At 37.9% G+C, this 57,671-nt stretch carries 15 protein-coding genes and 1 pseudogene (1 of these 16 only partly in view); 9 read left to right on the plus strand and 7 right to left on the minus strand.

Annotation, left to right across the window (positions count from 1 at the left end):
* The 3 genes and pseudogenes from B4U84_RS27545 to B4U84_RS27555 all read right to left on the minus strand — a co-directional run.
* Positions 1-1,704 (minus strand): non-ribosomal peptide synthetase (locus B4U84_RS27545; RefSeq protein WP_165490375.1); only part of this gene is annotated, 1,704 nt, incomplete at its 3' end.
* Positions 1,705-1,706: 2 nt separating this feature from the next.
* Positions 1,707-8,147 (minus strand): annotated as a pseudogene (locus B4U84_RS27550) (amino acid adenylation domain-containing protein).
* Positions 8,148-8,164: 17 nt separating this feature from the next.
* Positions 8,165-16,528, minus strand: coding sequence for a non-ribosomal peptide synthetase (locus tag B4U84_RS27555; protein ID WP_131121328.1), 8,364 nt, complete (start codon positions 16,526-16,528; stop codon positions 8,165-8,167).
* 1,192 nt (positions 16,529-17,720) lie between these two features.
* Between B4U84_RS27555 and B4U84_RS27560 the strand changes: the two genes are divergently transcribed.
* The 6 genes from B4U84_RS27560 (at position 17,721) to B4U84_RS27585 (ending at position 51,733) form a co-directional block, all read left to right on the plus strand.
* The gene (locus tag B4U84_RS27560; protein ID WP_207391022.1) at positions 17,721-25,637 is read left to right on the plus strand and encodes a beta-ketoacyl synthase N-terminal-like domain-containing protein; all 7,917 of its coding nucleotides are present in this window, start codon (positions 17,721-17,723) and stop codon (positions 25,635-25,637) included.
* A gap of 204 nt (positions 25,638-25,841) precedes the next feature.
* Entirely contained in the window at positions 25,842-37,460 is an 11,619-nt protein-coding gene (locus B4U84_RS27565; RefSeq protein WP_207391023.1) for a type I polyketide synthase, read from the plus strand.
* 52 nt (positions 37,461-37,512) lie between these two features.
* Positions 37,513-48,048 carry a type I polyketide synthase gene (locus B4U84_RS27570; protein WP_131121329.1) on the plus strand — a complete coding sequence of 3,512 codons (10,536 nt, stop codon included), beginning with the start codon at positions 37,513-37,515 and terminating at the stop codon, positions 48,046-48,048.
* Between the two features lie 47 nt (positions 48,049-48,095).
* A complete protein-coding gene (locus tag B4U84_RS27575) occupies positions 48,096-48,866 on the plus strand; it encodes an aspartate/glutamate racemase family protein (protein WP_044451334.1) in 771 nt (256 codons plus the stop codon).
* A gap of 44 nt (positions 48,867-48,910) precedes the next feature.
* A complete protein-coding gene (locus tag B4U84_RS27580) occupies positions 48,911-49,939 on the plus strand; it encodes a hydroxyacid dehydrogenase (protein ID WP_131121330.1) in 1,029 nt (342 codons plus the stop codon).
* Positions 49,940-49,960: 21 nt separating this feature from the next.
* Positions 49,961-51,733, plus strand: coding sequence for an ABC transporter ATP-binding protein/permease (locus B4U84_RS27585; RefSeq protein WP_044451332.1), 1,773 nt, complete (start codon positions 49,961-49,963; stop codon positions 51,731-51,733).
* Positions 51,734-51,758: 25 nt separating this feature from the next.
* Here the strand turns inward: B4U84_RS27585 and B4U84_RS27590 are convergent, their stop codons facing one another.
* The gene (locus B4U84_RS27590; RefSeq protein WP_017308551.1) at positions 51,759-52,541 is read right to left on the minus strand and encodes a MinD/ParA family ATP-binding protein; all 783 of its coding nucleotides are present in this window, start codon (positions 52,539-52,541) and stop codon (positions 51,759-51,761) included.
* Positions 52,542-53,251: 710 nt separating this feature from the next.
* On the opposite strand from B4U84_RS27590, the gene B4U84_RS27595 reads away from it, so the two are divergent.
* Both B4U84_RS27595 and cysK read left to right on the plus strand, forming a co-directional pair.
* Entirely contained in the window at positions 53,252-53,689 is a 438-nt protein-coding gene (locus B4U84_RS27595; protein ID WP_017308550.1) for an RrF2 family transcriptional regulator, read from the plus strand.
* Positions 53,690-53,707: 18 nt separating this feature from the next.
* Complete coding sequence (gene cysK / locus B4U84_RS27600; RefSeq protein WP_017308549.1) at positions 53,708-54,679, plus strand: cysteine synthase A; 972 nt, start codon at positions 53,708-53,710, stop codon at positions 54,677-54,679.
* A gap of 8 nt (positions 54,680-54,687) precedes the next feature.
* On the opposite strand, the gene B4U84_RS27605 is transcribed toward cysK, so the two are convergent.
* From B4U84_RS27605 to B4U84_RS27615, 3 genes are all read right to left on the minus strand, one after another.
* Positions 54,688-55,125, minus strand: a complete 438-nt coding sequence (locus B4U84_RS27605) for a DUF202 domain-containing protein (protein ID WP_017308548.1) — start codon at positions 55,123-55,125, stop codon at positions 54,688-54,690.
* A 323-nt stretch (positions 55,126-55,448) separates the two neighbouring features.
* Positions 55,449-56,069, minus strand: a complete 621-nt coding sequence (locus tag B4U84_RS27610; protein ID WP_017308547.1) for a hypothetical protein — start codon at positions 56,067-56,069, stop codon at positions 55,449-55,451.
* A gap of 106 nt (positions 56,070-56,175) precedes the next feature.
* On the minus strand, positions 56,176-56,937 hold the full coding sequence (locus B4U84_RS27615) for a cadmium resistance transporter (RefSeq protein ID WP_017308546.1): 762 nt from the start codon (positions 56,935-56,937) through the stop codon (positions 56,176-56,178).
* A gap of 285 nt (positions 56,938-57,222) precedes the next feature.
* Between B4U84_RS27615 and B4U84_RS27620 the strand changes: the two genes are divergently transcribed.
* A protein-coding gene (locus B4U84_RS27620; protein WP_044451331.1) for a LysR family transcriptional regulator crosses the window boundary here: on the plus strand, positions 57,223-57,671 show its start. 487 nt of this gene lie beyond the right edge of the window; the window shows 449 of its 936 coding nt (coding positions 1-449); its start codon is at positions 57,223-57,225; its stop codon lies beyond the right edge, outside the window.

Genomic DNA, 57,671 nt, shown 5'->3' on the forward strand with positions numbered 1-57,671 from the left:
GCGGTCTGTTGGATAACTAGGATCTAAAGGTAGATAAGCTCCTCCTGCCTTTAAAATTCCTAGTAGTCCGACTACCATCTCAATTGAACGCTCAATAAAAATTCCCACTAATACTTCTGGTTCAACACCTTTTGCTTGCAAATAGTGAGCTAATTGATTGGCTTGTTCATTTAACTGTTGGTAGGTCAATTCTTGATCTACTCTCCGAGAAGCCGCGCAAGGCGCGTCTACAAAGATAACAGCTACTGCATCCGGGTTGCGCTCTACTTGTTCTTCAAATAGCTGATAGATTGATTTATCTTGAGGATAAGCAACTTCTGTGTTATTCCATTTTATTAGTAACTGATCCCGTTCTTCAGGAGTTAGTAAATTAATTTCTGATAATTGGCAATGAGGATTTTCAAGTACTGACTGAATGATTTGTAAAAAGTGACCGCTCATTCTGGCGATCGTCTGTTCTCGAAAAATATCTGTTTCGTACTCTATAATCAATCTCAAATTCTTACCATCTTCAAAAAAACTCCAACCTAAATCAAACTGGGCAGTTCGTGGTTGCAGAGGATATTCTTGATGTGCAAGTCCGGGAATTTTCATCACTGCTTTACTTTCTTGACTAAGCAGTGAAAACATGACATCGAATAACGGATTTCGTGATAAATCGCGTTCTAAATCGAGAGCAGATACTAATTTATCAAAAGGATAATTACTATATTCATAAGCATCGAGGCAAGTATTTGTTACTTGTACCAATGCTTCTTGAAAAGTTCCCGTTTCTGGGAGTAAAGTCCTTAAAGCTAGGGTGTTAACATAGAATCCAATTTGGTTTTCTAAATCTGGATGATTGCGTCCCGAAATAGGTATACCAATGACTAAATCACGCTGTCCAGTGTAACGGTAGAGTAATATTTTAAATAAAGTTAAGAGGGTAATAAATAGAGTTGTATGATTCTGACCAGCGAAAGAGCGTAATTTTTCACTCAGACTTTGACTGAAATCATAAGTATATACACCAGCTTGAGAAGATTTAAATTGGGGTCTGGGAAAGTCTGTGGGTAAATTCAGTATGGGAGGTTGTACAGCAAAGCGATCGCACCAATAATGGTGTTGTTCTTTGATCTCGTCACTTTCTAACCACTGATTTTGCCATGCAGCATAATCCTTATACTGCAATGATAGTGGAGGTAGGGCAGCAGTTTGTTGTTGCGTACAAGCAGAGTATAAAGTGACGAACTCTTGAAAAAGGATATCGAGCGATCGCGCATCCCCAATAATATGATGTATGGTCAAGCCAAACAAAAATTCTTCTGACTTGATCTGTATTAATAAAACTCGCATTAAAGGTAACTTCTCCAAATCAAAGCGCGAGTTTGCTGACTCTTGAATTAGTCTATCAGCTATGCTATCAGCATCTTTTTCTTCTCTTAAATCTTTAAAATTTATTAACTCTTCTGTAGATAAATTTTCATGCACTATTTGCTGAATGTTGCCTGCAACACTTGTAAAAGTAGTACGCAAAATTTCGTGGCGACTCACAAGTTGTTGAAAAGCTACGGTAAATGCCAAAATATCTAAGCTGCCATTAATTCTCATCGCCAGCCTAATATTATAAGCACTGGAATATTCACTTATGTGATGCAGAATCCACATCCGTCGTTGTGCGTGGGATACTTCATAATATTTTTGATTTGGTAGTGACTTGATCATTTTTATTGTCGTGATTTAATCAAAAGAGCTTGTGCTTTTAAAGTATTTTGAGTAAAAATTTCCCGCAATCGCAGTGTAACTCCAAAGTTGTTGCGGATGTGTGACACTAAGCGCATCGCCTTTAAACTATTTCCTCCTAATTCAAAAAATGACTGATTAGCATCACTCACATCTACCTCCAATAATTCATTCCAAATTGAGGCTAATAATACTTCTTGTTGATTCAAATTAGTAATTTTATTGCTAGTTTGAGAAATATTTGCTTCTGGTTTTGGTAGTGCTAGGCGATTTATTTTGCCATTTGGTAGTAACGGAAAATCTGCCAACTGCATCAAATAATTTGGCTGCATATAAATCGGTAATACTTGTTTTAATTGGTTGCTGATGTGTTGATAATTTATATTTTCATCGCCTTGGTAAAATGCAGTGACTGTCACTGATTCGTCCTGTTTGTGTGCAATTACCACTACTTTTTTCACACCATCAATACTAGCTAGTGCATCTTCAATTTCTGCTAACTCAATCCGCACTCCATTCAACTTTATTTGGTTATCACTGCGTCCTATTATCTCTACGGTCAAATCCGGTAGGAGTCGTCCCAAGTCTCCTGTGCGGTAAACTACATCAGTGCCATAATTCAAAGGATTAGGTACAAAAACGGAATTGGTTAAATTTTCATCTTGGTAATAACCTTTTGTTAAATAAGGTGACTTGACAAAAATTTCTCCCACTTCTCCTACAGCACAGGGACGAGTCCCATCAATGACTGCAAACGCCGCCTCTGGTAATGTTTTCCCCCCAGGAACTCGTGCATAAGTAATTTTATTCGGATCAGCAATCCTATGAAAATGTTTGACAAAAGTAGTTTCACTCGCTCCATAAATATTCACAAATTCTGTCTGAGAACCGAAAACTTGATGCCATTCACACAGTTCTTTAACAAATAAAGGTTCTCCCCCCAACACAAATACTCGTAAATTCTTGAGCAATTGGTCAGCATTGACTAAATTACGACCAATGTTTAAAAATAGGCGCATTACTGAAGGTACAGTATGCAGTAAGTTAATTTGCCATTCTCCTAATTTTAGTAATAAACGCTCCGAATCTTCCCGGTCTGTGCTATTGGGAATGTAAAGAGTTCCTCCAGAACATAAAGTAACAAGAGTTTCTCTAAGATAAGCATCAAAATTGATTTGTGCAATTTGCAGACAGCGCCAGTCTTGATTAATCCCAAATTCTTGCTTTTCCCAATTGATGAAGTGACGCAAACTACCATGACTACCAAGTATGGCTTTGGGTTCACCTGTTGACCCAGATGTAAACATAATATAGTTAGAATCATCAGCATCAGGCGTAATTAGAGCTTTTTCATCATTACTTACTACTACAGGCAACCATTCATATTTTGTGCCATCCCATTGATAGTATTCCTGAATTTCATGATTAATCACTACCAATATCTGAGGTGGTTTCGGTAGAATTGCTAATCGGGGTTTGACAATATTTAAATTTTCGTAATCAACCACTACAATAGTAGGGGATGTTTTGAGCATCATCCGTGAAAAGCGCTCTTCTGGCTCATCCAAACGCAGAGGTAAATAAATTCCCCCAGCTTTAAATACCGCTAGCATTGCTAATACTTGACGATAATCTCCTTCAAGCATTACCCCACAACTAGTATCTTTTTGAATTCCTAAAAATTTCAAGATACTAGCCCAAGAGTTAGTGATTATATCTAATTCTTGATAGCTAAATTCTCCTCCAGGATAAACAATTGATTTTTTATCGGGCGTAGCTTTTACTTGGTCGATAAAATCATGAATAATTGTGCGTTTTTCTAAGCGAGGAATTGGTTCGATAAATTTTTTAACGAAAGCTATTTCTGTTGGTGATAAAAGAGAAATTTCACAAATTGGCTGGTTAGGGTTGACAACCATCTCGGTCAGCAATTTGTCAAAATGACTTAAACATTTCTCCATCCTTTCTGCTTGAAATAAATCTGTATTGTAAATTAAATCTAACCTGAGTTCATCGTTGTGTTCACTAAACACAAAAGATAGATCAAATTTGCTAGTAGGCGTTAGCAAATCCAAAGATTCTATTTGTATTTCTTCTGTGACTCCAGGTTGATCAAAATTTTGCAGTAACACTAAAACATCAAACAATGGTGTACGATTAATTTCTCTGGAAATTGCTAGTTCTTCTACCAAAATATCAAATGGGTAATCAGCATGTTCAAATGCTTCAGTAACAGTTTTGCGAACTTTATTGAGCAGATTTTTATACCCTTGTTTTGGTTCTATTTGGTCACGGATAACTAGTGTATTTAGAAATAAACCGATTAAAGATTGTAGTTGAAGATGGTTGCGAGTAGCAATTTCTGTACCAATAGCAATATCGTGCTGACCACTATAGCGATAGAGTAATACTTTTACTGCTGCTGAGAGTGCCATAAACAAAGTGCTTTCTGTTTGTTGACAAATCCCTCGCAACTCAGAAACTAGTTCTGGTTTGAATGTCCAGCTTAGATGTGAACCATTGAAAGTCTTGATAGAAGGTCGTTGAAAATCTGTAGGTAAGTGAACACGGGGTATTTGCCCATTATCGAGCTTTTGTCGCCAATAATCTAAGTTTTTTCTATTATCTTCACTGCGTAAAATATGGGCTTGCCAGACTGCATAATCTTTATATTGTATAGGTAGTTTCTCTGGATTTGGTTGTAAGCCTTTAACAAAGTAATTGTAATAAGTTAAGCATTCTTTAGCTAATAAATCCATTGACCAGCCATCACAAATAATATGATGAATTTCTAGAAACAGAATATATTTTTGCTCTGATAGTTTATAAATATTAGACCGCAATAATGGGCTAATTTCTAAATTAAAAGGTTCTCTGTATTGTTGAATAATTTTTATGACCTGGCTTTCAGCATTAGGTTCGTGAGTCCAATCTTGAAATTTAATATGAAAATCAAAATTTGCAAGTATTCTTTGTCTCGGTTCACCATTGACTAATAAAAACGATGTTCGCAGAGATTCATGGCGAGCAATCAAAACCTGCATTGCTTTTTCAAAAGCACTAAAATCAAAGTTTCCTTCTAATTTTAATGCAGAAACAATATGGTAAGCCACATTGTTTATATCCATCTGTTGCAACACAAAGAAGCGTCTTTGTGCATGTGATGTTTCATAGGTTTCTTGCTGAGAAATATGAGGAATCAACGGAACAGTAATAGACGCACAAGCATTTAATAACTCTGCTTGTTCTGCAATTGTAGGGTGTGAAAAGACTTCTTTCAATTGAAAGGGAAGGGCTAGCTTTTCTTGAATTTGGCTGACTAGAGCAATTGCTTTGAGGCTGTGTCCTCCCAAATCAAAAAAGTTGTCATTGACTCCAATGTTGGAAACCTGTAGGACTTGTTGCCAAATGTTAGCCAAGATGCTTTCTGTTTGATTGCGTGGAGCTAAATAAGTTGATTCTACTATCGATGCCTCATCGGGTAGCGGTAATTTTTTGATGTCTATCTTACCACTAAGATTTAATGGTAAATCTGACAACATCACAAAGGCTGAAGGTATCATGTAAACTGGCAATTTTTTTTGTAAAAATTGACGCAGTTCGCTCTGTGTTAAGGAATTGTCTHTTCTGACTATATAAGCTACTAAGCGTTGGTTTTCAGAAGTATCAGTTCGCAAAACCACTACTGTTTGTTCAACATGGGGATGAGTATCTAAAACTGATTCAATYTCTCCTAACTCAATCCGTAAGCCGCGCAGTTTSACTTGATGATCAATGCGACCAAGATATTCAATATTTCCATCWGGYMGATAGCGAGCTAAATCTCCWGTTTTATATAATYTACCTTKRCCAAAGGGATTAGAAATAAAYTTTTGGTTAGTTAACTCTGGTTGATTGAGATAGCCACGAGCTAACTGCACACCCCCAATATGTAATTCTCCWRYAATGCCAATAGGAACTGGTTGCAGATATTGATCTAATATGTAAGTCTGAGTATTAGCAATGGGRCGACCAATRGGAATTACCTGATMATTAGASTGTGGTTGRSAYTGCCAAMAAGTRGYATMAAYYGYTGYTTCCGTWGGWCCGTAGAGATTATGTAATTCACAATCYAATCGCTCAAAAAATCGTTGAKTMAGTTCATAAGATAGTGYTTCTCCACCACAAAATACTCGCTTYARACAACKACAAMTTTCTAARTTTGRTTGTTGCAGAAAAACTCGCAACATYGAKGGRACAAAAAWTAYYTGTGTGACTTGTTGCTGAAAAATCAAATTTATCAAGTAAGCAATATCTTTATGACCTTCAGGTTTAGGAACTACTAGAGTACTTCCAGATGTTAAAGACCAGAAGATTTCCCACACTGAAACGTCAAAACTCAAAAGACCAATGTGGAGAATGCGTTGGCTTTGCCCACCGTAGGTATTGCCTGTTATAGTTGGGTAAGCATCGATTGTCCGCAATAAATTATTGCAAATACCTCTATGGATATTCATCACTCCCTTGGGCTTACCCGTAGAGCCAGAGGTATAAATCACATAAGCTAAATTTTCCGATGTCACCCAGTTGACAGCATTATCCTGACTATAATTAGCAATGATATGCCAATCGCTATCTAAACACACTACCTCAGCTTGATTTGCTGGTATAAAATCTACCAGAGATTGCTGAGTGAGTAAAATTGGCACTGCTGCATCGGAGATCATATGAGTCAAGCGGTCTGTTGGATAACTAGGATCTAAAGGTAGATAAGCTCCTCCTGCCTTTAAAATTCCTAGTAGTCCGACTACCATCTCAATTGAACGCTCAACAAAAATTCCTACCAATACTTCTGGTTCAACACCTTTTGTTCGCAAATAGTGAGCTAATTGATTGGCTTGTTCATTTAATTGTTGATAGGTTAATTTTTGATCTACTCTCCGAGAAGCCGCGCAAGGCGCGTCTACAAAGATAACAGCTACCGCATCAGGGTTGCGTTCTACTTGTTCTTCAAATAGCTGATGGATGCATTTATCTAAAGGATAGTTAGTGTGAGTATTGTTCCACTCTACTAATAACTGATGTCGTTCTACCTCTGTCAAGAGCGACAGATCAGCTACCTGCTGCTGGGGATTAGCGACAATGGCTGTTAACAAGGTCTGCAAATGGTCAGCCATCCGCACAATTGTATTGTTTGTAAAACGACTAGTATCGTAACTAAATTTTATGAGTAATTCTTTTTTGGGTATTGCTGCCACAGTCAAAGGATAGTTTGTCTGTTCAAAATTCTCTACCTTGCTGACTGATAATAATTGATTTGGGTCTTCTGACAAGCTATCCATAGGATAGTTCTCAAACACCACCAAACTTTCAAATAAGGGGACTCCTGGTGGTACATCACTCAGCCTTTGTACTTCCGCCAGAGTGCTATAAGCGTATTCTTGAAGTTCCGCTTGCTTTTGCTGTAATTTTTGTAGCCAAGGTATAATCAATTCTGAACTGGGGATGGATACTCGCAGTGGTAAAGTATTAATGAACAACCCCACCATGTTTTCTACTGCTGGCAAACTAGCAGGACGACCGGAAACTGTGACACCAAATAAAACTTCTGGCTCTCCACTATAGCGACTGAGTAATATAGCCCAAGCAGCTTGGAGCAAAGTTGATAAAGTCAGACCATATTGCAACCCCAAAGATTGTAAACCTTGAGTGGTAGCGCGAGATAAATTGATTTCCTGTTCTTGATAAGTTGGTTGTACCCCAGAACTATGCACCAGGGGTCTATCTACCATCAGTGGGGTAGGAGCAGTAAAGCCCTCAAGGGTTCGCCGCCAAAAATTTTTAGCCACAGACAAGTCTTGCTGCTTTAACCAGACAATATAGTCTTGGTAGGGACGAGGAGGAGGAAGATAGCAGCTTTGATCTTGATTTTCAGATTTATAGAAGGTTAAAACATCTTGATAAATGATGGGTAAGCTCCAACCATCTAATATAATATGATGCCGATTCCAAAGAAATTTATAGGTTTGGTCAGATAGCCGAATTAAATGACAGCGCATCAAAGGTGCTTGGTTGAGTTGAAACCCAGTTTGGCGCTCTGTTTGCAACAATGAATCTAGATGCTCTTGTTGCTCTTGAGGGGAAAAGTTACGCCAATCTTCATAGTTCCAAGGTAAATCCACCTGTTTTCGCACTATTTGTAGAGGCTGTTGGCGCTTCTCCCACAGAAAAAGAGTCCGCAACACCGAGTAGCGCTCTACAACTTTTTCCCAAGCTCGCTGAAAAGCAACAATGTTAATTGAGGCGGAAATGGTAATTAGAGTCTGGGTGCAATAAACTCCAGAGTCTGGAGTATATATGCTATGAAACAGCATCCCCTGTTGCATCCCAGAGAGAGGATAAATTAACTCTACATTTTTGCTTTTTTGAGATTTTTCGGCTACCATCGCGTTTTTTGTCCTTTTTAGTCAATTTCCGCCAGAATTTCGTCTAGTTCCTGTTGGTTTAAGTCTGCTACTGGAAAATCTGAGGGAGTGTATCCCCCAACTTCGGGACACAGACAATGGTCAATCAGTGTTTGCAAAGTTTGGAGATACTTCTGAGCTAGTGATTCTACTGTAGAATGCTGATGGACGTGACGACTGTAGCTCCAGTTAACTTGCAACTGCTCTTCTAGCACTCTGGCAGTAATATCTAATAGATGAGTGCGATGACCCTCCAGATTTTGATTAGACCCTTTAGACTCAGCAGCTAATTTCCAATCAACTCCTAGTAATTGTCCTTGGTCGAATTGACCGAGGTAGTTAAAACTAACTTCCCTTGGAGGTAATGCGGCTATTTGAGAACGAATTTCTTGATCCTGATTTAGATAACGTAAAATTCCATAGCCAATACCGTGTTGAGGAATGGCTCGCAACTGTTCTTTTATTGATTTGAGAGCTTCTCCCGGACGATTTTGATTTTTTAGTTGTAATATTACTGGAAATATGCTAGTGAACCAACCTACTGTTCTAGATACATCCACATCTGCAAATAAATCTTCCCGACCATGTCCTTCTAGGTCAATGCAGACTGTAGACTTTTCTGTCCATTGTGTCAAAGTTTGCACTAATGCTGTCAGCAGTACATCGTTGATTTGAGTATTGTAGGCAGAGGGAACTTTTTGCAAGAGGTCGCGAGTTTGTTCTTTACTGAGATAAACAGATACATTAGCAGCACTAGCCACTGAGTTATTTTGTTTTCCTGTCGGATCATCTACTGGCAAAGAATTTAGTTCAGACCAAGGCTGCTTTAACCAATAATCTAATTGCGATCGCACTATGGTAGCTTGTCCATATTCTTGCAAAAAAATAGCCCAATCTTTAAAAGCCAAAGTCTTAAGTGGCAATTGTATAGTTTCCTGTTGTTCTAGCTGCTGGTAAGCTGTGAACAAATCTTCTAGTAAAATCCGCCAAGAAACTCCATCGACAACTAGGTGATGGATAATGATCAGTAATCGGTTATCGTGGTTATTCCCTAATTTAAACAATACTACTCTGATCAACGGCCCAGTTGATAGATTTAGGCTAGCCTGTTGGGTGGTTGCTATTTCCTCTAAGGTTTGTGTCAGTTGCGACTGAGAAGTTTGGCCTAAGTCAATAACTTGGAAGGGAATCTTATCACAAATTCCAGAGCTTATTTGTTTCCATTTACCTTCCTCAAAATTAAACCGCAGACGCAAAGCATCATGATGCTCTAGTAATTTAGTAATAACTTGGGACAATAACTCCGGTTTCAGGTGAGAAGAAATTTGCAGTAGTACCGACTGGTTAAAATGATGTGGTTGAGACTGATTTTGCTCAAAAAACCAATGTTGAATCGGAGTCAGCGGTACAACTCCTGTAACTAAACCCTGTTCAGCTAATATCGATGTGGTGGTATCAGCTACAGCAGCTAGTTCCGCAAGGCTGGGATATTGAAATATCTGTCTGGGGGTGATTTTGATTCCTGCTTGACGAGCGCGACCGACTACTTGAATACTGAGAATGGAGTCACCACCCATCTCAAAGAATTTATCGTACCTACTTACTTGCTTGAGTCCTAACACATCTTGCCAAATAGTCGCTAAAATCTGCTCATTAGCTGTCTGTGGGGGAACAAACTCTTGTTCTCGGGTCGATTCTACTTCTGGTACGGGTAACATTTTGCGGTTTACTTTACCATTAGGGGTTAATGGCAGAGCTTCCAAGCACACAAAGGCTGAAGGGATCATATAATCTGGTAATTTCTGCTGTAAGAAACGGCGCAAATCACTAATATTTATTGATTGGCTTTGTGTGACTAAATAAGCTACCAACTTTTTATTACTAGGGATGTCTTCCCGCAGAATCACCACTGCTTGTTTGATTTGAGGATAAGTCTCTAGAACTGCTGCGATTTCTCCTAATTCAATGCGGAAACCACGCAGTTTAACTTGATTATCGCTGCGACCGAGAAATTCAATATTGCCATCGGGTAAATAGCGAGCTAAGTCACCTGTTTTATATAATTTGCGATCGCCAAAGGGATGAGAAATAAATTTTTGGGAAGTTAATTCGGGTTGGTTGAAGTAGCCACGGGCTAAACCCTCGCCACCAATATATAATTCTCCAACAGTACCGATGGGAACAGGTTGGAGATATTGATTGAGAATGTAAATTTGGGTGTTAGAAATCGGTCGTCCAATACTTGGTGGCTGAGTTGCCCCCTTTGTCACCAAACTAAATGTAGAGTAGGTTGTATCTTCTGATGGACCATAAAGATTATAAACTCGCTCAATATTTTCTTGTTGGTAAAGCCGTTGTGCTAGTTGATTTGATAATGGTTCACCTGCGAGGTTAATTGTTCGCACGCTATTTGGTATCGCTTGAATTTCTAACAATTGCGCGATCGCACTTGGTACTGTATTAATTAATGTTATATCTTGAGCAGCTTTTATACTAGATAAATCTAAGGCGTTTTCTGCAATAATTACCTTACCTCCCCAAGCCAAGGGTACAAATAGCTCAAAGACTGATAAATCAAAACAAATCGAAGTTGTCGCTAAAACACCAGCTAATTCTTCACTAGTGAATACTTCTTTAGCCCAACACAGCAGAGCTACACTACTGTGATGTTCAATAACTACGCCTTTGGGTTTTCCTGTTGAGCCGGAAGTATAAATTACATAAGCTGAATTGCGAGGATTCACCTGACTCACAGGATTTTTCTGACTCTCCAAAGAAATGGTTGCTTTATCTGTATCTAATGCCACCACATCAGCAGTGTTTTCAGGTAATCTCGTCACCAACTTCTGCTGTGTGAGCAGCACCGATACTTGGGAGTCAGCCAAAATCATTTCCAAACGCTCAGTTGGGTAGGCTGGGTCTAATGGTACATATGCTCCACCTGCTTTGAGAATTCCCAACAGTCCTACTATCATATCTAGGGAACGTTCTACACAAATCCCTACTAGTACCTCTGGTTTTACTCCTTTTGTCTGCAAATAATGAGCTAATTGATTAGCTTGCTCATTTAACTGGCGATAGGTTAGTTGTTGATTTCTAAATACTACCGCTACTGCATCAGGATTACACTCTACTTGCTCTACAAATAACTGATACAGGCATTTATTTTGGGCATGATCAGCCTTGGTGTTATTCCATTTCACCAACAATTGATGCTGTTGTGCATCTGTAAGCAGACAATGGTATTCATATAGTTCTGAGGACTGACTGGCCATTGCTGTCAGGGCTTCCCGATAATATCCGCCAATCATTTTGATCTGTTCTTCACCTAATTGATTAGCATCGTATTTCAGGGTTAACTCTACTTGAGAAGAAATGGGATGGAGACTAAAATTCGCTAGTAAAGTGAAGTTGGTTTGATTAAAAAACTTTCCACCTAATATTTCTAAATCTTTAACGTCTATGATGCTTTGGTAAACGTGGAAATGAACAAAGTTAAACGCAGTCTCAAACAACGGCTGTCCACCAAAAGTCCGTTGCAGTTCAGCCAGGGGATATCTTCGTAAATGCAAGCATTCCCTTTCAATATCAAAGGTCTGACGCACTAGATCTATCCAAGTGCCGCCATGGAGTTTTAAACGCAATGGTAAAGTATTGAGAAATAATCCTAATACTTTTTCTCCGTCATTATCCTCTAGTCTGCCATTAGATACCAAACCGGTGAGAATATCCGTCTGGTTGGTTAGTAAGCTCAATACCCGAAAATGAGCGGCTAATAAAACACTTTTGAGGGGTACTCCTGCTGTTTTACTGAGCTGTTTTAAACCCTGAGAAACCCCGGAAGATATAGGAACCGAGAATTCCCAACTGTTAATGGTAAGGTTCGATTGCGACCACCGTGGCAATTTAGTAATAGTGATGTCGTTGAGTTTCTGTTGCCAATACTCTCGGTATTCTTGAGATTGCACGGTTGTTTGCTCTAATGCTACAAAATCTCGAAAGGTTATTTTGGGTGGTGCTGACAGAGGCAGAACATTTTTGCCGAGAAGATATAAATATTGTTGCAACAATTCAGTCAGCAATGAAGCTACACTCCAACCGTCAAGAATAGAGTGGTGGAAGCTCAAGGTCAAATTAAAGGTTTCCGGGGTGCGGCGATGCACATGAAAACGCAGCAAAGGCGGAACATTCCAATCAAAATGTCGTGTTTTCTCTTGTTCAATCCAAGTATCCAGGGTTACTTCTTGCTCAGTAGTCGATAAATGACTCAGATCATCTAAGTTTAAGGGGACATCAACTTGCTGATGAACTAGTTGTAGCGGCTGTTGATAGTCACTCAGAGCATAACTGGTACGTAGCACTGCATGACGATTGACTACCTGTTTGATGGCAGTGTGTAAAATCTGGATGTTAAGAGTGGCTCGAATGTGATAGGTAAAGACATCGTGATAGATTGGGACATTAGTACTATACTCACTGTGGAAGATCATCCCTGCTTGTAGTGCTGCGAGTGGGTAAGCATCTTCCACACCCTTTGCCAAATTTAGACGCTGTTCTTCAGAGATCAGGCTAAATGCTTCTGTCTTTTGTATGGGTAAAGAACTCAATTCACGGCTAACTAAACCAGCTAATTCTTGAATTGTTTGATGTTGTAATAGCTGTGGTAGAGAAAAATCGAAACCAATTTGCCTAGCTTTAGCGATCGCCTGGATACCCCGAATTGAGTCTCCTCCTAGTTCAAAAAAGTTATCGTGGATACCCACCTGTTCAATACCCAAAACTTCAGACCAGATCAGAGCTAACATTTCCTCAATGGGGGTGCATGGTGCGACAAAGGTGTCTGCCAACTCCAGACGGATTTGTTCTGGAGACGGTAAAGCACGACGGTCGATTTTGCCATTGGTTGTTAGTGGGATCGCATCCAACAGGACAAAAGCATTTGGCATCATGTACTCTGGTAGAAGTGTTTGCAGATAACTACGCAGTTGGGGTATGAGTTGACGGTTTAACCTTGGCTGTAAAGGTTGGTTGGTATAAAATCGCCAGTCATGTTTGGTTTGCTTTTTGCTGGGAGTAAACGCTCTCACAGGGACTTGCCCCTGACTTTGGCGTTGCACAAAAATGACATCGTAGTAGTTTAATCTACTGGGATCTGACCAAGTAACAACTACAGAATAGGACAAAGCTTCAGCTAGAGCATAAAAGTCATCAGGTTCGACTCCTGATTGGGGAGCGATCGCATTTATCAGTTGATGTAATTGGCTGACTGTCTGATATTCCTGGGGATTTTCCAGGAGTGCGGCACTTTTTAGAGATGTTATTAATCTTGCATTTGGTATCCGTGTAAACCCCATAATTTCAGGTTTTGTCTCTACTAGCAGATGTCGCACCGCAGACAATGTGAGTTGTTGGTTTTGCCAGTCCAACCACTGAACATCCTGCGGAACATCCGCCGCAGCTCCCACACGCAGTAGAACATTGTAGCGAAATTGAGTTAGTTCGTTGTGGTGCTGACCTCGCTGTAGCTGGATCTGCACATGGGTAATTTGGGGAAAACGCTGCTGAATAGCTGTAAAGAAGGCTGGGTGAATGAGTAGTTCATTCTCTTGGGCAATTTGCCTGTGTACACGTTGTTGCCACTGGGCTACAGATAGCTCAGGCGGAGCTTTATGCAACTCCACAGAGGCGTGGAAAGCTTCTAGTAATTGCAGATTTCGCACATCTCCCAAGAAAATACAGCCTCCAGGGACAACTACATTCACTGCACCTTCTAAAACGCGCAACAAATAATCAATGTGAGGGAAGTACTGCACAACCGAGTTGAGGATGATGGTGTCAAATCCTTGTGCCTCTAAACCCTCAAAATTATCGGCTGCACGTTGCAATAGATTCACATGATCTAAGTTTGGCTGTAGTTGGCTCAATTGCTGCTGAATGTAGTCTATTGCCACTGGTGAGATGTCTGTACCCCAATAATGGCGGCAGTAAGGAGCAACTTGGAATAATATTAATCCTGTGCCGCAACCGATTTCGAGGACTCGCTTTGGTTGTTGAGACAGAATTGTTTCCACTTTGTCGTTGAGCCATTCACGCATTTGTACTGCTGGAATGGGCTGGCCTGTATAGCTGCTGTTCCAGCCAACTATATTAAATATCGGGTCTGGCTCTACATTAGCTTGGCTATAAGTCTGGTTGTAGAGCATTTGCCATTGCCATACTTGTTCGTCAAATAACTCTAGTTCTTGGTTATGCTCAACAGCATCATTGGGTTGAGAATTTTGGACTATGTAAGCAAGCAGGCTTTTATTCCCAGTTTCTGCCTCGTGAGCTATGACTACAGCCTGTTCTACTGCTGGGTGCTGGCTGAGTACCGTCTCAATTTCTCCAAGTTCGATGCGGAAACCACGAATCTTTACCTGGTGGTCGATGCGACCGAGATATTCAATATTGCCATCGGGTAAATAGCGAGCTAAGTCACCTGTTTTATATAATTTGCCATCACCAAAAGGATGAGAAATAAATTTCTGGGAAGTTAATTCAGGTTGGTTGAGATAGCCACGCGCTAAACCAACACCACCAATATGTAATTCTCCTGCTATACCAACAGGAACTGGTTGCAGATATTGGTCAAGTATGTAAATCTGAGTATTAGTTATGGGACGACCAATAGGAACTATCTGCTGTTGAATCTGGGGTAAACAACGGTAGTAGGTGACATCAATTGCTGCTTCTGTGGGGCCATAGAGATTGTGTAGTTCGCAATTGAAATGCTCAAAAAAACTTTGTGTTAGTTCATAGGGTAGTGCTTCTCCACTACAAATTACTCGCTTTAAGCAACTGCAATTTGTTAAATCTCGCTCTTGCAGAAACACTCGCAGCATTGAAGGCACAAAATGAATTGTAGTAATTTGTTGCTGTTGTATTAGCTTGATTAAGTAAGCACTATCTTGATGTCCTTGAGGTTTTGCTATTACTAGAGTTGCGCCTGCTAACAACGGCCAAAAGAATTCCCACACCGAGACATCAAAACTGAAGGGAGTTTTTTGCAGAATGCGATCGCTTGGTGTTAACTGATAAGTATCCTGCATCCATAACAAGCGATTACTGATACTTTTGTGGGTATTCATTGCTCCCTTTGGCTTACCTGTAGAACCAGAAGTATAAATTACATAAGCTAAATTATCCCCTTCGACTCCACTGTTGAAATTTTTCTGACTTTCTTGAGCAATAACTTGCCAATCTGTATCCAAAGACACGACTATTGCCTGATGCCTTGGTAATAATTCCGTAAGTGATTGCTGGGTGAGCAACACTTCCACTGCTGTATCTTCAAGCAGATAACTTAGGCGTTCTGTTGGATAGCTAGGATCTAATGGCACATAAGCTCCCCCTGCTTTGAGAATTCCCAATAGTCCCACGACCATGTCCAGGGAACGCTCTAAACAAATACCTACCAGTATCTCTGGTTTCACACCTAGTTTTTGCAAATAATGAGCTAACTGATTAGCCCGCTCATTTAACTGTTTGTAGGTTAATTTTTGGTCTGCAAATACTAATGCTATTGCATCCGGGTTTTGCTCTACTTGCTCCTCAAATAGCTGATGAATACATTTGTCTTGGGGATATTGAATCCCTCTATTATTCCACTTTGTCAGTAATTGCTCACGCTCTGCGGTTGTAAGAATATCAATTGCTGACAATTCACAATCAGGATGAGCCGTCACAGTTTCCAAGATTTGCTGAAAATGCCCCAGCATTCTTTGGATAAAATTTGTATGAAACGCATCTTTGGGGAAAGTTACAGCCACAGAAGTATCTTGATCATCGATTTCAAAAACTAATTGAAAGTTATTTAACAAAGAACTATGGCTGCACAATCCTTGTTGTATGAAAGCAATATCAAAAATTGTTTCTGGATTCCCACCTCTAGCCAGAAATGTTTCGATGAGAGCATCTGGATCATAGCTTTGATAACGATATCCCTCTTGCAGATGATTGCGGGTTGCTTGAAGTAAATCTTTAAATATGACGAATTGTTGGTGGTCAAATTGGGAAAATATGAGGCTATCAGATGTGTCTTGGTTTAAAGCTCCTGTGGCTATAACAAACTCTTCCTGAGCCGTATATTTAAATATTAAAACTTTAATCGCCGATAGATATAAAACCAGTTTATTAACCGGAGAGTTAGTAGTTAATTTGTGTATTTTATTATGTAAAGTCGTAGATATAGGAGTAATTATGTTATTTTTATATTTTATTTTATTAGAACTTACATTTTTAAATAAAGGTGTGACGGGCTGATTGTCTTTAATTTGTCGAATTTGGTAATCTATGGCAACAAGATTTTTTTCCTTCAATTCCATAATTTTCTCCCTAAATAAATATATTGCATCATCAAGCTATAAATAATATGTAATTAAATTGAAACTAATTATGTTAGGACTTAGGCACACTCTACGAATCCTTGGCGTTCTACCTTACGGAAGCCGCTTGCGCGTCTAAGGCCTCTTGGCGGTTAAATAAATTAAGCTTTTTGGCGACTTTTGCGTAAGTCCTATATGTATGAAGATGCCCCTAATTATATAAGGAACGAACTAGATAGACTGTAATCCAAATTGTCAAACCAAAAAACTATTGGAATTGTAGCGATCGCTAAACTCCCCAAAACGAATATAAAGTAACATTACAAAATTAATTAAACATTCTTCAAACTGTTTTTTGTTAAGAGTACTTATTACCTGACAGTAGTAAGTAGCAAAATCATAGAGATTCAATTTACACCATAAGCCTTTAAGATACAATAACTGAACCGCTACAATTTACGTCCATTGTTCACGACTTGATGAAAGCAACAGCCAGAATGCTTGTATAAATAGAATTTCATACATTTATACATTTAATTCCGTCCTAAGTTTTTTGAGTATGAGTGCGATCGCCAAATTTACTTAGACGATATTTTTTTATAATTATTTTAGTAATTAGTCTCCATACTTATGCTAATCGAATGAACAGTACTGGTTTGGGAAAATAGTTTGTCATTTTTACTTTGGCTGTAACTATCACTCAAACTAAGCTTAAGTCTAGCATAAGGGCGATTTCCACTATGATTATCCTGAGTTATTCAGAAAAATATATGAGCAACTATTTAAGACAGTTAAGACAGTTAAGACAGTTAAGTGAATAATTAGCTTGTAAGCAAGACAGTTAAGACAGTTAAGACAATTAAGATAAAATAATTTGTTCATTATTAAATTTTTACTCTAAGATTATGCTCATGTTAAAACACTATAAAATTAAACACTGCCCACACAATTAGGTAATAGTGTTGAATTCCGTATCAAAATATATGAAAATTTTTATGTTAGGATTTATATTTTATATCGAGTCGCTCATATGAAAGGTAATCCTATAGACTGAGATGTTAGGCAAAAAAGAATAAGTGGCAGGCAAAATTTTCTCTATCAAAATTTAAAATTATGTTATGAAAACATTGGGGTGCCAATCAAACTCATTATTTAGGCAGACAAGTTTAATTCAAATGTCAAAGTAAGATATATGGATATACATCGGAGCAGAAAACAAACCAAAACCTATCTGCATGAGCAATCCCATGATCAGCTTATTCAAGACGATACATGCGGAAATTCGATTGTTTTTGGTGGATATTTAGAAGATAATTTGCGAATTCTTCCAAATCTACTACTAGATGCTATCAAACATGAGAGCAAAGGAATAACATATATAAAAAATGATGAAGCCGAATATTTTCAAAGTTATAAAGATTTATATAAAGACGCTCTAGCTATTTTAAATGGACTTTATAGGTATGGACTCAAGTTAGGAGATAAAGTCATATTGCAAATTAGTATAAATCAAGATTTTATTCCTACACTTTGGGCTTGTTTTTTAGGTGGAATCATTCCTGCACCTCTGAGCGTAGCGCCTAATTATGATCTAGAAAACGCCGCAGTCAAAAAACTTTACAATGTCTGGCAGATTTTAGATAAGCCTATTATATTATCGGATTGTGAATTAATTAGCAATATAGAAAAATTAGCTACTCAACCTCATTTAAAGGGATTGCGAGTAGTATCAGTCAATAATTTACGAAGAAATCAAAATCAATCAAACCAACACTTAGCTAGAATTCCTAATTTTGCACCACGAGATCCAGCTTTGTTATTGTTCACATCTGGTAGTACAGGTGTTCCCAAAGGTGTGATGTTGAGTCATAGCAACCTCCTATCCATGTCCGCTGGTACAGTGCGGATGAATAATTTTACTCAACAAGAAGTTACACTAAATTGGATGCCCTTAGACCATGTGGGTGCAATAGTATTTTTAGGAATTATGGCTGTGGATTTGGCTTGTGATCAAGTCCATGTACCAATTGAATTGATTTTGCGTCAACCACTCAAATGGTTAGACTTGATTCAAAAGCATCAAGCGACTATTTCTTGGGCGCCCAACTTTGCATTCTCTCTAATTAATCAACACACCGAAGAACTTAATAGTTCTTGCTATAATCTCTCCTCAATGAAATTTTTAGTGAATGCAGGAGAGCAAGTTTCAGTCAAAACTATTCGTTCATTCTTAGAACTTCTGGAAAAACATCAATTGCGAGATGGAGTAATTAAACCAGCCTTCGGGATGACTGAATCTTGTTCTGGTATTACTTGGTCAGCAGGTTTAAGCAAAGATGAACTGATAGAGGAAAATAATTTTGTATCTCTGGGACAACCTATTCCTGGGGCTACTATTCGGATTGTCGATCACCAAAATCATATATTACCAGAAAATGAAATTGGCAGACTTCAAATTAAAGGGTCTTCCGTAACTGAAGGATATTACAATCACCCGGAACTCAACCAAGAAGTTTTTCAAGATGACGGTTGGTTTACTACAGGGGATTTGGGTTATCTACACAATGGGCAGTTATTTATTACTGGTAGAGAAAAGCAAGAAATTATTATTAACGGGATTAATTATTTTGCCCATGAAATTGAAACAGCTATCGAAGAATTAGAAGGTGTAGCTATTTCATATACAGCAGCCTTTGCAGTTTTTGATCAAAATAGAGAAACAGATTTATTAATTATTACTTTTAGTCCAGAATCAAATAATTTTGAGCAGTGGGTAAAACTAGTCAGAGAGATTCGCAGTTATTTAACACAAAAGATAGGAATTGCACCTGCATACGTGATTCCCTTAGAGGCTGATTTAGTTCCAAAAACATCTATCGGTAAGGTACAAAAGACTAAATTAAAACAAGATTTTGCCCAAGAATTATTTAGCGATCGCATCCAAAAAATCAATGAATATCTAGCACGCGATCGCACTAAAAATCAAACTTTACCCCAATCTGAAACGGAACGTCAAATCGCAGCAGTATGGTGTGAAGTTTTGCAACTAGAATCAGTTGGTTTACACGATAACTTCTTTGAATTGGGAGGTCATTCTCTTTACCTCATTCGTGTACAAAACCAACTCGAAAAACTTTTTCGTCGTCAAATACCTGTGGCGGAAATGTTTAAAAATTCTACAGTTGCCACACTAGCCCGTTTCCTAATTGACGAATCAAATTCTACCACAGACATATCACAAAAAAGCCGCCAGCGTGCTGAAAATCGTTCGCGTCGTAATCATGAAACTCATGACATTGCCATTATTGGTATGGCTGGAAAATTTCCTGGTGCTAACAATTTAGAAACCTTTTGGGAAAATCTCAAAAATGGTATCGAAACCATATCCTTCTTTTCAGAAGCAGAATTATTAGAATCTGGTGTTGAGCCTGAACTATTTAATCAGCCTAACTATGTCAAAGCCAGACCAATTTTAGACAACGTTGAATGTTTTGATAGCGAATTTTTTGGTTACACAGATCGAGAAGCAGAATTGCTTGATCCTCAACAACGTTTACTACTCCAATGTAGTTGGGAGTGTTTAGAAAACGCTGGTTATAATTCACACTCCTATCAGGGAGCGATAGGGATGTTTGCTGGCGCTAGTATGAACACTTATCTAATTAATAACTGTTATCCGAATCGCGGTCAATTAGACGCCAATGATGAGTTGCAACCCTTCACATTAGATTCGATGGGAGGGTTTCAAACCATGGTGGCTAACGATAAAGACTATTTAACAACGCGCATTTCCTATAAACTCAACCTGCGCGGCCCCAGTGTGAATGTCCAAACAGCTTGTTCCACGGGATTAGTTGTTGTGCATCTCGCTTGTCAAAGTCTGCTGAGTGGAGACTCTGACATGGTTCTGGCTGGAGCTGCTTCGATTAACTCTCCGCAAAAGATAGGTTATTTGTATCAAGAAGGTTTGATAGTTTCTCCTGATGGTCATTGTCGCGCCTTTGACGCTCAAGCTGAAGGAACTATCTTTGGTAGTGGGGTTGGGGTTGTCTTGCTGAAGCGATTACAAGATGCGATCGCAGATAACGACCATATCTACGCTGTCATCAAAGGTTCTGCAATCAATAACGATGGCGGGACAAAACTAGGATTTACAGCACCTGGAGGGGAAGGTCAAACTTCAGTAGCAGCAGAAGCTCTAGCCTTTGCTGGGGTCGAGGCTGATACCATTGGTTTTGTAGAAGCTCATGGTACAGGTACAAAACTTGGAGACCCCATCGAAGTAGATGCTTTAGCCAGAGCATATAGCACTGCTCATCAAGGAGAGTGTGCTTTGGGGTCTGTGAAGACAAATATCGGACATATGCAAATCGCTTCTGGGATTGTTGGTCTGATTAAAGCTGCGCTGGCCCTTAAACATCAAATTATTCCCCCGACTCTCCACTTTCAGACACCCAATCCTCAAATTGATTTCTCCAAAACTCCCTTTTACGTCAATACCCAAGCCATACCCTGGACTGCAAAGCAACGAGATGGTAAAGAATTACCGCGACGCGCTGGGGTTAACTCTTTAGGAATTGGTGGTGTCAATGTTCATGTAGTCTTAGAAGAAGCTCCCGCCATCATTCCTCAGCAGCATGATAACCAGCGTCCCCACCATTTACTCACACTTTCTGGCAGAACAGAACAGGCTTTAGTTGATTTAGCGAACAGCTATGCAGAATTTCTCGAAAATCATCCCGAAACCGATATCCACGATGTTGTCTTTACAGCTAATACTAGCCGAGTTCATTTCCAAAATCGTTTGGCGGTAACTGGTTCTCAAACAAGTGATTTGATTAATAAATTGCGTCAATTTGGACAATCAGATCAAGAGTCAATAATTTATGCTCAAGTTGATGAAAAGCAGCCTCCTAAAATTGCTTTTTTGTTCACCGGACAGGGTTCTCAATATGCAGGAATGGCTCATCAACTCTATCAAACTCAACCTACTTTTCGGCGAACTTTAGATCAATGTGAAACGATATATCAAGAACTAACTGGTCAATCTTTACTAGAAGTCATATTTGCCAATTCGGAGATAGGTTTAACTCATACATTCTATACTCAACCAGCTTTATTTGTTCTTGAAGTTGCACTAGCTCAATTGTGGCATTCTTGGGGTATTCAACCGACTGCTGTTTTAGGACATAGCTTGGGAGAATATGCTGCTGCTTGTTTTGCAGGAATTTTTGATATTGAAAGTGGTTTAAAACTAGTTATACAGCGAGCAAAGTTAATTGGTGAATTACCCGCAGACCAAGGTGCAATGGCGGCAGTTTTTACTGATGAAAAATCTGTGCGTCAAGTTTGTGAAAATCAGGAAATAGAAGTTGCGATCGCAGCTATCAATACAGATCAGCATACAGTAATTTCTGGCGAAAAACAATTAATTAAACAACTATCAGAATGTTTTACAAACGCAGGAATAAAAGTTCGCCAACTCAAAGTTTCTCATGCATTCCACTCGCCACTTCTAGAACCCGTATGCGAAGAATTTAAAAAGACTCTGCGGAAGATTAACTTTGCTAAACCTCAAATTAGTATCATCTCTAATCTGACAGGAGAAATTGCTGATGATAGCATTGTTACTTCTGAGTATTGGATTCAACATTTGTTGAGTACTGTGCAATTTAACCAAGGAGTTGTGTCATTACAATCTCTAGGATGTGATACTTTTATTGAAATTGGTCCCCAACCTGTTCTACTAGGAATTATCCAGTCATCAATATCTTTATCTAATTTGAGCTTACCGAGTTTACGCTCAGGATTTTCTGATTGGGAAGTTTTACTAGAAAGTCTTGGTAAGCTTTATGTTCGCGGTGCAAATATAGATTGGTTTGGCTTTGAGCAAGATTATCAACTGAGAAGATGCGCTTTACCAACTTATCCTTTTCAGCAACACCGACATTGGATTCCTTTGAAAACTCAATTACCAACTGCACCAGAATCATCGAGTCTCGTCAAGATGTTGTCTCAAAAAGACACAAATACTTTGATGCAGACTCTACTAGAAACTGGTAATTATTCGGAAGCAGAAAAACAGACTGTATCAGCAATTGTTCAACAATTAATTAAGCTACATCATCAAAACACAGATAATTCTAATTTTGATGAATTACTGTATCAAGTAGAATGGCTACCTTGTGCTTTATCTTCTGGTAAATTACAGAATCAAGAAAAAATAATAAATGATATAAAAGCTGATTTAGAAGAACAAATACAATCTGCACAATTTACAGGAATTTCTCTAGCGTTTGCTGAGATGGAAGAACTGAGTGCAGACTTTATTGTCAAAACTTTAAAATATTTGCAATTATTTGAACTCAATACAATCCTTTCTCCAGAAAATAGTTTTTGTGAGGCTGGGATTAAAGAAGAGTATAAAATGCTATGGAATTATTGCTTAAAAATCTTGGCAAAAACAGGCATTTTACAAAAGCATAACGCTGAATGGAAAATTATTAAAGAGCCGCGACAATCTCACCCGGATTTAATCCTAGATAACTTGATTAATCAATACCCAAATGCACGTGTTGAGCTAACATTATTTAGGCGAGTTGCCACTAATTTAGCAGCGATACTTACAGGGGAAGTTTCTCCTTTATCTATCTTATTTTCCCCAGATGGACAAGTTGGAGCAACAGAGTTTTATAAAGATACATCTTGGGCAAAAGTTCTCAATTTTACTATTTCTCAAACAGTTGAACTTTTATTATCTAATTACTCACCATTAGAACCGCTTCGGATTCTCGAAATTGGCGCCGGAACTGGAGGAACTACCCATGAAATTCTCAAAGCTTGCACCTCTCACCAAATCACCTACACATTTACTGATATTTCACCATTCTTTTTAGAGAATGCGAAAGATACCTTTGCTCAATTCCCTTTCATAGAATACAAACTTCTGGACATAGAAAAAAATCCAGAATTGCAAAATTTTTCACCCAATACCTATGATTTGATTATTGCAGCAAATGTATTGCATTCAACGCGGGATTTGCAAGCAGAAACATTACCTCACATTCGTAATTTATTGCGTCCTGGCGGACATTTGTTACTTTTAGAACTCACCAATCAATCGCGGTGGATTGATTTGATATTTGGCTTGACTCAAGGTTGGTGGCGATTTAGCGATCGCCATTTACGCCCAGATCATCCGATTATTACAGCATCTACATGGCAATCTATCCTGTTAGAATCAGGTTTTGCTAAAGTTGAATTTATTTCTCCTGACGAAAAAATTGGTAGTCCTTTATTCCAGCAAAGCATCATTATTGCCCAGAATACCGAAAAAATTAGTGATATTTCGGGGAATTGGCTAATTTGTACTGACAGAACCGATAATCTTGCTCTAGCAATTCAAGAGCAATTGAGCAAACATTATGGTTATTGTGCGATCGCTAATCCAAATAGTTCTGAACTAGAAACATGGGTAGCTACCTCCCCATCTCCGCGTGGAATTATTTATCTTTTGAATGCAGATCACAGCAATCAATATGAATCAACTTTATTTAATCGCTGTAGTTATTTCTTAAATCTGCTCCAAGCAATTAAAAACCTACCATCACCTCCCAAACTATTCCTCGTCACCCAAGGTGGTCAACCGTTTGGACTAGAACGACCATCTTTTATGACTCAATCTCCTTTATGGGCGATGGGACGTGTCATCGCTCTGGAAGAACCAGAATTGTGGGGAGGAATGATCGACCTCGACCCCCATGCAGATATAGCTCAAAATACTACCTTTTTATTTTCAGGACTGATAAACTCAGTTACAGAAGACCACCTACTCTTCCGCAACAGTCAAACTTATGTTGCGCGTCTAGTCCCAATAAAATCTCTAGCGACCAAACCAGTTATCATCCAATCTCAAGCGACCTATTTAATTACAGGAGGTATTGGTCATTTAGGATTGCAACTTGCTCACCATCTGGTTGATTTGGGTGCGAAACATCTGATTTTGACAACACGTCGTCAATTTCCTTCAAAAGCTGAATGGGAGTTAAATACAGAATTTGCAGAAATTATCCAAAATCTGAAAATATTAGAACAAAAGGGAGTATCTGTAGAAGTTTATCAAGCAGATGTCGGGAATTTTGAGCAAATGTCTCGCATCTTTACTAACATCCAAAAAACATCTTATCCCCTACGAGGTATTTTTCATCTCGCCGGAATATCAGGACGCAAAGCGAGATTAAGCGACTGCACATTAGATGACCTCAAAGAAATTTTTCGGGCTAAAGTTCGCGGTTCTTGGAATTTACATCAATTATCTTTAGAGACTCAATTAGACTACTTTGTATTATTCTCTTCCGCAGGTGCAATTTGGGGAGCTAAAGAGCAAGGTTTATACGATACTGTTAATCATCAAATGGATGCATTAGCTTATTTACGTCATCTGCAAGGGCTACCAGCTACTACTTTAAATTGGGCTTTATTAGCTGGGAATGGCATAGTTTCTCAAGACTATGAAGATTGGCTCAAACAGATTGGCATGAATGAAATTCCTTTAGATAAAGCTTTTCAAGCGATGGATACTATTATGGCATCCGATAAAACGCAAATATTACTAGCTGATGTGGATTGGATACAGTTCAAAAATATTTATCAATTTCAAGGCAATAAACCACTCATAGAAAAATTAGGTAAATCACAAACTCCAATCAAACCCGTCAAAAAATCAAAATCTCAACGCTCTTTTCTAGAAGATGTCCCTCCAACAGAACGTCGAGAACACTTATTAGAATATATTGGAAAAGAAGTAGCAAAAATCTTAGGAATAAAACATATACCCAACCCAGAACAAGGATTTATAGAAATGGGAATTGACTCTTTGCTTTCCATTGAATTCAAAAATCGTTTAGAAAAAGGATTAGAAATTGCTTTACCATCTACTTTAATATTTGATTTTCCGAATATTAGAAAATTAAATAATTATCTATTTGAGCAAATTTATGGTTGGGAAGTAAATACTACCGTGGAGACAACTGTTGATATTGTAGAAGTTAATGAAGATTTAATTTTGCAAGAACTGGCAGATTTAGAAGCTTTTCTAGGTAATTCCTAACAATACCAATTACAAAAACTAGGAGGTGTAAGCGTGTGGGGCCGCCCTGTCAAAGTGTGAGCTTTAAAACATCGTTTTCTTTGTGTCTTAGTGTCTTGGTGGTTAATAATAGATTTTTTTTCACCACCAAGACACCAAGTAGAGACGCGCTGCTTGAAGGTCAAAGCTTTAATTGACGTATTAATTCGTAATTAATTCAGGTTTATGGATATATCAGATAACGACAAATCAATCCAAACAAGAGTCTTTAAAGCACTCAATGAAGCAAAAGAGAAATTAAAGGCTGTTGAAGCTAAACAAAGTGAACCCATCGCAGTAGTAGGTTTGGGTTGTCGTTTTGGGAAAAATATTTCCACTCCTGAATCATTTTGGTCTTTTCTCAAAACTGGTGGGAATACGCTCACAAATATACCTAGCGATCGCTGGAATATTTCTGATTTTTATGACTCAGACAGAAGTAAACCTGGGAAAATTTATGTATCTCAAGGCGGTTTTCTTGATGATGTCTCAATGTTTGATCCGCACTTTTTTGGAATTGCACCACGAGAAGCTCTGCATATTGATCCCCAGCAACGGTTACTTTTAGAAGTTGCTTATGAAGCTTTAGAAAATGCTGGAATGGCTGCGCCTACTACTAGAATCGGCAAAACTGGTGTTTTTATTGGAATTACAAATAATGATTATGCTCGTTTGATTGCACCAAATGATGATTATAGCACAATTGGGGCTTATCATATCTCTGGCAACCATACAAATGCTGCGGCTGGACGCATTTCTTATCTATTGAATCTCAATGGCCCCAGCTTGGCGGTAGATACAGCTTGTTCTTCTTCCCTGGTAGCAGTACATTTGGCTTGTCGTTCTTTACGCGCACAGGAATGTCGTCAAGCTTTGGTGGGAGGAGTAAATCTGATTCTCACACCCGAAGTACCGATCGCATTGTGCAAAAATCAGATGTTAGCTGCTGATGGTAGGTGCAAAACCTTTGATGCTAGTGCTGATGGATTTGGAATTGGCGAAGGTTGCGGAGTCGTCATTTTAAAAAGGTTAAGCGAAGCTTTAGCAGATGACGATCGCATTTGGGCGTTAATTCGTGGAACAGCAGTCAATAACGATGGTGCGAGTGGTGGTTTTACAGTTCCGAATGGTCTTGTGCAGACAGATTTAATTCGTGAAGCTCTAATTGATGCTCGTTTAAATGCAGATATTATTGATTACGTTGAAGCTCACGGTACGGGTACATCTTTAGGAGATCCCATTGAAATTAAAGCGATCGCTGATGCTTTGTGTGTTAATCGCTCTCGCTCTCAACCTTTGTTAGTCGGTTCGATCAAAACAAACCTTGGTCATTTAGCAGCGGCGGCGGGAATTTCTGGTTTAATCAAGACTGTATTATCTATTTATTATTCTGAAATCCCGGCTCATCTAAATTTGCAAACACCAAACCCTCACATTAATTGGGATAGTTTACCCATCAATGTAGCGACACAAACTCGTCCTTGGACTGTTAGCAATAGTAAGATGAAAGCTGCTGGGGTCAGTTCTTTTGGAGCATCGGGAACTAATGCTCATGTGATTTTGACTGAACCTCCGCAAGTAGAATCTTCGCCTCAAAATAGATCTCCTTTACTCGTTACTTTGTCTGCAAAAGATGAAGAACGTTTGTATTTACTAGCTAATAAGTTTGTTGATTATATTGACAAAAAACCTGATATTAATTTAACAGATATCGCTTTTTCTTCAAATACAGGTCGTTTTCATCATAAACAGCGACTAGCTTTGTTAGTTTCCAATATTTCTAGTTTCCAAGAACAGCTTCGGACTCTTATCAATGGTAATAGCTGGAAAACTAATATTATTCGCGGCGAAGCGCAAGGAAATCCAAAAATTGCCTTTTTCTTTCATGATCAGCAAGCAATATTCTCTGGGATGGGAAAAGAGCTTTTTGTCAATGAGCCTGTATTTAGCGATGCTTTTAAGCGATGCGATCGCCTCTTCCAAAATTATTTTAATTTTTCTATCGAAAACTTACTTTATAAGAACCAAAATATCGATAATTACTTATCTATACAACCAATATTGTTTGCATTGCAATATGCTATTTGTGAACTCTGGAAATCTTGGGGAGTTACTCCTAGTGCGGTTTTAGGTACTGGTTTTGGTGAGTATCTCGCTGCTCAACAAGCCGGAGTTTTTTCTCTGGAAGATGCAGTCAAATTAGTTGCAACTCGTGTTCGTTTATTTAGTAATAATCAAAATCTGGATCAAGAAAAAAAATTAGCTTTTCAAAAAGTAGCTGAAGAAATTATTTATAATAACCCCCAACTGACTTTAATTAATAGTTTAAATGGTGAAGTTGCTAGTAATTATGTAAAAAATGCTGCTTACTGGGTGCAAAACTTACGTCAATCAGAGCATATATATCAAGGGATTTCTATTCTGAATGAATTGGGTTATCAAATATTTATAGAAACTGGTAATCAGCCAATTTTAACTAAAATTGAGCAGAGTAATTTACCAAGTAAAAAAATCCTGTGGTTGTGTAGTTTAGCAAAAGACGGTAGTAATGAACAGCAAATCCAAACTGTCTTGGCTGAATTATATGTACGCGGAGTCGATATTAATTGGCAAGAATTTCATCGCTCTCGCTTAGGACAGAAGATTAGTTTACCCAATTCTCCTTTCATTCGCAAACGCTACTGGGTAGACTCTGTTAGAAAACCTCATCATGATCATTCTGGACATCCCTTACTAGGCGATCGCTTTCCTTCTCCTTTATCTTCTATTCAATATCGGGCTAGTGTTAGTAAGCACAATCCAGCGTTTTTAGCAGAACATCAAGTTTTCGGTAAACCGATATTTCCTGGTGCAGCTTTTATTGAAATGATGTTAGCTGCGACAGAAGGAGAAGCTGTTGCTGTAGAAAACCTTGAATTTAAAAAAGCTTTAATCCTCCAAGATAAAGCAGATAATTTGCAACTAATTATTAATCAAGATAATGTTCAGATTTATCATCAAATTGATAATAATTGGGATGTACTTGTTGCTGGAGAAATTCAGAAGTTAAAATTAATCGATTCGGTTTTCCAAAATCTAGAACAAATAGCACTTAATTCTTCCGAACATCTGGAAATTAGTTCATTTTATGATAAATACCAAAAATCGGGAGTCAATTACGGTAGTAGTTTTCAGCTAATCAACCAACTTCAGTGCAGTCAAAATACTGCATTTGCTCAAATTAAGTTAACAGATAACCTGCGTTTAGAAGCAAAAAATTATCATTTTCATCCGGCGATGTTAGATGCTTGCTTTCAGGCGATCGCTGGGATTTTATTTCAGCAAGAATCATCTGTGACTTATGTACCGATTCGGATTGCTAAATTCCAATTTTTTAAATCTCCAGATGAGAGTATTATTAGTGCGGTTCGACTTACTAAAAGTTCTCATAATTTTGTCAAATCTGATATTGATATCTATTCTGAACAAGGAGAGTTACTAGTATCAATTATCGGATTTGAACTCAAAGCTGTTCAACGTCAAGAAATTCTTCACAATGGAACTCAACCACAATCTTATATAGAAGAGTGGATTCCCTTACCATCATTATTACCTGATGGTAGAGATACTTTACTTACGCCTGATGTCATTAAAACTCAAGTTAAACCACACCAATTTGAGGAAAAATTAGCTGACAAATTGCCTCAATATGAACGCTTGCTGGCGGAAATGGAAAGTCTCAGCGTCAGTTATATTTGGGAAGGTTTAAAACAGCTTAACTGGCAACCAAAATTAGGTCAAACTTATCAAGAGGAAGAGATTGCTGCTCAAGGTGGAGTAGTTAATTTTTATCGTCCTTTATTATCACGGTGTTTAGCTATCTTAGCTGAGGAAGGAATTTTAAACCAGCAACAAAATGGTTGGTTATTAATCAAAGAACCAGAGATATTTTCATCGCAATTACAAATTCAACACCTACGCAATAAATTTCCCGATTATCTAGCAGAAATTAATCTCATAAAACGTTGTGGTGCAGCTTTAGCTGAGGTAATGCGTCGCCAAATTGAGCCGTTAGAATTATTATTTCCTCAAGGTGATTTGAATGCGATCGCATCTGTTTATTCTGATGCGGCCGGAGCTAAGTTAATGAATGAGCTAGTTGCAGCCACTATTAGATGTGCATTAGCAAATTTACCCACAAATCGACAGCTACGAGTTCTCGAAATCGGAGGTGGAACAGGCTCAAGTACAACTGCGATTTTACCACATCTACCTCAAAAGCAAATTGAATATGTATTTACCGATATTTCTTCTAGTTTTTTAACCAGAGCTAAAGAAAACTTCAGCAATTATCCTTTCGTTAAATATGAAACTTTAGATATCGGAAATAACCCAATTGCTCAAGGTTTTATCCCAGGAAGTTTTGATATTATTATCGCTGCTAACGTCCTTCATGCTACAGCAGATATTAACAAAACACTTGAAAACGTCCGTTCTCTCATGGCTCCTAATGCTCTACTCATATTATTGGAAAGTACAGGAGCGCGTCGTTGGGTAGATTTAACTTTTGGTTTAACAGATGGATGGTGGTTATGCAGTCAAGATCCACTCCGCAATGCTTATCCTTTAATGGATACAAACGATTGGCAAGATTTACTAACCAATCACCAATTTACAGAAATTAATGTCATCGAGCCAAGCAAATTAGAGACACGCAATCTCTTACGACAAAGTGTGATTGTTGCTAAAGGGAATAGTGTTTGTAAATCTGTTTCTCATGAAATAATATTTGCTGATTCAAAAGAAAATGTTCAGAATTTAATTACTTCATTACAACAGCGAGGAGTTGCTTGTTCTGTCATTTATCCTCAAGATATTAATCCTGATCATTCCGACGACTATCTATTACTATTACAAAATTTATTAACTCCAGAAACTCGTGAAATAATCTACCTCTGGCCGTTACAAGAAAGAGTAGGCGAAATTTATCAAACAGTAGAAATTATTTGTAGACGTTTCCTATTTCTTGTCCAAGCATTATTACAACAAGAAAATCCTCCTTCACTCATTCTTGTCACTCAAGGATCTGTACCAGCCAAAGAAATTGCAACCTTAACTTCTCCAGCCCAATCTTCATTATTAGGAATTGCTCTCAGCCTTATACTTGAACATCCTGAACTCAATTTTAGAGCGATTGATGTAGATCCTCATACACAAGATTTTGGAGAAAAATTATTCCGAGAAATTTACAGCAACACACAAGAAAACCGCGTCGCTTTGCGAGGTGAACAACGCTTCTGTCCGCGTTTAATAGAACGTAAATTAGCAGAAGGTAATATCAATTTTCATCAAGATGGCTATTATTTAGTTTCTGGTGGTACAGGCGGATTGGGTTTAGCTACCGCTCGATGGATGATAGAACGTGGCGCTCGTCATTTAGTATTGTGCAGTCGCAGTGGTGCAAAAGCTGTCAATGCTGAAGTTTTAGCAAGTCTGCAATCAACTAGCGCAGATATCAAAATCAAAGATGTTGACATCACAGATGCTGAAAAATTGCACACTTTACTACAAGAATGTCGCTCTGAGTATCCTGTGCGGGGAATTTTCCACATCGCCGGCACTTTAGACGATACGATATTAATACGATTGACACCAGAAAGTTTTAACCATGTTCTAGCACCCAAGGTGAAAGGAACTTGGTTACTGCATCAACTCACCCTCAATGATCCTTTAGATTTCTTTGTTTGTTATACCTCTGCTGTATCGCTGATTGGCTCACCAGGACAAGCTAATGCAGCTGCTGCTAATGCTTTTGAAGATGCTTTTACCTATTATCGTCATGCACAAAATTTACCTGCAACAGCTATTAACTGGGGACCATGGAGTGAAATTGGTGCAGCAGTCGATCGCAACGTTTTAGAGAGATTAGCCGCGAAAGGTTATGATGCGATCGCACCTGATTTAGCACTCCAGACTTTAGAAAAAATCCTGTTTAATCAAATTGTGCGTGCTGGTGTGATTGCTATTGACTGGAAACGTTTCCCTTACATCAACCAAAGTTTTTATCAAAACTTCTTACCCCAAGGAAAAACGAAATCTTCTACTGCATCCAACATTTTAGAACAATGGCAAGCAGTATCTATCAAACAGCGTCGTGATTTACTAATCCGTCATATTAGTTTGCGAGTTTCGACTGTTTTAGGATTATCAATCGGTGAAATATATCCCCAACAAGGCTTTTTTGATCTGGGGATGGACTCTCTCACCTCTACAGAACTTCGCAATATTTTGCAAACAGATTTTAACTGTTCTCTACCTGCAACAATTACTTTCAGATTTCCCAATGTGGAAACTTTAGCAGATTACCTTTTGCGGGAAATTTTAAATATCTCTGAAGTACAAATTCCTGCACAAAAACTAATACCAGAAATCCCCCAAATCCAAGTTGAAAAATCTATTCCAGAAACACCACAACAACAAGAAGATCCAATTGTAATTGTGGGGATCGCTTGTCGATTTCCTGGAGGTGCGAATGATGTGGAATCTTTCTGGAAATTATTAGAGGAAGGAAAAGATGCGGTGGGAGAAATTCCAGGCGATCGCTGGGATAGTCGAGCTTGGTATCACCCTGATCCCGATACACCAGGAAAAATCTATTCTCCCTACGGTGCATTTTTAGAGCAAATAGATCAGTTTGATGCCGAATTTTTTGGTATTGTCCCTCGTGAAGCTGTTGCCGTAGATCCCCAGCAACGCTTACTATTAGAAACTACTTGGCAAGCTTTGGAATCAGCTGGACAAAACCCGCAGCAGTTACGCAACACTCAAACTGGGGTTTTTGTGGGAGCGATGACTCAAGATTATGCCCAGTTAAGTTATGCACCAGAAGCGATTAACGCCTATACTGGTTCAGGAACTTCTGTCAGCGTAGCTGCTGGTCGTTTATCTTATGTACTAGGCTTGCAAGGGCCATCAATGACAGTTGATACTGCTTGTTCTTCTTCTTTAGTGGCAGTGCATTTAGCCTACAATGCTTTGCGTAATGGAGAGTGTGACATTGCCTTGGCAGGTGGCGTCAACATCATTCTAACCCCGATCATTTCCTTAATTGAAAGTCGCGCTCATATGCTTGCACCGGATGGACGCTGCAAAACATTTGATGCAAGTGCGGATGGGATGGTGCGGGGTGAAGGTTGCGGAATGATTGTTCTCAAACGCTTGAGTCAAGCAATTAAGAATGGCGATCGCATCTTAGCTAGAGTTTATGGTACTGCTGTGAATCACGATGGTCCCAGTAGTGGACTGACTGTACCTAATGGTGATGCTCAGGAAAAATTATTACATCAAGCCCTGAAAACGGCGCAACTCAAACCAGAGCAAATAGATTATATCGAAGCTCATGGTACTGGGACTGCGATCGGTGATCCGATTGAATTAGAAAGTATGGCTGCGGTTTTTGGGAAACGTCCCCAAAATCGACCTTTAATTATTGGTTCTGTCAAAACTAATTTAGGACATTTAGAAGGAGCAGCTGGAATTGCTGGATTAATCAAAACTGTTTTAGCCTTACAAAACAATAAAATTCCTCCACATCTTCATTTTCAACAACCCAATCCTCGTTTTGATTGGAGTTCTGATATTTTTGAAATTCCAGTACATGGAAAAAACTGGCATTCTAGTGAACGTCAACGCATTGCAGGAGTTAGTTCTTTTGGATTTAGTGGTACGAATGCTCATATAATTATAGGAGAAATTGCCGCTAACTCTAACCGAAATTTTGAGCATAAATTTTATCTTTTACCACTTTCAGCTCGTTCCGAAAAATCTCTCAAAGAATTAGCTAAAAATTATCAATCTTCTTTTAATGAATCTGTTAATTTAGCAGATGCATGTTTTACAGCTAGTACAGGAAGGGCTATTTTTCGCCATCGATTGTGTATCTTAGCCAACTCAATCACCACAGTTCAACAAGCACTTATTGATTTTCAAACAGGTGAGGATTCTGAGAATTTAATTACACCGATCTCATCAGAAATTCAGCCCAACTTAGTCTTCCTATTCTCAGGACAAGGTTCCCAATATTCAGGTATGGGACAAACTCTTTATAATCAAGAACCCGTCTTTAAAAATACTTTAGATCTTTGTCACCAAATCCTCGAACCAATTTTAGAAACATCGCTGTTAGATATAATCTTTGAATTGCAAAATAGTGATTTGCTACAACAGACTCAAATCACCCAGCCAGCCTTATTTGCATTTGAATATTCACTAGCTAAATTATGGCAATCTTGGGGAATACAACCCTCGGCACTTTTAGGACATAGCATTGGTGAATATGTCGCTGCTTGTTTAGCGGGAGTTTTTTCTTTAGAAGATGCTTTGCAATTAGTTGTCCAACGCGGTCGCTTAATGGGAGAACTACCCCATAACGGAGCAATGGTAGCAATTTATGCTGATTATCAAACAGTATTAGAGCATCTTACTCCCTACAAACATCAAGTAAATATTGCCGCGGCTAATGGTGCAATTAATGTGATTTCTGGCTTGAGCGAAATTGTCGAACAACTAGAGAAAAGTTTCATTGAGAAAGGTTATAAAACTAGAAGTTTAGCAGTATCTCATGCTTTTCATTCTCCGTTAATGGAACCAATGCTTGATGATTTCGCCAAGATTTTAAGTAAAATTTCTTTCCATGAACCAAGCTTGAAGATTATTAGCAATCTCACAGGTAAGCCAATTGGTAAAGAAATTGCTACTCCCGATTATTGGTTAAGTCACATTCGTAATACTGTACATTTTGGTCAAGGATTTAAATACTTAATTGATAGTGGTTATCGCTGTTTTCTGGAGTTGGGATCAAAACCAGTTTTACTAGGTATGGCGCGACTAATGTATCAAACTAAAGATATATTATGGCTACCCAGTATCATACCTGGACAAGATGAACAAGCCCAAATGTACAGAAGTTTAGCAACATTATTTGTGAATGGTTATTCTGTAGAATGGACAGAGGTATTTAAACCAGGAAAGCGGATTCCTTTACCTACTTATCCATTCCAAAGAGAACGCTACTGGTTGTCAAATTCACAATTTTCCATAACTCAAATTCAAACCAAGTCACATCCTTTTATTAATGATTTCAAAAAACTAGCTACGGGAGAAATTATTTTTGAGGGAGAAATAACTTCTGAGCAGCCAGATTATCTTGCAGAACACAAGGTATTTAACAAAACTGTATTTCCGGCTACAGGTTTCATTGAAGCAATTTTAGCAGCCAGCCAGAAAATATTGACTCATGGTTTAGTAACTATCCAAAATGTGTCGATTCATCAGGGGTTAATTTTATCTTCATCTCCAACCACATTACAATTAATTTTTAAACCCAAAAACTCATCCGAATATAGTTTAGAGATATTTAGTAGTAATTCTGTAAAAGATAACTGGATTCTGCATGTTACTGGTGAGATTAAACCTCACAATCAAAAAGCACCTACATCTATAAGTAATTGGTCTGATTTCAAAGGAGAATCTATTGCTGTTCCTCAATTTTATGAACTTTATCAGCAAATGGGAATCACCTATGGTCAACGTTTTCAAGCTATTCAAGAACTACGTTATTTAGAAAATGGTTCTCAGGCTCAGATTAATATCGATCGCAGTTTAGCAGATCAGCGATATTGTCTGCATCCTGTACTTCTAGATGCTTGTTTACAAAGTATTGGCGCAGCTTTTCCAGAAATTCACGGTCAGGAATTGCATTTACCCTATGGTTTTTCTTCTTTAGAATTATTTGGAAATCCTGGTTCTCAAGCTGAAACACGCATTTTTATTAAATCTGATTCTAACAGTGAAATGCGCGTAGATGTAGAGGTTTATGATCAACAACAACAGCTTTGCGCTCGGTTTATAGACTTAGTAGCAAGGCGTACTCATCCCGCAGTTTTACAACATTTATGGCAGGAATCTGAACAAAATTGGTTTTACCAAGTTCAATGGCAAAAGTTGAATTCAGTACCAAATTTTGAAACCAATGCTAGTAATTGTTGGTTAATATTTGTACATTCTAGTACAGCATTAAATCAGTTAATCAATTTATTAAAACAAGCTGGAGAACGAGTCATTACTGTAGAACTTGGTGATGATTACAAACGCCGTTCTCAGGATAATTTTGTGATTAATTCATCTCGAAAATCTGATTTTCAACGCTTGTATCGAGAAGCATATCCATCGGGAGAATTCCCTACGGGAGTAATTTTTGCTTGGGGAAATGCACCTGTCGCAGAATATGCAGATATAGTTTACAAGAGCAGTCATGCTGTATTGAATTTAATCCAAACTATCACTACTAGCTGGCAAAAGTTACCTGATTTATGGTTAGTAACTCGCAATGCAAATCAAATACTAACCGATACATCTATACAACCTCAACAATCTTGCTTATGGGGATTAGGAGCAGTAATTAATCAAGAATATCCGCAAATGCGGTGTGTGTGTTTGGATTTATCATCAACTGAAGAACCAGATGAAGCTGAATTTTTGTTCCAAGAACTTCATACTTTCAGCAACGAATTACGCCTAGCTTTACGCCAAGGAAACCGTTATGGAGCGAGGTTAGTATCTGCAACGATTCCGCCAGCACAAAAACAGCAGTTTGTCAGCAAAGAAGGAGCTTATTTAATCACTGGAGGTTTAGGTAAACTTGGCTTGCTATTAGCTCAATGGCTATCAAAAATGGGAGCTAGTCACCTAGTTTTATGTAGCCGCAATATCAAATCTTTACCAGAAGCGATCGCATCATTAAGACAAAATGGTACACAAATTACAGTTATCGGTGCTGATATTACTTCAGCAGTAGATATACAACAAATTTTCTCACGTTTTGGTGCAGATTTACCTCCCTTGCGTGGAGTAATTCACGCAGCTGGTATTTTAGATGATGGACTTTTAAGTAATCAAAATTGGGCTAGATATGAAAATGTGATGCGTCCCAAAGTAGAAGGAACCTTATTATTAGACAACTATACCCGCAATCTATCTTTAGACTTTTTCATTACCTTTTCTTCTGCGGCTGTGATCCTTGGTTCACCTGGTCAAAGTAGTTATGCTGCTGCTAATTCTTTCATGGATGCTTTAATGCAGAAACGACAAAGTTTAGGATTACCAGGTATCAGTATCAATTGGGGAGCATGGGATACAGAAAATGAAATTGAAAAACAACGTTTTGCAAGTTGGGGTATTCAAAGCATGTCTTCTGATCTAGCTCTTAAATATCTTAGCGAATTAATTATGGGAAATGTCTCACAAGGAGTGATTATTGATATTAATTGGTCTAAATTTAATCAAACTTTTACTATCAATCAACTATTTTTGGCAGAACTGTTGATCGCAAAACAAGATATTCAAAGTAATTCTGCAAAATTATTAGAAAAATTAAATTCTATACCTATAGATGAGCGAGCAGAAAGTTTAATCCAAGGAATTGAGCAAATTTTACGTGAAGTCACTGGGTTAAATACAAATGATTTTATTCCTCAGCAAACCTCATTTTTAGAGTTAGGTTTAAATTCATTAATGGTATTGGAGTTTAAAAATCGCCTAGAAACGAATTTAGCTTGCAGTTTATCTGCTTCCATAATTTTTGATTATCCTACTCTTACAAGTTTAAGTACTTATATACGGGAAGAAGTGTTAGCCGCTTATGTCGATTTTGAGGTGAGAATAAATATGCAAGCAGATGATATTCATTCTTATGATAGTCTCAATGAAGAGGAATTAACAATACTACTTAATCAAAAGTTAGCGGAACTTGATCAATATGGTGAGTGAATATTTAGTAAAAATAAATAAGTTTTTTTAATACTTTTAACCGTAAAAATCTATGTCTCAAAATACAGATTACAAAAAACTAATAGCAACAACTTTAACAAAAATGGAGGCGATGCAGGCTCGCATTACTGAATTAGAAGGTAGAGGAACTGAGCCAATTGCTGTTGTTGGGATGGGATGTCGTTTTCCTGGTGGGATCAATTCTCCTGAAGCTTATTGGAATTATTGTCAAGCTGGATTAGATGCAATTGTAGAAGTTCCTAAAAGCCGTTGGGATATCTCAAAGTTTTATGCTCAAGAAGTTACTCCAGGAAAAATGAATACTCGTTATGGGGGATTTTTGCAGGAGGATATTACAGAATTTGATGCCCGTTTTTTCTCTATATCTGCTCGCGAAGCTATGTCAATTGATCCCCAACAAAGGTTACTCTTGGAGGTGACATGGGAAGCTTTAGAAAATGCTAATTTACCACCAAATAATCTAGCAAGCGATCGCGTGGGTGTGTTTATCGGTATCACTAGTGTCGACCACGCGATGACGGTTTACAAAAGCAACTATGAACAAATCGATTCTTTTTTTGGTACGGGAAATGCTTTGAGTGCAGCAGCAGGACGACTATCTTATTTTCTCAATCTGCGTGGTCCTTGCATGTCTATTGATGCAGCCTGTGCTTCTTCACTGGTAGCTGTTCACCAAGCTATTCGCAGCTTAAGGAATTATGAATGCGAACTAGCTTTGGTGGGTGGAGTGAATCTGATCTTGAATCCAGCCATTACGATTAACCTTTCTCAGTCGGGGATGATGTCTCCCGATGGTCGCTGCAAAACCTTTGACGCGTCTGCAAATGGTTATGTACGGGGAGAAGGATGTGGAGTTTTGGTACTCAAACGCTTGTCTGCGGCTCAAAAAAATGACGATCGCATTCTTGCTGTATTACGAGGCTCTGCGGTCAATCATAACGGTGCAGCGGCCGGATTAACAGTCCCCAGTGGCCCCGCTCAACAAGATTTACTCTGTCAAGCTCTAGCTGATGCAAGGATCACATCAGAACAAATAGGGTATATAGAAGCACATGGTACAGGAACATCTTTAGGTGATCCTATTGAAATGAATGCGATCGCCGCTGTATATGGAGAGCGATCGCAACCTCTTTATGTGGGTTCAGTCAAGACTAATATCGGACATCTAGAAGCAGCCGCAGGAATAGCGGGAATGATTAAAACAATTCTTGCGCTTCAATATGGCGAAATCCCACCGCATCTACACTTTCAAGAGCCTAATCCCTTGATTAATTGGCAAAAATATAACATCAAAATTCCAACGCAAACATCACCCTGGCCTGATAATGGCGCAGTTCGTATTGCTGGAGTCAGTTCATTTGGTTTTTCTGGAACAAATGCTCATGTCATTGTCGAACAAGCACCTATTGCAGAGATACCAGCAATTAAGCAGCAACTTCCTAGTCATTTGTTGACGATTTCTGCCCATAATCACACAGCTTTAAAAGAACTGGCGCGACGTTTTTATACTCGCCTAGAGTTTGATCCAGAAATTGGAGATATCTGCTACAGTGCGGCTATTGGGAGATCGCCCTTACCTGAACGTTTAGCGATTGTTGCAGATACATTACCAGAGTTGCAGCAAAGATTAGCAGCTTTTGCAGACGAAAAAACTCTTGATAATTCAACTTTTTATCAACGCTACACAGGAGAAAAGCAGCCGAAAATAGTTTTTCTCTTTACTGGTCAAGGAGCTTGTTATCCAGGTATGGGTGAGCAACTTTATCAAACCCAACCGACATTTCGTAAATATATTGATCAATGTGCAGCTATTTTAGCTGATCATTTAGAGTATCCTTTACTAGAGATTTTGTTTGGCGATCGCACAGATTTACTTAATCAAACTGCATATGCTCAACCAGCTATTTTTGCTCTAGAATATGCTATTGCTATGCTATGGCAATCTTGGGGAATCACACCTGGTTTACTCATTGGACATAGCGTTGGCGAATATGTAGCAGCTTGTGTTGCTGGAGTATTGAGTTTAGAAGCTGGTTTAGCATTAATTGTGAAACGTGGACAATTAATGCAAGCTGCGCCCATAGGAAAAATGGCTTCAATTTTTGCAGATGAAACCACAGTAAATTCTCTAATTCAAAACTATACTAATCAAGTTGCGATCGCTGCAATTAATCATCCTCAACAAATTGTCATTTCTGGAGCCAGCAATAATATTGATGAGATAATCACCAACTGTAAAACTCAAAAAATTGCAACTCAACATCTCTCTGTTGCAGGTGCTTTTCACTCGCCATTAATGGAGCCAATTTTAGAGGAATTTGAAACTGTTGCTCGTCGTATCTCCTACAATCATCCTCAAATTTTACTAATTTCAGGAATTGACGGACAAGTTTTCCAAAGTGCGCCCGATGCGAGTTACTGGAGACAACAATCTCGTCAACCTGTACAGTTTTTGCAGAGTTTAATCACAGCCATAAATAAAGGGTATAACCTATTTTTGGAAGTCGGGCCAAGACCAATACTAGTAGAACAAGGTCGTCGTTATAACGATGAACTTATCTGGCTAAGTTCTCTCAATAAAGGTGTAGATAATTGGCAGACCATACTGTCAACCCTTGGTCAACTATATACTCAGGGAATACATTTCAATGCTGAAAATTTCAATGCACATTACGGCTATAGAAATATTCAATTACCAAACTACCCTTTTCAAAGAAAGCGTTTTAGATTTCAAAATCACAACGAAACATCTATAGAAAAAGAAGTAATAACAATGACTCAATCAACAATATCAAACAATCAAAAATATCAGCAAGATATCCGCAATCAATTAAAATCGATTCTGGCTCTACTTCTCAAAGAAAATGAAAATGATATTAGAGATGATGAGACATTATTAAACCTCGGAGCCGATTCCATCATTCTCACAGATTTTGCTCGCAAAATTGAAGAAAAATTGGGTATTAAGATTAAGATAGATCAATTATTTACCGATTTACAAACAATTAATGATATAGCTCAATATATCGCTAATTTTGTCACCCAGAAATCATTAGAAACATCTGTTAAATTAGTAAATCATGACTCAGAATTAAGTAATTATCTCTGGGTAATTTCTCAATTACAACCAATTGTTATCGCCTATATAGTCAAAGCTTTAGCAGCATTAGGTAAGAAACTAAATCGAGCCGAAAGCTGGACAACAGAAAATTTATTACAGACTTTACCTATTGCTCCGAAATATTATATTTTAATCACTCGTTATTTAAAAACCTTAGAGCAAGCTGGAATTCTTCAAAATCAAGGTAATGTATGGACAGTCAAAAATTTGCCTACACCTGTTGATTTACCAGCAGCTATAGAAAATCTGCAACAAACTTGTCCAGCAGCAAAACCTGAGTTAGAAATGCTGCAACGCTGTGGTGAAAATTTGTCAGAAGTCATCAAAGGAAATATAGATCCTCTAGAGTTAATTTTTCCAGCTGGTTCAGTTGTTCATGCGGAAAGCATATACGGAGCTTCGCCTGTATCTCGGTTGATGAATCAACGAGTAGCTGAAGCAATTAACGATATCTTAAAGAGTTTTGATTTGAGCGATCGCTCTTACCAAATTATCGAAGTTGGAGGTGGTACAGGTGCAACTTCTGAAGCAATTCTCAATCACTTAAATCTCACTCATGCGACTTATACTTTTACTGAACTTTCTCCTGTTTTACTGAATAAAGCTCGACAAAAGTTTCAGAATAAATCTGGTCTAAAATTTCATCAATTAGATATTGAAAAATCACCAGTTTCTCAAGGATTACCAGTCCACTCTTATCACATAGTTGTAGCTGCTAATGTCCTTCATAGTACCCGCAATATTACAGAAACACTCAATCATATTCGAGAATTACTACTACCAGGTGGTTATTTAGTACTTCTAGAAACAGTAGAAAATAATTCTTGGCTAGATTTAACTTTTGGACTCACCCCAGGATGGTGGCGTTTTCAAGACAAAGAATTACGTGTAGATTCGCCGTTGTTGAGTGGTGAAACTTGGTGTACTGTTTTGAAAAGTTGTGGTTTTGCTACTGCGGATAGTTTTTCTCGAAAAAATAATATTAGTATCTATAATGGACAAGAATTAATAATTGCTTGTGCTGCGGAAGAATCAGTTAGTGAAGCTCCAAAATTCATACCTGTAGCAGCAGCAAGTTCTGGTAAGGAAGCTTTGATGATGGCTCAACTGCAATCATTAAAAGAACTCAAAGAACTACATGAGAAAACCATTATCAAGCAATTAGAAGTACTGCAATCTGTATTTGTTACACCCAAGACAGAAACATTAATCATACCACCATCTCTTCCTCAAACAAGCAAAATAGAAACTGTCTCTCCTCCTCAAACAAGCAAAACTGATACGGTAAAAAAAACTGGTTCACCTAATTTAAACCCCCTAGCTTTAAAACTGAATGAGAATAAATCTTTAACAGAAAACCAACAAGCTTTTATCCGTAATTTGCAAGTTATCTATAATCAAAAAACTGCCAAATCCAAAGCATATTCACAAAATAGCCGAAAGTCAATGGTTGATGTCAAACCTACCATTGACTTCCGTATGACGTTAAAAGAATTTCAATATCCTATTGTTTCAGAATCAGCTCAAGGTGCATATTTTCGTGATATCGATGGAAATGATTACATCGACTTAGCAATGGGATTTGGTGTTAATTTTTTTGGACATAGTCCTGATTTTGTGTTGTCAGCAATTCAGCAGCAAATGCAACACGGAATCGGACTAGGAATGCAGTCCAATATCGCAGCAGAAACAGCAAGTTTAATTAGTGAAATTTCGGGTGTAGAACGAGTTGCTTTTAGTAATACTGGAACAGAAGCAATTATGGGAGCAATTCGGATTGCTCGTTCTCGCACAAAACGCCCAAAAATAGCTGTGTTTGCTGGTTCATATCATGGTACTTTTGATGGCATTTTAGCGCGAGTTGGAGAAGAGCCACCCACCGCTCAACCATTAAGTCCGGGTACACCATTAGGAATGGTTGAAGACGTCATAGTTCTTACTTATGGAGCGGAAGAAAGTTTAGATATTATTGCTGCTCATGCTGATAATTTAGCAGCAGTTTTAGTAGAACCTGTACAAAGCCGTAAACCCGATTTACAACCGAAAGAATTTCTCAAAAGATTACGTAAATTAACTCAAGAACAAGAGATTGCGCTGATTTTTGATGAAATTATCACGGGATTTAGGATTGCTCCTGGAGGAGCGCAGGAATGGTTCGATGTTGAGGCAGATATAGTAGTTTATGGTAAGGCGATTGGTGGTGGTTTGCCTATCAGCATGATCTGTGGTAAAGCAGACTTTTTGGATACAATTGACGGCGGTTTTTGGAGTTATGGTGATCATTCCCATCCGCAAACAGAATTAACTGCTTATGGTGGAACTTTCTGTCGTCATCCTTTAGCACTTGCAGCTTGTCGTGCAGTACTTTTACATTTACGTCAACAAGGTGCCACAATTCAAAAAAGAGTAAATCAATTAACCAATAGATTAGCAACTGAAGTTAATCAATTCTTTCAAGAAATAGGAATTCCGATTCGGATTGTTCATTTTGGCTCTTTGTTTCGCTTTGAACCTTTTGGAGCTTATAGTATTTTCCTGCAACCTATCGAATTGCCACTTTTTTATTACTTGTTAAATCTTAAAGGTGTATATACTTGGGAAAAGCGAGTTTGTTTTCTCTCAACTAGTCATACCAATGAAGATATAGATAAAGTAGTGACTGCTGTCAAAGAAGCGATTATAGAATTACAGCAAGCGGGTTTTTTTGAAAATGCTAAACCACCACAAGCTAAGAAAATAGAAGTAAGCGATCGCTCTGGTGATGAAGATGGGAGGAATAATTTAAAAAAGCAATTTCCTACCAGTGAAGCGCAACGTCAACTGTGGCTAATGGGAGAATTAGATACAAACGCTTCCGCTGCATATAACGTCACAACTTCCTTAGAATTGCATGGTAATTTAGATATTTTATCTTTACAGCAAGCGATTAATGAAGTAGTCAATCGCCATGAAGCTTTGCGAACCAAAATATTAGCACAAGGCGAAATTCAAGAAGTTATTCCTCATATCAAAATTGACGTACCGTTAATCAATTTGACTGATGAAAAAAATCCTGAAACCACTACTTTAACTTTCAGAACTCAGTTTGCTCAAAAACCTTTTGATTTGTCTACAGCTCCTTTATTTGCAGCTGCTCTGATACGGTTAGCACCTGAACATCATCTGTTATCTTTAAAAACCCATCATATAGTTGCCGATGGTTGGTCACTAGGACTAATTTTAAATGAAATTGGTAAACTTTATTCTGCAAAAATCGGCGATGCTACAAATTCTTTAGCTTCACCAATGCAGTTTCACCAATATTTAGCTTTGCGACAACAAGAAGCGCAAAATCCACAGATGCTAGAGCATCGTAACTTTTGGCTGCAAACTTATGAGGGAGAAATTCCAGTATTTGAACTGACTACTGACTTTCCCCGTCCAGCTGTGAAAAATTACACGGGTGGTCGAGAAAGTAAAATTATTGCTTCCCAACTATGGAAAAATTTGCAAACTGTGGGACGCAAAAATCAAGCAACATTATTTATGACGATGTTCGCGGCTTATACAGCTTTTTTGCAACGGATTTCCGGTCGTGATGATTTAGTAATTGGTATTCCCATTTCTGGAAGACAAATTGAAGGAAGCGAAACGTTAGTTGGTTTTTGTTCGCAATTTTTACCAATACGCATACAACTAGATGTGACTACTTCTTTTGTAGAGCATTTGCGTCATACCAAAGAAACACTTGTAGCCGCTTTTAAACACCAAAATTACGCTTTAGAAGAATTACTATCAGCCCTACAATTACAACGAGACTTTTCTCGTTCTCCTCTAATTTCAGTCTCTTTTAACATGGACCCTAGTCTAACTCTACCTGGATTTGAGGGGCTAAAAGTATCACTACCACCAGAGCCAATTGGCTACACTCCTTTCGACTTAGGATTTAATTTTATTGAAGTAGATAATTACTTAATTGTCTACTGCAACTACAATGCAGAATTGTTTAAAAAAGAGACAATTCAACAGTTACTCGCAAGTTTTGAAATATTGTTAGAGGGCGTAATTAACAATATCAATAGTTTACTTTATCAGTTGCCTTTAATTACACAAATGCAACAGCAGAAATTATGGTCAGAGTTAACAGGGGAAACAATAGAATTACCCCAAGAAACAACAATTATTGATGACTTTATTGCTAAAGTCAACTCTACACCAAATGTACCAGCATTAATTGTGGGACAAACGACTCTCACATATCGAGAATTGAATGAGCAAGTTAATCGGTTAGCGAATTATTTACATCAGGAATATCGACTCGGTGCAGGGAAAGCGATCGCTCTCATGCTCGGACGTAATCAACACTTAATTATCGGTATTCTAGCAATTTTCAAAACTGGTGCGACCTATGTACCAATAGATCCCCAATATCCTAACAGTCGTATTGATTTTATTCTCAAAGATAGTGGTTGTCACGTCTGTCTCACAGAGAGTAATTTGATATCTCAACTACCTCACAATACAGAGATAATTTGTTTAGATAAAATTGTTCAAACTTTGGCAAGTTTTGACAATGATGAGCCTCAATTGAAACGGGATTCTAACCAAATAGCCTATATTTTATATACTTCTGGCTCAACAGGAAATCCTAAAGGAGTTATGGGTCGTCATATCTCGATTGTGAATGTAATTCGCAGTTTACGACTTACATTTGACTTAGATCAACATCCTGAATGGCGCTATATCTTCACTGCACCTATAACTCACGACCCATCTCTGCGGAATATTTTTCTTCCTTTATCAATAGGTGCTGCTTTATATATGTATGAAGTAGAGCATATAGGGGATTTAGTTGAGTTTTTACAAGCAAACCAAATCAATGCTCTGCACACAACTCCATCTATCTATCGGGAAATCTTGAATGTCCTCGCACCCACAGAAACTATTTCCGGTGTTGGACAAAAGGAGGGTGAAACAACGAACCGCATTCGACAAAGTCGTTCCCGGAGGGTAGACGCGAAGTACGCAAAGAAGGAGTTTTTCAAAGAGGAGAGAAATGAAAATCATCCTGCAACCATGCAATGTCCTATTTCCTGTTTAAAATATATCTCTGCTGGAGGAGAGAAATTAGATCGAGAAATAGCGATCGCTTTACGAAAACGTTTCCCATCTGCAATTATCAGCAATGTCTACGGTTCAACAGAGACTTGTGTTGGAGTTTCTCAATACACAATAGGCACAAATTTAGATACAGACGTCCCTCTGGGTCAAGTTTTTCATAACAATCGCTTATTTGTGCTTGATGAATTTAATAACACTGTACCTCTACACGTTGTTGGTGAAATTTGTGTGGAAGGTGCAGGATTAGCAGCTGGTTATCACAATCTCCCTCAAATCACCAAAGAAAAATTTCAACCAAGTTTTATTAGTGAGGAAACAACTCTTTTTAGAACCGGAGATTTAGGTAAACAAATTGCTCCTGGTGTGATTGAATTTATTGGTCGCAAAGATAATCAAGTTAAAGTTAATGGTTATCGCATACATCCAGGAGAAATTGAATATCAACTCAACCGTCATGCTGATATTGACAGAGCAATTGTCTTACCTATCGAGGTAGATAATCGAATTCAATTATCTGCTTATTGTCAAACTGCCAAAGAGATAGAAATTTCTGATATCCGAAAATTTCTCTCTCATGCTTTGCCAGTTTATATGATTCCTAGTAATTTTATTTTATTAAAGCAATTTCCTCTCACTAGACATGGGAAAATTGACTGGCGATCGCTTCTTGAACTCAAAGAAACGAGTAAATCAATACGGGTTAATTATACGGCACCACGTAATAGTTTAGATTCCAGGCTAGTCAAGATTTGGGAAAGATTTATTAGCAAACGTCCCATCGGTATTTTTGACAATTTTTTTGAAATCGGTGGACACTCTCTGCTACTTTCGCGAGTTGTAACTCATGTTCATAAAGAATTAAATGTTGTAGTCAAATTGGCTGATTTCTTTAAAGTTCCCACCATCGCCGGATTAGCAGTTTTAGTATCTCAAGCCCAATATGATTATCAAAAACCCATACCACCAATCACTCAGCAAACATCTTATCCTATGTCCCATGGACAACGCCGTCTTTGGGCTTTAGAATTTCTTGATCGTCATCACAACGCCTACGGGATGCCTAGTGCTTATCAATTTAATGGTAATCTCAATATTGCGGCTTTTGAAACTGCTTTTCAAAATTTGATCCAACGCCATGAAATCTTGCGGACTACCTTTACTCTAATAGATAATCAACCCTGTCAAGTTGTGCATGAGCAAATGAATTTTGCTCTCCAACAAATAGATTTAACAGAGTATGCAGAACCAGAACGAATCAAAATTATTGCTGAATATGTTGATAAAAATGCCAAAACTACTTTCGATTTGGAAATGGGACCTCTACTCAAAGTTAGTTTACTTAAATTAAATCAACACAGCCATATAATTTTGTTCAATATGCACCACATCATTTCTGATGGTTGGTCAGCAGGAGTTTTAATTAAAGATTTCCTCACACATTATCATGCTTATGGACAACAAGATTCAGAATTACCGTCACCTTTGAAGATTCATTATAAAGACTATTCTGACTGGCAAGAAAAGCAGTTTGAAACATCGACATTACAAGCGCAACGTGATTATTGGCTGGCTAAATTAACTCCCCTTCCCGCGCGCCTTGACTTACCTTTAGATTATGCTCGGCCAGCAGTGCAAAGTTTCCAGGGAACTGCGGTAACATGGAAACCAAATCAAGAGTTAATTAAGCGTTTTGAAGTATTAATTAAAACTCAAGAAGCCAGTCTTTTTATGGGGTTAGTGACTCTCGTCAAGAGTTTTCTGTTTCGCTATACTGAACAAAATGAAATTACAATCGGATCTCCTATTGCTGGTAGAAATCATCCTGATTTAGAAGAACAAATAGGTTTTTATGTTAATACTTTAGTTTTATGCGATCGCATAGCAGCAGATGACAGTTTTGCTAGTTTACTTACCAAAGTAAAAACAACCACACTCTTTGCATATGATAACCAAGAATATCCCTTTGACAAACTAGTATCAGATTTAAATGTCCAGCGCGATCCTAGCCGAAATCCCATTTTTGATATTGTAGTTGTCCTGCAAAATAATCAAAATGTAGATTTAGCACTAGATGGAATTACTGTGAATTTGATTGAGCAAAAAATTGTAACTTCTAAATTCGATTTAGAATTCGTTTTCTTAGACGAAGCAGAACTCTGTCTGAAGCTCATCCATAACACAGATATATTTGCTAGCGAACGTATTTCGTTGATCATAAATTTGTTAGAATCTCTTCTAGAAGCAGTAGTTAAATCTCCTGACACACCATTACTCCAGCTACCTTTTTACAGAAAAAATTCTGAAATAGAAGACAGCAATCTGTTTGGGACAGATTTTAATTTTTAATCATGAACACAGTTCAACAAGATTAATCATTGATTAGGAGGATATTTATGAATAGAAAACTACCAACACTTGGAGTTTTAGGTGGTATGGGACCTGTAGTTACCGCCGAATTTTTTAAATCGATTTATGAACACAATCAGTTTATTGACAACGAACAAGAAGCTCCTAACGTTATTGTTTTCTCACTTCCATCTGCACCTGACCGCACAAGTTCTATTAATAGTGGAAATGAAAGAGAATTTATTGATTTCATACAATTGCATTTGGAAACACTCAATAAATTAGTTGATCGGATAGTGATTGGTTGTTGTACAGCACATTATGCTCTACCTCATATTCCTGAGCATCTTACTAATAAGGTAATTTCCTTAATTAAAATTGCAGACCAACAACTGCAAGAACATGATGAACCAGCTATTTTACTAGCGGGTACTGGGACTTATCGTAAAAAATTATTTCACGAAGGTTGTACTGCTGCTAATCGCATTATTTCTCTATCTGAAAAAGACCAATACTTAATCCATGATATTATTTTTAAAGTACTAAAACGAGGGCAAGATCCACTGACAATTCTTCCAGATATCCAAGAATTGTTAGATAAATACAAGACTCGTTCTTATATTTCTGCTTGTACAGAATTTCATCTGTTAACTAAATCTCTCAAGCTTAATGGAATTGACTCTATTAAAGCCATCGATCCTTTAACTACCATCGCTCAGAATCTTTTTCAACTCTTAGAGCCAGTGACATGTAGTATTAATTCTAATTCGCTTCCAGAAAAAAAGAAAATATCTGAAAAAGTTCAAGTTCATTTATAAGATTGATTTTTTCAAGTAAAACAATTTAATTCAGGAGAAATTCTATGACAGCTATTTTTCCCCAAATTCCCACAGTGAATATTAAAAATCACAAGATTCTTTTAATCGGGAGAATGTATCATGAGACAGGTGAAAAATTTCTGCAAGAATATACAAATGTCGAGATTTTAGAAGAACCAACAAATAATCAAATTTATGATTCTATTCAAGAAGCATCCGGCGTATTTGTTCGCTATCCTACTAAATTAGATGCTCAAGCGATCGCATTAGCCAAAAATTTAAAAGTTATCAGTACATCTGGATTTGGAACTGATGCAATTAATATTGCTGCTGCAACAAAACAGGGGATAGTTGTAGTCAACAATCCTGGTTTGTCAACAACTGCTGTTGCTGAACACACGATTTGCATGATTTTAGCTTTAGCGAAAAAGCTGACTTTTCTCAATCAGTGTGTCAAAACAGGAAACTACCTCATTCGTAATCAGGTACAACCAATGCAACTCGAAGGAAAAACACTTGGAATTGTTGGTTTGGGAAGAATTGGTAGTGCTGTCGCCCATAAGTGCAGTACAGCATTCCAGATGCGAGTTTTAGCATACGATCCTTACGTCCCAGCTACTAAAGCAGAAGCATTGGGTGGAACTTTGGTAAATGATTTAGAATACCTTTTGGCTGAATCCGATTTTGTATCTTTACACCCCGAATTAACCGATGAAACCTATGAAATGTTTGCTCTAGAAACTTTTGAAAAAATGAAATCCACTGCTTTCTTAATCAATACATCTCGTGGGAAGATAGTTCGAGAAAAAGATTTGGTTGTAGCTATCCATGAAAAATTGATCGCAGGAGCAGCAATAGATGTGTTTGAGCCAGAACCCCCATCTCACGATAATCCTTTATATGACTTTGACAATGTAATTATGTCACCCCATCTCGCTGGAGTTACACCTGAAGCTGCTATAGCTGCTGCACTTTCCGCAGCTAATCAAATACTGCAAGTGCTTCAGGGTAAAAAGCCACCTCACATTGTTAATCCAGAAGTTTGGCAAAAGTTTCCACCAGACCTGCAATGATAACCGCTATATTTCTAGAACATGCAAACTGAAATTTTTCACAAGCAAAACTCAAATAATATTCCTATTATTTCAGGTTTTACTAAATTTTGGAATTATGTCAACGCGATCGCCGGTCCCTACTGGTATCCAACAGATCCAAAAGGAAGACCATTTTCCGAAGTAATACGCTCATGGGGAATGCTCATTCTCCTGATTTTATTAATCATCAGTCTTGTGGGCGTCACCGCTTTAAATAGCTTCGTCGATCGCTATTTAATCGATGTCATTGTCCAACAAAAAGAAATGTCTCTTTTTGCCAAAACGTTATCAATTTATGGTATAGGACTGCTGCTGATTACGCTCTTGACAGGATTTACTAAATTTGTCAGAAAAAAAATTGCCCTTGATTGGTATCAATGGCTGAACAGACGTATTTTAGAAAAATATTTGAGCGATCGCGCCTATTATAAAATCAATTTTAGATCTGATGTTGATAATCCAGATCAACGTTTATCCCAAGAGATCGAACCTATTGCCAGGACTGCTCTGAATTTTGCAGCTACTTTGTTAGAAAAAATCCTGGAAATGACGACTTTTTTAATAATTCTTTGGTCAATTTCCCAACTGGCTGTAGCTATTCTGCTTGTTTATACAATTATAGGCAATATAATTGCTGTGTACTTGAGTCAAGAATTAGATAAAATTACTCAAGAGGAACTTGAATTTAAAGCTAATTACACTTACAGCCTGACTCATGTTCGCAATCACGCGGAATCGATAGCATTTTTTCAAGGAGAAGACCAAGAATTAAATATTATTCAGCGCCGATTTAATAATCTGATCAAAAGTTCTGTAAGCAAAATTGAGTGGGAAAAAAATAAAGATATTTTTAACAGGGGATATCGGTCTATTATCCAAATATTTCCGTTTGTAATATTCGCACCTGCATATATTCGTGGAGAAATTGATTTCGGACAAGTTAACCAAGCAGTCATCGCTTGTAGTATGTTTGCTAATGGTCTGGCAGCATTAATAGATGAATTTGGAACTTCTGGACGATTTTCTAGTTATGTTGAGCGTTTAGCTGAATTTTCAGATGCTTTAGAATTTGTCACTAAACAACCAGAGAATGTAAGTACGATTAAAACTATTGAAGAAAACCGTCTGGCTTTTGAAAATGTCACTTTACAAACACCAAATTATGAACAAGTGATCGTCGAAGATTTGTCACTTTCTGTTCAACCAGGCGAAGGTTTATTAATTGTTGGGCCTAGTGGTCGGGGTAAAAGTTCTTTACTCAGAGCTATTGCTGGTTTGTGGAATGCAGGAACGGGTCGTTTAATGCGACCTCCTAGAGAAGATGTTTTGTTTTTACCCCAACGTCCATATATCATTTTGGGAACTTTGCGCGAACAGTTACTTTATCCAAGTACAAATCATCAAATGAGCGACACACAACTCAAAGATGTTTTACAACAAGTTAACCTTGAAAACGTAGAAACAAAAGGCGGTGGTTTCGATGCAGAAGTACCTTGGGAGAATATATTATCTTTGGGAGAACAACAACGTCTGGCTTTTGCAAGATTGTTAATTACTCATCCTCGCTTTACGATTTTAGATGAAGCAACCAGTGCTTTAGATTTAAAAAATGAAGAAAATTTATATCAACAGTTACAATCAACGAATACAACATTTATTAGTGTAGGACATCGAGAAAGTTTGTTTAAATATCATCAATGGGTTTTGGAACTTTCACAAAATTCCAGTTGGCGACTGGTTTCTATGGATGATTATCAACTTGAAAAAGTTTAATTTGAAGTTTTCCGACAAAGCTCATTTATTTTTTGGATCTGACTTCTATCTGTTTGGCGATCGCATTTACTTCCTGTGTCCAAGGATGATTGGGATAGCACAAGCTGAAAAGATCCTTACTACCCAGATAAAACATTTCTTCACAGACAGGTAAAATACCAGCTACAGTTGTGCCGTAGGTTGAGGTAATTTGTTGGCGCAAAGCTTGAAAGTTAAAGGCTGGTAAAGCCTTATTAACTACGAGCATAATATTAGGAACATTTAACTTACGTGCCACATCCACAGCTACAGCTGTACCTTGGTAATCTTGCTGGTCTGGTCGAAGGATAACAATAAGAATGTCAGAAATAATAATAGATAAGAGAGTTTCTTCGTTAATACCAGGGTGAGTATCAATAAAAAGATAGTCCAATTTCAAACGTTTGGTTAAATGCTGAAAACCATCATTAAGCAAACGTGCATCATATCCTTCACGCAGAATCCGAGAAATTTCACTTGTTTTAATACTAGAAGGAATTAGAAAAATATTACCTTTGATTCCAGCATTTTTTTGCCTCATTTTAATTAGTGGTGTGACATCGTAAGCAGCCTTTTCAATTGGACAGCGACCCCATAAATAATCATTTAGGGTGTAGCCTAACTTATCCTCCCCTAGACCGAAAAGAACATGAATTCCAGGTGATTGAATATCTGTATCAACAATACCAACTCGCTTACCAGAACGAGCAATCAGAGTCGCAACATTAGCAGTGATATTTGATTTACCCGTACCGCCACGAAATGAATGAATAGAAACAACTTTAGACATAAAATATATCCTTAAGTAAAAGTATTACTCAATATTAATTATCGATAATCAAATATGAGTCCTATATTAGTTTTTAAATTCCATTTTTAATTAATTTTAATTTTATCTATTATTAGCATTTTTATCTGTTATTCAAACTCGTTCATTAGGATTATTTTTATCCTATAAAATTAACAAAATAATAACATCTGAAAAATGTCTTAAATCTTTTTTAAACGAAATATATAAACAGCCTCTTACTTTAGTTGATTACTTAAGTAAGATTAACTATGACTAAAGTCATAGTTAATTAAATACGGGATAAAAGTATGGCATCATCAACTCTGGTTTGTCGCAATCCTGATTGTTTGAGCTTAAATTCAATCCGTTCTATAGGATCGACCTAAGGTAGTTTCAATATCAGGCGACAGTATTTTACTTGGAGGGTAAGCTGTTATGCATTTAAATTGTATATTTTGCGATCAGGTTGTCAAAAGTCAACAGTCCAGAGTCAAAGACTAGCTTGGACTTTGGACTGTTGACCCTGGACAGTCCTAACGCAAGAATATTTAATTGAAGCGCACATCAGCTTATTAATTGTGTAATTTTAGTAATCTTTGATAAAAATGTATCTCATTAGACAATTTTTATGAAAATATCTCGCTTAAACTTCAATAAATCTACCGAAAAACCGTAGTATAATGATCGGAAACTTAAAGAGTCAAAACTGTATGCTCTTGGATTTATCTGCCAAGATAGAATATGCGCTGTTGGCTTTGTTAGAACTAGCAAACCACTATGCTCATAAAACTCCCTTAACGATGGGTGAAATCACTGCTAAACAACCGATCCCAGAGCGTTATTTAGAACAAATTCTTACCAGTCTGCGGCGTGCGGGGGTGGTGCAGAGTCAACGCGGTTCCAGAGGAGGTTTTGTTTTAGCACGGGAACCGTGGCGGATTACATTGTTAGAGGTTGTAGTTCTGCTAGAAGGAAGTCAAAAAGAAAAAGAAAACTCACCAGATAATACCTTAGAAAAAACCTTGATACGGGAAATTTGGGAAGAAGCTGATCGCTCATCACAAGAGGCTTTGAAGCGCTATACGATCCAGGACTTGTGTGAACAACGAGATCAACGCTTACAGCAGAGTCAAATGTATTATATTTAGCTAGACAAAAATACTTCTATGCGAATTGCAAAGAATATTACAGAGTTAATTGGACGGACACCATTGGTAGAGTTAAACCGGATTCCCCAATCAGAAGGAGCTTTAGCGCGGATTCTGGTGAAATTAGAAAGTATGAATCCATCTGCTTCTGTAAAAGACAGAATTGGAGTCAGCATGTTGGAAACAGCAGAAACCGCAGGTTTAATCCAGCCTGGAAAAACTATTTTAGTAGAGCCGACTTCTGGAAATACAGGTATAGCTTTAGCAATGATAGCTGCTGCTAAGGGGTATAACCTGATTCTAACTATGCCAGAAACCATGAGTACAGAAAGACAAGCGATGTTGAGAGCTTATGGCGCGCAGTTAGAATTAACTCCAGGTTTGGAAGGGATGCGTGGAGCGATCGCTCGTGCTGAACAAATTGTCACAAAAATGCCCAATACTTATATGTTGCAACAGTTCCGCAACTCTGCGAATCCAAAAGTGCATCGTGAAACAACTGCACAAGAAATTTGGATAGATACCGATGGACAAGTAGATATCCTCGTGGCGGGAGTAGGTACTGGTGGTACTATAACTGGAGTGGCGGAGGTGATTAAAAAGCGCAAGCCAAGTTTTCAAGCCATTGCCATAGAACCAAGCAACAGTCCGGTACTTTCCCAAGGAAAATCGGGACCACACAAAATTCAAGGAATTGGTGCAGGATTTATACCAGACATTTACCGTTCAGAACTTGTTGATGAAGTAATTACAGTCAAAGATGAAGATGCGATCGCCTATAGTCGGCGGTTAGCAAAAGAAGAAGGATTATTATCAGGTATTTCTACAGGTGCTGCTTTGTACGCTGCTATTGCGGTATCGAAACGTCCCGAAAATAGCGGTAAATTAATTGTTATGGTTCAACCTAGCTTTGGCGAACGTTACTTGAGTACTGTACTGTTCAAAGATTTAGAAGAGTTGGAAATACCTCTACTCAGGTTAATTAAGTGAACACTTCATTATTCCAGCAAAAAAGTCTGTAAATTATCTAAAGGAAGCGTAAAAACGTAATAGATAACTCCTCCACCCAGCAAAGTCACAGCCAGACTGGAAAGAATTACCCACCGATCTGGCGGTTGATAGCTATCCTCATCAATATCTCGACGAACAGCGAAATAATGTTGAGTTGAAAGTAGTACAGTCAATATACCCACCAAAGCAAATGCTAAACCCAACTTCCAACCATTACCAGGAGGTTGGGGTGCTAAGGGCGGACGAAGGATACGCAGGCGTACAATCAAAACACCAAAACCCATGAGCGCGATCCCACTCCGCATCCATGCTAGATAGGTGCGTTCATTTGCTAAGTGATCCCGCACTCGGTCTGACCTATATTTCTGCGATTTTTCTTGTGATTTTTTTTGCGATTTTTCTATTTTTTCTACTTGCATATCCATAAGTTTAGCATCTTTAGTATAATAATTGACCTCAAAATATTTAATAATCGAATAAATATTTTTTCATCAAAGTCTATAAATATAATTATCACAAAATACAAATAATTTGAGCAGTTATAAAGATCTATTTTTTGGTTATATTAATAAATATATTTTATTAAATATTCAGTTTGTGATTTATGACTTTTTCATGACAAATCATTTTTTGATGGTGCAATCCTTCAAATTTATCTGTGGAGTAAATCCTCAATCCTTAATCTGATGACAAATATCCCCAACTTTTCAAGAGAAGTCGGGGATATTGTTCAGTTAGCTTTAGTTAATTAATCATTGATTTCTACAGTCGTAATACCTGCATCTAATGCTGCTTGCACAGTATCAGGAATAAACCAGTTAGCTTCACCAGCTTGGAAAACTTTTGCAGGCGGGACATTAAATTCTATTTCACCAGTTGTGGGGTTAGTTGTAGCTACTAAACGAGTTCCATCTACAACCTTAAAAGCTGTGGCGGGTTTGGCTTCTTGATTTTCTGTAGCGGGTGTTCCAGGAATATAAACACCATCACAATCTAACTCATCATCTGTTTCTGCACCACTAGGTAGCAGATATAATTGATTGTCGTAGGTTGAGCTAGATTTTTTAGGCTTTTGAGCATATATTAACAGTGTCTTTCCAGTTTGATTGCGACACACACCATACTTTTCACCAGTTTCCAAGATATATTTTTGGAATTTTAAGTTGGAAATATTTTCGAGAATTTCTGGTGTCGAGCCTTGGGTTTGTTTCTCCTGTAAAGCTGATTCTAATTCTTTATTAACTTCGATGTAATCTGGGTTTGAGATATATTTTTTTCCTGCCCAAGATGGTTGAGCAATCATCAGATTTACAAGCAGTAATAAACACACAATAGTTATTTTAACAAGATTTAGCTTGAAGATTTTCATAATTTTATCCTTGCAAGATTCCAAAACAAAATTTCAAAAATTGCTGACTGGCTGTTAACTATCTAATTTAGGTATGATGTTAGCAGTTTTTCATCTATAGTTAGACTCAATTTCTTTCAACTCTGGATAACACTTCTGGTTGAGGCGTTTCTAAAGAAAAGCCGTACATTTCTCGCCACATGTTCCGGCTTAAGATTAATAGATATGAACCAAGAACTACACAAACTATGACAGCCAAAATAGGTGTTTCTAAAGTGTGACTTTCCATCAAAATAGACACACCTAATCCTATCAAGATAAAGGGAATTAGAGAATTACCATAGCGAGTAATTGCAGAAGCGATCGCACCAAATCTGGTTAGATGGTAAGCAACATAGCACCATACACCCACCATTGAGAAGAACACCCCAAGAATGATGAGCAAGCTATCCCAACTTGTACTGGCAAATAATGGCATATAAATACCGATATTGTCGCCACCGTTAGCAACAGTTACCGCCGCGACACCATAAGTTTGGGGATCAAGCAGACTTGATAACCAAGATTGAGGTGGCTCTGAAGATTGGGTATCTGCTGCTGTGTCTTCATTTTCGGTATCTGGATGTAGTAAACGACTAATGGCGATCGCAATCGGAACCATACCGAGTAAACCGATCCAAGATTCTGGTAAGATATACTTACCAAAGAAACTTGGTAAACTTGCGATTACTAACGCAGCAAAACCTAAGTATTGACCAGTAAGGATATGACGATGACGAAAGCAAGCATTTACTTGGGAAAAAAACAACGACAAAACAACGATATCATCGAGATTAGTTGCCAAAAAAGCAGTCAGTCCTGTAGGAATAGCAGTTAGTAATCCGTCCATTACGTAGTATCTCCGTACTGATGTCAGCAGTTATTGCTTATTGGTTTCTGAAAATTGTTGACTGTCAACTGATAACTGATAACTGCATAGTTTTACTTTATGGCTCACTACTATTGAAAGCAAACAGTCTTTTTTGTCAAATCCATAGATGAAAGTTATGAATATTTCCCAACCATACCCTTTCTAATTATTTTAGAAAAAAACTACAGTTTTTCGGTAGATTTACCGTATAATACCTTTATTATCATTACAAATCACTATTTAACAAATTTATAAGTAGCTAAAATGACGTTGGAGCAGTTGCGAATTTTTTTAGCTGTTGCGGAAGTCTTGCACTTTACTCGCGCAGCAGAAACACTTTATATCACCCAACCAGCTGTAAGTGCTGCGATCCAATGTTTAGAAACAGAATACGGTGTGAAGTTGTTTCATCGGATTGGTCGTCATATTGAAATTACTGATGCGGGAAAATTATTGCAAGCTGAAGCACAGAAAATTATCGACCAAGTTCAATTAACTGAGCGTGGTTTGAAAGAATTAAATAATTTGCAACGAGGAGAGCTAAAAATAGGTGCAAGTCTGACAGTTGGAAATTACTTTCTCCCTGAAAAGATTAGCCAATTTAAACAACTATATCCTGGTATTTTTGTCAACTGTACACTTGGAAATGCCGAAGAAATTTGTGAAGGAACTGCTGTTGGGATGTATGATTTAGGGTTTGTGACAGGAGAGAT

It is taken from the genome of Westiellopsis prolifica IICB1 (assembly GCF_004323185.1).
In the GTDB taxonomy this organism is placed as follows: domain Bacteria; phylum Cyanobacteriota; class Cyanobacteriia; order Cyanobacteriales; family Nostocaceae; genus Pelatocladus; species Pelatocladus prolificus_A.

Excerpts from the sequence above, each read along its gene's own strand:
- B4U84_RS27565 (WP_207391023.1), top strand. The coding sequence starts at position 25,842 with ATGGATATATCAGATAACGACAAATCAATCCAAACAAGAGTCTTTAAA.
- B4U84_RS27590 (WP_017308551.1), bottom strand. The coding sequence starts at position 52,541 with ATGTCTAAAGTTGTTTCTATTCATTCATTTCGTGGCGGTACGGGTAAA.
- B4U84_RS27560 (WP_207391022.1), top strand. The coding sequence starts at position 17,721 with ATGGATATACATCGGAGCAGAAAACAAACCAAAACCTATCTGCATGAG.
- B4U84_RS27585 (WP_044451332.1), top strand. The coding sequence starts at position 49,961 with ATGCAAACTGAAATTTTTCACAAGCAAAACTCAAATAATATTCCTATT.
- B4U84_RS27595 (WP_017308550.1), top strand. The coding sequence starts at position 53,252 with ATGCTCTTGGATTTATCTGCCAAGATAGAATATGCGCTGTTGGCTTTG.
- cysK (WP_017308549.1), top strand. The coding sequence starts at position 53,708 with ATGCGAATTGCAAAGAATATTACAGAGTTAATTGGACGGACACCATTG.
- B4U84_RS27615 (WP_017308546.1), bottom strand. The coding sequence starts at position 56,937 with ATGGACGGATTACTAACTGCTATTCCTACAGGACTGACTGCTTTTTTG.
- B4U84_RS27570 (WP_131121329.1), top strand. The coding sequence starts at position 37,513 with ATGTCTCAAAATACAGATTACAAAAAACTAATAGCAACAACTTTAACA.
- B4U84_RS27610 (WP_017308547.1), bottom strand. The coding sequence starts at position 56,069 with ATGAAAATCTTCAAGCTAAATCTTGTTAAAATAACTATTGTGTGTTTA.
- B4U84_RS27575 (WP_044451334.1), top strand. The coding sequence starts at position 48,096 with ATGAATAGAAAACTACCAACACTTGGAGTTTTAGGTGGTATGGGACCT.
- B4U84_RS27580 (WP_131121330.1), top strand. The coding sequence starts at position 48,911 with ATGACAGCTATTTTTCCCCAAATTCCCACAGTGAATATTAAAAATCAC.
- B4U84_RS27555 (WP_131121328.1), bottom strand. The coding sequence starts at position 16,528 with ATGGAATTGAAGGAAAAAAATCTTGTTGCCATAGATTACCAAATTCGA.
- B4U84_RS27605 (WP_017308548.1), bottom strand. The coding sequence starts at position 55,125 with ATGGATATGCAAGTAGAAAAAATAGAAAAATCGCAAAAAAAATCACAA.